Here is a 54137-nt window from a genome sequence, read left to right on the forward strand (position 1 = left end):
AACCGCCGCAGGTGGCGCGGCCGAGGCGCAGCAATTGAAGCTGATGACAGGGCCACAGGGCGGATCGTGGTATCCGCTTGGCGGCGCCATGCAGTCGATGGTGTCCGATGACGGCATCAGCATTCAGGTTCTGCCGGGCGGCGGCGTCGCCAATGTGCAGGGCGTGCAGGGCGGTCAAGCTGATCTGGGCTTTGGCAACTCGATCTCAGTGGTGGATGCGATCGAGGGGCGCGAGCCGTTCGAGGGCAAGGCGGACAATGTCTGCAACCTTGCCACGCTGTATCCGCAATATTTCCATATCGTCGCGACCGAGGCCAGCGGCATCAAGACCGCCGCCGATCTGGCCGGCAAGCGCCTTGTGACCCAGCCCGTCGGCAACACGGCCGAGCAGGTGACCCGCGCTGTTCTGGAAACCGCCGGCACCAATTATGACGCCATGCGCAGCGTTGATTATGTATCCTATTCCGACGGGGTGGCGCTGTTGCAGGACGGCAATGCCGACTATTTCACCCTGGGCACCACGGTTCCCGCATCTGCCGTGATGGACCTTGCGAACTCGACCCCGATCACGGTGGTGCCGCTGGATCAGGCGTTCATCGACCAGATGAAGGCCAATATCAATCCGGGCTATTCCAGCCTGACCATCCCTGCCGGCAGCTATCCGGGGCAGGATCAGGATGTTCTGGCGGTTGGCTATGCCACCCAGGTCATCGCCCGCTGCGATCTGGACAACGAGGTGGTCAAGACCATCCTGACCCGCATGTGGGAAAGCCGCGACGACCTGATCGCCATCAGCGCCGCGATGAACAACACCACCTTGGAAAGCATGCAGGAAGACACCGGCGTTCCGCTGCACGAAGGCGCCAAGGCCTTCTATGCCGAACAATCCGGCGGCTAAGCCATCATGTCCGGTGGCGGGGCCAGGTGACGGCCCCGCCCTCCACAGGCGCAAGACGGGGGGACGGCCATGTTTGCCAATAATATCTGGATGCGGCGGATCGTGACGCTGGTTGCCGTCACGATGAGCCTGTTTCACCTTTATATCGCATGGTTCGGACCGCCCAATGCCTTTACCCTGCGTGCCACCCATTTCGGCTTTGCGCTGGCACTGGCCTATCTGACGCTGCCGATCTCGGCCTCGCGGGCGGATAAATCGCCGGGGATCCCGGACCTGATCCTGATGGTCGCCGCACTGTCGGCTGCGGCCTATCCAGTGCTGAACCAGACATATTTCAACACCCGGATGGCCTATGTCGGGCCGGTTTCGATGATGGATCAGGTGATGGCGACAACGATGATCGTCACCGTGCTGGAGGCCACCCGCCGCGCCGTGGGTCCGATCCTGCCGGCAACGGCACTGATCTTCCTTGGCTATCAGATCTTTTTCACCGGGGCCGACATCACGCGGCTGCTGGAATATCAATACATGACCACCGATGCGCTGTTCGGCGTGCCAGCGCAGGTTTCGGCCACCTATGTGGTGCTGTTCGTGATCTTCGGCGCACTGGCCGAGCGGTTCGGGATCGGCAAGCTGTTCATGGATTTCGCGCTGGCGCTGACCGGCCACACGGCGGGCGGCCCGGCCAAGGTCGCCGTCGTCACCTCGGGGCTGTTCGGATCGGTTTCCGGGTCGGCGGTGGCCAATGTGATGACGACCGGCACCTTCACCATTCCGCTGATGAAGCGGATCGGCTATCCCGCCCATTTCGCCGGCGCGGTCGAGGCCGTGGCTTCAACCGGCGGGCAGATCATGCCGCCGATCATGGGCGCCGCGGCCTTTGTCATGGCCGAGTTCATGGGCGTGGGCTATCTGACCGTTGCCGCCTATGCGCTGCTGCCGGCCTTGCTGTATTATCTGGCCGTCTTTCTCGCGGTGCATTTCGAGGCCCGCAAGCGCGGCATGAAGGGCCTGCCCAAGGCTGATCTGCCGCGCGTGGGCAAGGTTCTGCGCGACGAAGGGCATCTGTTCCTGCCGCTGGTGATCATCATCGCCACTCTGATGTCGGGCTATTCTGCGCCCTTTTCGGCGCTGGCGGGTATCCTGTCGATCGTGCCGGTGGTGCTGCTGCGCAAGACAACGCGGAAAGAATTCAGCATTCCCAAGCTGATCGAGGCGCTGGAATCGGGTGCCATCAATTCGGTCGTCGTGGCGCTGGCCTGTGCGACGGCGGGGATCGTGATCGGGGTGATCGCGCAGACCGGTCTGGGGCTGACCTTTACCGGGCTGGTGCGCGCGGCGGCACAGGACATGCTGCTGCCGGCGCTGATCCTGACGATGATGGCGGGCATCGTGCTGGGCATGGGGATGCCGACGACGCCAGCCTATATCGTCCAGGTGGCGTTGCTGGTGCCGGCGCTGGTCAAGCTGGGTGTGCCAATCCCGGCGGCGCATATGTTCGTATTTTACTTCGCGATCCTGTCGGCCATCACGCCGCCCGTCGCCATTGCTGTCTATGCCGCCTGCGGCATCGGGCGAAGCGGTGTGGTACCGACCTCGATCACGGCGGTCAGGCTGGGGCTGACCGGCTATATCATTCCCTTCATGTTCGTCTTTGGCCCCTCGCTGCTGCTGATCGGTGAATGGCCCAAGGTGGCGCTGACGGTGGTGACGGCCTCGCTTGGGGTGACATTCCTGTCAGCGGGGCTGGCGGGCTATCTGTTCCGCCCGGCGGGGTGGCTGGTCCGGCTGTTGCTGGTTGCGGCGGCTTTCACGCTGATCAAGCCGGGACTGGTGACCGACCTGCTGGGGCTGGGGCTTGGCCTTCTGGGTGCGCTGCTGAACCGGCGCGAACCAGACCCCGACCACACGGCCGAGGCCGATCTGGCCGGCGATACCCATGTCGAGATGGCCGATCTGAAAACGGGCGAGAACTAGCGGCGGGAAACCGCCCGAATGTCGGCCGATCGCACCCCGTCAGACATGGCGCTGACCACGCTTTATTGCCAAGATCAGCGCCATGTTTGTTTGGTGACGATTATGCATAGACGAAAACAATGTCTGCGATCCGGGTGTTGCGCCGGATATTCTGGTGACGACGCGGCGCGGCAGCGGTCTGCGCAGATCCGGTCCATATTTCCCGTTCTCGCCGTTCTGCTGTTTTTCCTGCCATGCCTGACGACCGCAGCCCTGGCGCAGATCCCCGACGGAGCGGATTTCCGCATGGCCGCCAAGCGCATGGCCGCGACGCAGGATGTGGAAAGCCTGACCCTGCAATGCCCCGCCGATCTTTGGAAAACTCGTCAAAGCTGGCTGCATCTGCTGTTCGGGGATCCCGAGCATTGGGATATCACCCGCTGTCAGAATGATTTTCCGGGTTGCGTCGAACAATGTCTCGACGGCCTCAACGGCTCGGCCTGCGTCGCAACGGCCTTGATCATCGACTTTGACGGAGTGCCCGAATTCGATCTTACAAGGCGGCAGTTTCACGCATTGGGCTGCGCCTTGGGCCATCCATCGGGCTGCACCAACCGTGGTGCGACCATCCGCAATGTCGCAACCCCGATCGACCCGATTTCGGTGGGTGATCGCGAAACGGCCCTGACATGCATCAAGCGGACCTTTGCCATCGCCTGCTCGGCCGAGAACGCCTGGGGCTGTGCGATGGAGGGGCAAGCGCTGCGTTTGGGCGAGGGCGGACCCGTCGACAAGACAACCGCCCGCGACCGTCTTGACTACGCCTGCGTGCTCAGCGGTGAAACCGAAAAATCGGACTCAACTCTGGCGCCCTGCCGTTTTGCCAAACAACAGCTTGAACTGCTGAACAACAAGGAATAGCCGCGCTGGCCGCCGCCCCCGCACCCCTATACCCGACGCCGCTGGTCCGTTACCCGCTGGCGGGCCTGCACCAGATGATAGCCCATCAGCAGCGCCGCCCCGTCGCCGTCGCGGGCACGGATCGCCTCGGCGATCTGACGGTGTTCGGTAATCACGGCCTCGATGCGTTCATCCGTGCCCTGACGGGTCAGCGATTGCGCCACGTCGATCGCCGCCAGCATCGTGCTGCGCGTGGTGCCCAGCATCTGCACAAGAACCTCGTTGCCGCTGGCCTCGGCGACGGCCATGTGGAAATCCAGATCCGCCTCTCGCTGCGGCTGGCGGCGGCGCATTCCGGCCTCCAGCAGCTCCAGCGCGACCTCGATCCGGTTCAGATCGGCGGGGCTTGCACGCAGCGCGGCAAGACGGGCGGCCGCGGGTTCGATGGCCAGCCGCGCCTCCATGCAGCGCATCAGGCCGGCAACGTCATCAGCGCCTGCAAAGTCGATCAGGCCCTGCGGCGGCCGCCGGCGCACGAAACTGCCGACGCCATGCCGCGCCAGAATGATCCCATCATCACGCAGCCGCGCCAGCGCCTCGCGCACAACCGGACGCGACACGTTGAACCGCTCTCCGATCTGGTGTTCCGAGGGCAGCTTGTCACCTTCGGCCAGCTGACCCGATGCGATCAGCTCCAGCATGCGGCCATAGATCTGGTCGGCCAGCGTCTCGCGCTTGCGGATCGGTTGTGCCAGCAAAGGATCGTTCATGCTGTCTGCCGTCATCGCCATAATTTTCGCCGCAGAGGCGATCATTCACTTGTAAGCTTTATTGACAACCCTGTCCAGCTTGGGACATGACAAGGCATCCGCAGAGGAGTGCCCGATGACCGACCAAAGCCCCCTGAAACCCCGCACGGCCGGCCAGGTTCTGGTCGATCAATTGCTGATCCACGGGGCCGACCGCGCCTTTTGCGTGCCCGGCGAAAGCTATCTTGAGGTGCTGGACGCGATCCACGATGTCAGCGACCGCTTCACCCTGCATAACGCCCGGCACGAGGCCGGCGCGGCGGATATGGCCGAGGCTTATGGCAAGCTGACCGGCAAGCCCGGCATCTGCATGGTCACGCGCGGCCCCGGTGCCTGTCATGCATCCATCGGGGTGCATATCGCGCAACAGGACAGCACGCCGATGATCCTGCTGATCGGTCAGGTCGGTCGCGACATGATGGATCGCGAGGCGTTCCAGGAAGTCGATTACCGGCAGATGTTCGGCCCGCTGGCCAAATGGGCCGCCCAGATCGACTGTGCCGAGCGGGTGCCCGAATACATGGCCCGCGCGTTCCGTGTGGCCACATCGGGGCGGCCCGGCCCGGTGGTGCTGGCCCTGCCCGAGGATATGCTGACCGAAACCGTCACCGTGGCCGACGCGCAGCCCTATACCGCGACCCAGGCGCAGGCCACGCCCGCCGATTTCGACGCCATCGCCGACTTGCTGGCAGGGGCCGAACGGCCATTGGTCATGCTGGGCGGTTCGGGCTGGACGGCGCAGGCCGCGCTGGACATCCAGCGGTTCGCGGAAACCAACGGCCTGCCGGTCTGCACATCGTTCCGGCGTCAGGACGCGATCGAAAACCGCTCATCCGCCTATGTGGGCGAGTTCGGCACCGCTGTCAGTCCCACCATCGTCCGCCGCATCGCCGAGGCCGATCTGCTGCTGGTGCTTGGCGCCCGTCTGGGCGAGATGACGACGCGCGGCTATACCACGCTGACCCCGCCGCAATCGCGGCAGCGGCTGATCCATGTCCACCCCGACGCGAACGAGATCGGCCGCGTCTATGGCCCCGATCTGGGGATTGCTGCGGATATGCCCGGCATTGCGGCCGGGCTGGCCGGTCGCGATCTGGGGCGCAAGGATGTCTGGCAGGGCTGGGCGCAGGTGATGCGCGACGAATATATCGCCGATACCGAACCGCCCGGCGACAATCAGTGGCAGTTGGACATGGGCCGCGCCTTCTGCGCCATTCGCGACGAGTTGCCCGCCGATATGATCGTGACGCTGGATGCGGGCAACCATACGGGCTGGGCGCAACGCTATCTGCGCTTTGGCCGGCCGGGGCGCGAGATCGGCTCGACCTGCGGCTCGATGGGCTATGCGGTGCCGGCGGCTGTCGCGGCCGCGCTGGTTCATCCCGACCGGCTGGTTCTGGCGATGGTCGGCGATGGCGGTTTTCAGATGAGCGGGCTTGAACTGGCCATGGCCGCGCAATATGGCGCCACGCCCATCGTGCTGCTGTTCAACAACGGCATCTATGGCACGATCCGCATGCATCAGGAACGCGAGCATCCCCGCCGGGTTTCGGGCACCACGCTGGTCAATCAGGATTTCTGCCGCATGGCCGAAGGCATGGGCTGCCATGCCGAGCGCGTGACCCGGACCGACGAATTTGCCCCCGCGCTGGACCGCGCCCGCAAGTCGGGCAAGCCCGCCGTGATCGAACTGGTCACCGATCCCGAACAGATTTCCAGCCGCACCACGATCAGCAGGCTGCGTGAACAGGCGGAGAAACGGGGATGAGCGACGACCTGATCCAGACATTGCGGGCGGCTGTCGGTGATCAGCATGTCTGGACCGATGCGGACCAGATGGCCCCCTTCCTGCACGAGGATCGCGGCCGCTGGACGGGCGATGCCATCGCCGTCATCCATCCCGGCTCGACCGCCGAGGTCGCCGCCTGCGTCACCGCCTGCGCCCGATCCGGCACGCCGATCTTTCCACAGGGCGGCAATACCGGGCTGGTCGGGGGCGGTGTGCCTTCGGGCGGTGTCGTCCTCACCACGCGCCGGCTGAACCAAATCCTGAAGGTCGACCCGCTGAACGCCACGATCACCGTTCAGGCGGGTTGCACCCTTGCCGCCGTCCAGCAGGCCGCGGATCAGGCCGGGCGGCTGTTCCCGCTGTCACTTGCGTCGGAAGGCTCGTGCCAGATCGGCGGCAACCTGTCCACGAATGCGGGCGGCACCGCCGTTCTGCGCTATGGCAATACCCGCGAGCTGGCCCTGGGGCTAGAGGTGGTTCTGCCCGACGGCCGGGTGCTGAACGCGCTGTCCGCGCTGCGCAAGGACAATACCGGCTATGACCTGCGCGACCTGTTCATCGGGGCCGAGGGCACATTGGGGATCATCACCGCAGCCGTGCTGAAACTGTTTCCCAAACCCGCCACCCGCGTCACCGCCTTTGCCGCCTGCACCGGGCCGGAAGATGCGCTGGCGATCTTTGACATCCTGCGCGCGCGGGCGGGTGACGGGCTGACGGCCTTTGAATATCTGGAACGTTTCGGGGTCGAGATGGTGCTGACCCACCTGCCCGGCGCCCGCGACCCGATGGACCAGCCGCACCCCGCCTATGTGCTGATCGAGCTGACCTCGCCCGATCCTCAGGCCGATCTGGAAACCCGGATGGAAAGCGCCCTCGCCGAGGCAATCGAGGCCGGTCTGGTCATCGACGCGGTGATCGGCGCGTCCGAGGCGCAGAATGCCGCGCTGTGGTCGCTGCGTGAAAGCATGTCCGAGATGCAGAAACATTATGGCGCCTCGATCAAGCATGACGTGGCCGTGCCGGTGGCCCGCGTGGCCGAGTTCATCACCGAGGGCGTGGCGCTGTGCCTGCAATACATGCCGACCGTGCGCCCCTGCCCCTTTGGCCATTTCGGTGACGGCAATATCCATTTCAACCTGACCCGCCCCGAGGCGATGTCGGATGCCGAGTTCCTGTCGCATTACGGCGCCTTCAACCGGCTGGTGCATGACCTGGTGGCGGAAATGGGCGGCTCGATCTCGGCCGAACATGGCATCGGGCTGGCCAAGCGCGACCAGCTGCCGCGTTACAAGGACCCGGTGGCGATGGCACTGTTTCGCACCATCAAACAATCGCTGGACCCGCAGAACTTGATGAATCCCGGCAAGCTGCTTGCCCCCGAACCGAAAGAAAACCCATGATCGACCTGTATACCTGGAGCACGCCGAACGGCCGCAAGGTCTCGATCCTGCTGGAGGAGTTGGGCCTGCCCTATACCGCCCATGCCGTCGATATCGGAAAGGATGAGCAGTTCGACCCCGCCTTTCTGAAAATCTCGCCCAACAACAAGATCCCGGCGATCTTTGACCATGACAGCGGCTTCGCCGTGTTCGAATCGGGCGCCATCATGATCCATCTTGCTGAACGCGAGGGGCGGTTCCTGCCAACCGATCCCAAGGCGCGGGCGGATGTCCTGCAATGGCTGATGTGGCAGATGGGCGGCTTTGGTCCAATGCTGGGGCAGGCGCATTTCTTCATCAAGAACAACAAGGGCCTTGCCCCCGCGGCCGAGGACCGTTTCGCCAAGGAAGCGCTGCGGCTTTACGGCGTGCTTGACCGGCAGCTGGACGGGCAGGATTTCGTCGCCGGCGACTATTCCATCGCCGATATGGCGATCTTCCCCTGGGTCGCGCGGCATGACTGGCATCAGGTCGATCTGCGGCAGTTTCCCCATGTGCTGCGCTGGTATCGCGCCCTGGCGGAACGGCCGGCGGTCCAGAAAGGCTATCAGGTGCCCAAGGATGTCGGCCCGATCCCGATGCCCGAATAGGCGCGATCAGCGGCCAAGCCAGCCGTCCAGAAAGGCCGCCATGTTCAGCGCCAGGTCATCCGACAGATATCCGCCCTCTTGAATGATGGCGGTGGGCAGACCGGCATTGCGGATCATGCTTGCGGCCTGGGTAAATGCCGGGGTGGTGACAGCCAGCCCCCGCAACGGGTCGCGTTCATGCGCATCCAGGCCAAGGGACAGGACCAGCCGGTCGGGCGCGAATGCGGCAATCCGGGCCAGCCCCTGCCGGATCGCCCCCAGCCAGACCTGATCGCCCGAACCGATGGGCAAGGGCAGGTTCAGGTTGAACCCGGCCCCCGTGCCTGCGCCCGTCTCGTCCGCGTAACCCAGATAGAACGGATAGAACGCATCCGGCGCGGCATGGATGGATACGGTCAGCACATCGGCGCGATCGTAAAAGATTTCTTGCGTGCCATTGCCGTGATGAACGTCGATATCCAGTATAGCGACGCGGTCAAAATGGCCGCGCAGATGCTGGGCGGCGATGGCCGCGTTGTTCAGCAGGCAATGTCCGCCGGCCGTATCGGCATTGGCGTGGTGCCCCGGCGGCCGGCACAGCGCATAGGCCGCCCCGGCCCCTTCGGCCAGGGCCTGCGCGGCGGCAATGGCGCAATCCACCGACCGCAGTGCCGCGTGATGGCTGCCCGGCCCGATCGGACAGGCGGTGTCCGCCATATGCCATCCTGCCTGCCCCACGATCCCCGACGGATAGCGGTGCCTGTCCTTCTGCGGGTGCAGGTTGGCCACGATTTCCGGCCCGTGATCGGGGAATGCCTGCCATTCGTCCCAGACCCGAGACAGGAAATCCAGGTAACGGGCGCTGTGAACCTGCGCCATGGCGGCACGATCCGTCCTGGGCGGCTCGGCAGTGGTCAGACCGGCCTGATGCAGCGCCTGCCGCAACAGATGGGCACGCTGCGGGCGTTCCTCGTTTTGGGCGACCTGCCCGCGCTTCAGGAAAAAGCGTGGATCATGGCCGTCCGTTTCGGCCGAAAAGAAGCAAGGGAAACCCGGCTCGGTCACCGCGCCCGGCCTGCCTGCCGGCGGCTGACAGCCTTGCCTGGCGGCCCAAGGTCGCGCTGTTGCAGCCGCTGGACGACCAATCGCCGGGCTGTGCCGATATGTTCCTCAATGGCGGCGCGCGCCTGTTCAACATCACCGGCGGCGATTGCATCCAGCAATGGCCGATGGGTTTCGGCGACACGGTCGGCATCGCCATAAATGCAGCCGATCAGAACCAGCCCCATCTGCACCTCGGCCGCGATCTGGTCAAAGGCAGCCAGCAACCGCTCATTGCCGCTGGCTTCGCAGATCGCCCGGTGAAAGGCCAGATCGGCCGCTGCCACCTGCGCCTGCGGGGCGTCTTCATCGGCCGTGTCATGCAACCGCTTCAGACAGGCGCGCAGCCTGGGCATGCCGCGATCCCCCGCCTGCGATGCAAGTCGAACGATGGCCGCCGATTCGATTGCCAGCCGCAATTCATACAGATCATCCATCGCCCGCGCATTGATCTCGCGCACGAAAAAGCCGCGATTGGGAATGGCGACCAGCAGGCCGGCGCTTTCCAGCTGACGCGCCGCCTCGCGTACCGGCGCCCGCGAAATGCCCATTTCGCGCGCGATCACCGATTCAGGGATGCGCTGCCCCGGCTCGATTCGCCCCGACAATACGGCATCAGTCAATGCCGCACCGACCTGGCTGACCAGATCGCTGCGCGGCAGGGTGGAAAATTCGTGAAAAGCCTTTGTCATTCGCCACTTATACCGAAAAAATAACGATTGCAGAGCAGTTCCTTGCGCCGGCCAGCAAAATAGCTTTGAACACCCGACCGCGCGCTGCCGAAACGGCGTTTCCCATCAGCGCAGGGTCATCTGGATGGGCAGGGTAAAGGAATAGCTGGCATTCTCCAGCCCTCGGGGCGCGGCAGGGCACCGGCCGACGCGCTGCGCCGCCTGCAACACCGCCTGATCCAGTTGCGGATTGCCCGACGAGCCGGCGATGCCGACAGCCTGGATCGCACCATTCCGGCCGACACGCAGGCTGAGCGCGACCTGCCCGCCCTGCCGCAGCGACGACGGCGCACGGGCCCGCCGGCTGATGCAGGACCGGATCTGCGCGCCCCATTGCGCGGTCAGCTGCGGCGCATTGGCCGCCGCCCGCTGCTGGGCCGCTGCGGCGGTCCCGCCGCCACCGCCGCCCGATCCGCCCGACCGGGGCTGGGCGGCCTGCTGCTGCGGTTGGGGGGAGGGCTGCTGTCGCGGCGCCGCGGCGGCCTGTTGTTGGCGCGGGGCCTCGCGCTGCGGCTGGCGGGGTTTGGCCTTCGTCTCGGCGCGCGGCGCGCGGCGTTCCGGGCGGGCAGCCGGGCGGTCGGAACTGGACAACAGCAGCGCCGAAACGATCTCGGGCGGGGCGGTCGGCAGCGTCATTTGCTGGGTCATCTGCGGGCGCATCGGCGGCAGCGTCATGGCCGGCGCGACCTCGGCAGGGACCGGATCGGGCATGTCGGGCTGCGCCAATTCCGGTTCGGGGGGCTGAACCGGCTCGATCTGCGGCGGCTCGGGCAGGTTGGCGGGTTCGGGCAGCGCCTCGGGTGGCTGTTCGGGCATGGGGGCGGTCTGAGGCGGCGCCTCCCATGCGGCGACGGTCGCAGCCATCTGTGCCGAGGCCAGGGTGACCGGCATATCCTCGGCCGGCTTTTGCTGGCCGCCCTGCACAAGGCCGGGCTTCAGCAGCACGGTCAGGATCAGCAGCAGGGTCACGGACAGCAGCAGATAGGCCAGCGCGCCAAGAAAACGTGTCATGGCTGATCATCCTCGCGGGGCTGAACGACCAGCGCAACAGGTGCGGTCGTGGTCGCGGCCAGACGCGACATGATCGCGGCCAGCTGCGCGGCCGGCAGGGCCGCATCGGCACGGACCGGCAGATCCTCGGCGGTATCGCGCAGGGCCAACAGCGGCCAGACGGCCTCGCCCTCGGTTCCCGCATAGGCCAGCTGGCCATCGGCCGAGACCAGCAAGGGCGCGGTGATGGTCTCGGGGGTTTCGGCGCTGCCTTCGGGCGGGGCGACCTGCAACAGTTCCTGGGGCGCGATCGAGGCGCTGAGCAGGAAAAAGATCAGCAGCAGAAAGACCACATTGATCATCGGGATGATCGGTTCACCCCTGGCGCGACGCGGCGGCGGTGTCAGGCGAAAGCTGCTCATTCGACCAGCACCGGGCGGCCCAGGCCTTCGCGCCGGATCAGGTCGATCACGTCGACAAGGCGCTGCACATCGGCGCCGTCACGCGCCCGGATCACGACCGGGGCATCCGCATCGGGCAACAGCGGCCGCAGGGCCGGCGCCAGCCCGCTATCGGGCAACGCCACGCCGTTCAGCGCCAGCCCGTCGGGCGTCAGGTCAACCAGACGCGGCGCGCCCTGCCAGTCCGAGGCCTCGCCACTGGCGGGACCGGCGGTCACGACCGGCAGCACCGCATCCATGCCAAAGCGCGAAGCCAGCATGAAGAAGATCAGCAACAGGAACACCACGTCGATCATCGGCGTCAGCGACATCCGCCTTGGATGGCGGCGCGCGCCCAGATGAAAGCTTTGGGGTGTCATTCGGCGGCCCGCAGCTGCCGGGCCGGCGGCACCTGATTGGTCGAGATGAATATGCGGGTGGCCAGATCCTCAAGATCGGTTTGAAGCCGATCGGCAACCGATTCGAACCAGCTGAGGCCGACGCTGGCAGGGATCGCCACGGCCATACCGGCAGCGGTGGTCAGCAGCGCCTCCCAGATGCCGCCAGCCAGATCGGTCGGATCGGCGCGGCTGCCGGATTGTTGCAGCACCTGAAAGGCTGCGATCATCCCCAGAACCGTGCCCAGCAGACCCAGCAAGGGCGCGATCGTCGCGATCAGTTCCAGCGCGCGCAGGCCGGTGCGGCTGCGCGACAGGGCCATGCGGGCGACACGCAAGGTTTCCTCGCGCGCGCCTTCGTCATCGAAGCGCGGGTCCAGTTGCGTGGCCATCGCCGCATAGGTCACACGGGCGCGGATCGAGGGGCGTCCGGCGACCTCGGCCACGGCCTCGCGCGGCTGGCCGGCGCGCCACAACTCCAACGCCCGCCGGGAATGCGCGCCGCCCCAGGCCCCCATCTGCCACAGCGCCGCAACGCGCCACAGGATCACAGCCAACGTCGCCACCGCCAACAAGGCAATCAGCCACATCGTCCAGCCGCCATCACGCAAAAGCGGCGCGATCGGCAGTGAATCAAAAACCTGTGCGAGATCGGTCATTTCGGTCTCCGTCCATGGATCGGCCCGGCAGGCCCACGCCCGACACGGATTAAACAATAGCGCAAAACATTGGCAAATGCTGGCGCGACAGGGGCTGGCTAGATTTGCCGAGTTATTTTGTCAAGTAACATGCCTTTCGCCTGCCCGCCAGTTGCCGCTTGTCGGCGGTTGCGCGCGGCGGCTAGGACATTTCCACGATATCGGAACCGGGATTCGCAGATGCCTATGCCCCAGCCCGTTCGGATGGCCCGCAGATCGAGGCCCGTCCCTGCGGCGACGCCATGCAGCTGACCACCCTGCCGCCAAGCTGGCTGCTTGCCGATCTGGGGCAGCCCCGGCGGGTGCTGTCCTTTGCGCCCTACCGACCGGGCTTTGTCACCGCCAGCACGATTCTGTGGCGACAGGTGCGCGATGCAGACCTGACGCCCGATCTGAATGTCGATGACTGGCTGGCAGCCGAGATCCGGGCGATTGGGCAGCCGGATTGCGTCGCGATGCTGACCTCGCGCCAGCTTGATCGGGTGATGACGACGGCCGCCGGCCCAGTCAGCTGCGCCGCCACGGTGGGCCTTGGCAATGCCGAACGGGTCGGCGCGCGCCGCGTGCCCTCTGCCGGCAGGGCGGGCTATGGCACGATCAATATCGCGGTTCTGATCGAAAGCGGGCTGACCGACGCGGCCATGATCGAGGCCATGACCATCATCGCCCAGGCCCGCACGGCGGCAATCATCCAGGCCGGCATCCAAGTGCCGGCCGGCCCGGCCACCGGCACCGGAACGGATTGCATCGTGCTGGCCGCCGATTTGGGCGAGGCACGCTTTGCCGGGCTGCACACGCCGCTTGGCGAGCAACTGGGCCGGGCGGTGTTTCAGGCCGTGCTGGCCGGCGCGCAGGTCTGGCAGCGCGAACAGCGGGCCGGCAGCATCAGCTGACGCCGGGCTTTGGCGGCGCCTTGGGCGTAAAGCTGCCGCGGTCCGGTTTTATGTCCAGCAGCGGCGTGCCATCCAGACAGTCCAGGCCCCTGACGACGACCTGCGCGGCCTCGATCGCAACCAGCCGCACGACCGAGGTGCCAATCGGATTGGGCCGCACGGGCGAGCGCAGCGCAAAGGTCCCAAGCGTCTTGCCATCGCCGCGCGGGCTTTGCGTCACCAGATCGCGGCGGCTGCGATCCAGCCAATACAGCACCTCGATCAGGTCATAATCCTGCAAACCCTCCAGGGCCGGTTGCCAGACCGGGTCCAGCACCAGCCGGCATTCGGGGCCGTCAAGCACCCCCTGACGCGGGCACTGCGCCCGATCCTGCCAGGGCGTGCGAATCACTCCGATAAAGCGCAGCCGCGCATCATCGGCGGCAGGCATCGCCGCCGCGCGCTCATTCGCCCTGATGGTCTTGTCCTTGTCCATGCACCCCATCCGACTGCCGCCGAAACGTCGCCCGGCACAGGGTCAGTCCTGCCCGCTTTGCCCCGAAAAATCCAGCACGCAGCCTGACCCTTCATCCGATTATGCGGGCCGGCAAGTTTCGTTGACAGAATGAAAAATCCGCGATTTTCTATACTTGCCGGAAGATGCATTCCCCTGACCGGCGAAGGGCATGCCTGCGATCAGGCGCCAGATGCGGGGGAAACGCCTCGATAGACGGGCCAGACCGGCTGAATGCAAAGCCAGCCGCAGCAGCAGGGGAAGGGCGCATCCGTGAGTGAAGATCCCGCCGTCGAGGTCCGGCATGCCATCAAGCAGTTCGGTCAGGGTGACAGCGCCGTCAGGGCATTGGACGATGTGTCGGTTTCGATCCGGCGGGGCGAGTTCTTCACCCTGCTTGGCCCCTCGGGCTGTGGCAAGACCACGCTGCTGCGGCTGATCGCGGGGTTCGAGACGCCGACCTCGGGCCAGATCCTGCTGGACGGGCAGGACATCACCAACCTGCCGCCAAACAAGCGCCCGGTGAATACGGTCTTTCAAAGCTATGCCCTGTTTCCGCATCTGACCGTGGCCGAGAATATCGGCTTTGGCCTGAAGATGCTGGGCCAATCGCGAGCCGACATTGCCGCGCGCACGGCCGAGATGCTGGCTCTGGTGCAGCTAGAGGCGATGTCGACCCGCAAGACCGCGCAGCTGTCGGGCGGGCAGCAACAGCGCGTGGCGCTGGCCCGCGCATTGGCACCCAGGCCCAAGGTGCTGCTGCTGGACGAGCCGCTTTCCGCGCTGGACCTGAAGCTGCGCAAGGAAATGCAAAGCGAGCTGAAGCGATTGCAGACGGAAACCGGCATCACCTTCATCTTCGTCACCCATGACCAGGAAGAGGCGCTGACCATGTCGGACCGCATCGGCGTCATGTCGCGCGGGCAGATCAACCAGATTGGCGCACCGCGCGAAATTTATGCCCATCCGACCAACCGCTTCGTCGCGGATTTCATCGGCGAGACGAATTTCCTGATCGCCCGGATGCAAGGCGGTGTCGCCACCCTGCCAGGCGATGTGGCCCTGCCCCTGCCCGGATCGCGCGCCGATGGTCAGGTGACGCTGGCAGTGCGCCCCGAACATGTGCGCATCGTTTCCCGCGACACCGCTGGCGCCTTGCCTGCGACGGTGTCGCATTCGGTCTATTTCGGCACCGACAGCCATGTCCATCTGCGACTGGCCGACGGAACCGAGGTCGTCTCGCGCCAGCAGACCGATGCCGAGGGCGCCGCCAGCCCCGAAGCCGGCACCGGGGTTGGCGTCAGCTTTCCCGCCGGCGCCGTGCAAGTGCTGGAGGATTAGGCCATGAGCGAGGCAGAAAGCCAACGCCGCGCCGACGAGGTGCGCCGCAGCTGGCTTCTCAGCACGCCGGCGCTGATCGTGCTGTTTCTGGGCGCCATGGGCCCCTTGCTGATCATGGTCGTCTATTCCTTCCTTACCCCCGGACGATACGGCAATGTCGAATGGGTTTTCTCGCTGGATGCCTGGCGCGGCATCCTGTTCACCCGCGACATCTTTGACGACACGCTGAAACTGGCCGATGCGCATCTGACGATCTTCTGGCGTTCGCTGAAGCTGTCGCTGATGACCACGATCCTTGCTTTCGCGGTCGGTTTTCCGACGGCGTGGTTCATCGCCACCCGACCCCGGCATATGCGCGCCTTCTGGCTGTTCCTGATCACCATCCCGTTCTGGACCAACCTGCTGATCCGCACCTTCGCCATCAACCAGATCATCCGCAACGAAGGCTTTCTGAACACCGCATTGCTGAAACTGGGGGTGATTTCGGCGCCGTTGCAGCTGATCTATACCGATACCGCCGTGTTCATCGGCATGGTCTATGTCTATCTGCCGCTGATGGTGCTGCCGCTTTACGCGGCGATCGACCGTTTCGACACCCGCCTGCTGGAAGCCGGCTATGATCTTTATGCCTCGCGGCTGACGGTGCTGCGGCGGATCATCTTTCCCATCGTCAAGCCGGGCATCGTCGCCGGGTCGATCCTGGTCTTTATCCCGGCGCTTGGCGCCTATGTCACGCCGCGCGTGCTGGGCGGCGGCAAGAACATGATGATCGGCAATTTCATCGAGCTGCAATTCGGGCAGGGCCGGAACTGGCCGCTTGGTGCGGCGCTGTCGGTGGTGCTGCTGATCATCGTCGCGGCGGCGCTGCTGGTCTATGTCCGCTTTGCCAATCGGGACAGCACCCATGGCTAGAAAGACCTATTTCGACGTCACCCGCCTGCCAGGTTTTTCCACCATCGCGGTGATCGTCTTTGTCATGCTTTACGCGCCGATCCTGATGCTGGTGATCTATTCCTTCAACGCGGGCAGCTCGGTCGCGATCTGGGACGGGTTTTCCTGGCGCTGGTATGTCACCGCCTGGCAGAACGAGCAGGTGAAAGAGGTCACCTTGCGCTCGCTGATGCTGGCGGCGTCGGCGGCCACGATCTCGACCGCGCTGGCGACGATGGCGGCGCTGGCCACGACGCGCAAACGTGCCTTTCGCGGGCAGACGGCTATCTATGTGGCGATCAACCAGCCGCTGATGGTGCCCGAAATCGTGACCGCCGTGGCGCTGCTGATCCTGTTCGCGGCCGTGAAAGTCGCCACCGGCTATCAGGGAATGGGCTATCTGATCCTTGCCCATACCGCCTTTTGCATTCCCTTCGCCTATCTGCCGATCCGCGCCCGGCTGGAGGGCATGGACATGGCGCTGGAAGCCGCGGCGGCCGATCTTTACGCCTCGCCCTGGCAGGGGTTTCGCCATGTCACCCTGCCGCTGCTGATGCCGGGCATCGCGGCGGGGATGATGCTGGCCTTCGTCACCTCGCTGGATGACGTGGTCATTTCGCTTTTCGTGAAATCGGCGGGGCAGGATACGCTGCCAACCTATCTGCTTGCGCAGCTGCGCCGGCAGGTCTCGCCCGAGATCAACGCGATCTCTTCCGTCCTGCTGCTGCTGACGCTGGTTCTGCTGACGACATTTTTCCTGCTGACGCGGAAAAAGGACTGATGCCGGCCCGCCAAGACGACCAAAAACAGGGAGACTAACGAAAATGAAACACAGTTTGACCGCAATCGCCGTGCTGCTGGCCTCGACCAGTTTCGCCATGGCCGAGGGTGAATTGCAGCTGTTCAACTGGGGCGACTATACCAGCCCCGAACTGCTGAAGAAGTTCAAGGACGAGACGGGCATCACCGTGACCGTCACCGATTATGATTCAAATGATGCCTCGCTGGCCAAGATCGAGGCCGGGGGACATGGTTTTGACCTGGTGGTGCCTTCGGCCAATTATGTGCAGATCTTCGTCGAAAAGGGGCTGGTGAGCGAACTTGACCTGTCCCGGCTGCCCGATCACGGCAATATCGCGCCGGAATGGATGGACGTGCCCTATGATCCGGGCCGCAAATACTCGGTGCCCTGGCAATGGGGATCCACCGGGATCGGGGTGAATACAAAGGTCTATTCCGGCGACATCAACACCTCGGCCCTGTTCATGGATCCGCCGCCCGAGCTGGAGGGCAAGATCAACGTCACTCCGGAAATGAACGACGTGCTGTCGCTGGCGATCATGTATGAAGGCGGCGAGCCTTGCACCGAGGATACCGAGGTGCTGCGCAAGGTGCGCGATACACTGGTTGCGGCCAAGCCGAAATGGCAGTCGATGGATTACGGCATGACCGAAAAGATGTCGGCCAATGACGTATCGGCATCCGTCTATTGGAACGGCGCGATGTTCCGCGTGCGGCTGCAAAACCCGGATGTGAAATTCGGCTATCCGCAAGAGGGCTATCCCCTGTGGATGGATCAGGTGATGCTGCTGAATGACGCGCGCAATGTCGATCAGGCCTATACTTTCCTGAACTTCATCCTTCAGCCCGAGAATGCGGCGCTGATTTCGGCCTATGCGCGCTATGCGAACGGCATCGCAGGGTCCGAGGCGTTCATGCCCGAAGACATGAAGGACGCCCCCGAAATCAAGATCCCCGAGGAATACCGCGCCGCCGGCCGCTTCCTGCCCACCTGCTCGCCCAAGGCGCAGGAATATTACACCGCCATCTGGACCGAGCTTCAGAAATGATCGCAGGGGGCCGGGCATTTCGGTGCCCGGCCCATCAGTCCCGGCGCATCAGTCCTGCCCGCCATGGGTGATCCGGCCATCGCAGATGGTCAGCGCGACCTGCATGTCGGCGACAGCACCGGCAGGCGTGGTTTCCATATCGCCTGACAGCACCACCAGATCGCCGGCCAGCCCCGGTGACAGGGCGCCGGTCAGGTGCTCGCGATGTGCCGCCCATGCCCCGCCCGCCGTATAGGCGCGCAAGACCTGATCCAGCGGCAGGCGTTGATCAGCGGTGCCGGGAAAGGGCTGCCGGGTCAGCGCCGCGCCGATGCCGCGCAGGACCGATATGTCGGTAACCGGCCAGTCCGAGGCAAAGGCCACATGCGCCCCCGTTTCGGCCAGGCTGCGGCACAGATAGGCATCGCCCCAACGGCCGCGCCCGATCATGTCCATCGTCGGCTGCATCCCGAAATCCATCGCGCCGGGCACATGCGGCGGCTGGATGGACGCGGTGATGCCCAATTCCCCAAGCCGCGCGATATCGGCGCGGTCGATCAACTCGATATGTTCGATCCTGTGGCGGCTGTCGCGCCGGCCATTGGCCCGTTGCGCGGCCTGATAGCCGTCGATCGTGGTGCGCACCGCGCCGTCACCGATGGCATGAACGGCGATCTGCATGCCGCGCCGGTCGATCTCGGTCGCGATCTGGTCAAAGCGCGGGCCGGGAAACAGCGGCACCGAGCGATGCCCCGGCTGGCCCGGATAATCGTTCAGCATGAAGGCGGTGCCGGAATCTATCACCCCATCCATGAACATCTTGACAAAATTGCAGCACAGCCAGTCATCGTCGAAATCGCGGGTCATCGCCTCGGCGCGATCCAGTTCCGACAGGTCCATATGCGGCTTGAAGTGGAACGGCACCTTGACCCGCGCGGTCAGCCCGCCCTGCCGCTGCAAGCCACGCAGCAGTTCCAGCGTATAGCGGTTGCCATCCATATTCACGACCGAGGTGATGCCGTGACGCGCGCAATGGGCCAATCCGGCGGCCGCCTTGGCCCGGTCGATGGCCTGTGCTGCCTCATCAGGCCAGGGGGAAGGCTCGCCGCCGGTGGCGATGCCCAGACTGATACGGGTTTCACCGCCAAGCGCGATAACCGGGGCAAAGGCCTCGAATTCACGCAATTCGCCGGTGGCCAGCCCGTCGGGGCCGAGAACGACCTCGTGCCCGTGGGGGGTATCCATGCCGTTCAGAATGCCCGCCGCCCGCAGCGCCACCGTATTGGCCCAAACCGTGTGATGATCATGCGAGGTGACGGCGACCGGCCGGTCGGCGATGATCCGGTCAAGATCGTGCCGGGTCATCGGATGATCGAGAATGGCGTAATGCCCACCCTGCGCCATCAGCAACGGCCGGTCAGGATGGGCCGCCCCGAAATCCCGCAGCGCGCGGGTCAGCGCCGCCTCGCCCTCGACCCCGGTGATTTGCAGATGCGACAATTCAGCCCCGCCCATCACCAGATGCAGGTGGCTTTCGACAAAACCGGGCAGCACGGTCGCTGCGCCACAGTCGATCAGCCGGGTCGAGGGGCCGGCCATCGCCTCGATCTCGCGCCGCGAGCCGATGGCGGCGATGCGCCCGTCATCGGACAGGGCCACGGCTTCGGCCCGAGGGCGGTCGGGATCCATGGTCAGCACCCGGCCATTGGTCAGGATCGTCTGGATATTCATCGGCCTTCCCCCTGTCCCGGCCGGACCTGCCGCTGTGCCCCCATGCGCCCGTCCAGCGACATCAGCGGGCCATAGCGGTCAGGGCAGCGGTCGCGGAAAACACCCCAGTAACTGCGATGCTGTGCCACCTGATCCAGATCGAATTGCTGGATCAGCACGGCGCGGCTGCTGCGGTCTGCCTCGGCCAGCTTGGCCCCAAATTCGTCGGCGATGAAGGACGAACCGTAGAAGGTCATCTGCGTGCCGTTCTGCCCGGCCTCGGTTCCGATCCGGTTCGAGGCGATCAGCGGCACCAGATTTGCCCCCGCCTGCCCCTGCTGGACACGTTGCCAATGCGGCGCGCTGTCCCAAGCGGGATCGCCGATCTCGGAACCGATGGCTGTGGGAAAGAACAACAATTCCGCGCCCATCAACGCCATCGCGCGCGCGGTTTCGGGAAACCACTGGTCCCAACAGATACCCACACCGATCCGGCCCACCGCCGTATCCCAGACCCGGAAACCGGTATCGCCGGGCGAGAAATAGTATTTCTCCTGATAGCCGGCGCCGTGGGGGATATGGGTCTTGCGATAGGTGCCCAGATTGGTGCCGTCAGCATCAATGATCGCGACCGAGTTGAACCGCGCCTGCCCCGCCAGTTCATAGAAGGAAACCGGCAGCACCACCCCAAGTTGTTTTGCAAGCGCCTGAAACCGCGCGACGGTCGGATGCCTGTCGACCGGCTGCGCGCGATCAAGATGCCGGGGTAGTTCGTCCTGACAGAAATACAGCCCATCAAACAGTTCCGGCAGCAGGATGATCTGTGCCCCCTTCCCGGCGGCCTGCCGCACCAACTGCTCTGCCGCCGCCAGATTAGTCGCCATATCCTCGACGCAAGCCATCTGCGTCGCCGCCACAGTCACGTTCCGCATATCCGCCCCCTCGGACCCTATCTCTTTATAAGGGCAGGTGCCGGGTGTGTACGCAAGTTGGTTCAAACGACCCCAGGCCATCCGGCGATGGATGGCTGATGCCGGCGGCAGACAAGTGGAATAGCCGCGTCTTGATCGGGGTGCCGGGATGTTTGCGCTGACGCGGATCGTGCTTCAGGCGGATTTGCGGGACTACCGCTTTGATACCGTGCGCCTGATTCCGGGAAATGATGCATTCGGCCTGAAAATAATTCGGAAGCCCGCAGACGATCCGATGCATGACAAGATCACTGCGATTCTCGGTGCCGGCGGCAAAATGACCCAGCAGTTGCTGTCTGATCCCGAATGTATAAGCAACCTGATGGCGACCGACGATCCCAGTCTGACATTCCGTGTCATGTCACAGGCCGTTATTGCCGAGGACGGAAAATCAGAGTTGAAGGCGCATAAGGACGCGCCAGACTTCTATCGTTTTGCCAAGGCGATCGAGGCTTGCCCGCGCCCATGAGTTACCAAAGCACGATGACGTTTGCCCCCGGCGGGGCTTCTGCGGATACTCTGCCGACTGGCGAGATCGTTGCAATTCCGCCTTTGAACTTTCGATTGAAATCGGAAGATAAGGCCAAGGCGCTGGCCCATAGCTTTGGGAATTATACTGCTGAAAACAATTGCCAGAAATCTTCCCGGCCCTGAACTGGGCGGATCCGCCCGGCCCAGTTCACCCACGCGCCGAAATGAAAACCCCCGCGGCCTTGCGGCTGCGGGGGCTTTCTGAACCTTCCGGTCCGCGCGTCTTAAAGTGCGCCTTCGCGCTGTGCTTTTTTACGAGCCAGCTTGCGGGCACGACGGACGGCCTCGGCCTTTTCACGGGCTTTCTTGACCGACGGTTTCTCGAAATGCTGCCGAAGCTTCATTTCACGGAAAACACCCTCGCGCTGAAGCTTTTTCTTCAGAGCACGAAGCGCCTGTTCGACGTTGTTGTCGCGAACGTTGACCTGCATGTGGTTGTCACCACCTTCCTAGGTTAGAGTTGCAAGATTGCAGGAAGCGCCCCCATATCAGCGGGACCCCGCTTTGTCCAGCAAGTGTTGAGGATGCGATGGAACATGAACGCGAAAAGCTGCTGGATGCGGCGTTGGAACATGTGCCCTTCGACGGCATGAACGAAACCGCGCTGCTGGCCGGGGCGCGCGATCTGGGCATCTCGCCCGAGATGGTGCGGGTGCATTTCCCGCAAGGTGGCGCCAGTCTGGCGGCGGCCTATCACCGGCGGGGCGATGCGGCCTTGCGCGACTGGATGGCGGCGACGCCACCCGAAGGACGCTACAGCCAAAGGGTGGCCGGGGCGATCTGGCAGCGACTGGCGCTGGTGCAGCCGGAACTGGTGCGCGCGGGCGCGACGGTGCTGTCGCTGCCCCAGCACGCGGGTCTGGGCGCGCGGCTGGTCTGGGAAACCGCCGATGTGATCTGGGACGGGCTGGGCGACACATCGCGCGACGTGAACTGGTATACGAAGCGGGCGACGCTGTCGGCTGTCTATGGCTCGGCGGTGCTGTTCTGGCTGGGCGACGAATCAGAGGGCAAGACCGAGACACGCGCCTTCATCGACCGCCGCATCGACAACGTCATGAGCTTCGAGAAATTCAAGGCGCAGGCGCGCAAATTCCCCGGCGTGGCGGCGCTGACCGATCTGGCGACGGGCTGGATGCGCGCGCCCGGCCCCCGCGATCTTCCCGGCAAGACAAGTGAGGACAAATGATCCCCGACGACATGAACGCAATCGAAATCACCGAATTCGGCCCTGCCGATGTGTTGCAGCCCCGCCGCCGCGCGGTGCCGGTGCCCGGCAACAACCAGATTCTGATCAAGGTGGCGTGGGCCGGGGTGAACCGTCCTGACGTGGCGCAACGCGCAGGCAGTTATCGCGCGCCGCCCGGCGCATCCGATCTGCCGGGGCTGGAAGCCTCAGGCGAGGTTGTGGGACTGGGCGCCGGCGTCACCCGCTGGAAAAAGGGCGACCGGGTGACGGCGCTGCTGCCGGGCGGCGGTTACGCCGAATATGTCATCTGCAACGCCGATCATGCGCTGGCAATCCCCAAGGGCCTGACCCTGCGCGAGGCCGCCTGCCTGCCCGAGACCGCCTATACCGTCTGGTCCACCATGGTCATGCGCGGCGGGCTGAAGGCGGGCGAGCGCTTCCTGATCCATGGCGGCACCTCGGGGATCGGTGTGATGGCAATCCAGATTGCGCTGGCGATTGGCGCGCGGGTCTGGGCGACGGCTGGCAGCGCCGAAAAATGCGCCCAGATCGAAAAGCTGGGCGCCACGGCGATCAACTATCGCGATCAGGATTTCGTCGCCGTGATGGAACAGGAAGGCGGCGCCGATCTGATCATCGACATGGTCGGCGGCAGCTATATCCCGCGCAATATCAAGACGCTGGCCGATGACGGGCGGCTGGTCCAGATCGCCTTTCTGGAAGGTCCGAAGGCCGATCTGAACTTTGCCCAGATCATGATGCGGCGACTGACCGTCACGGGCGCGACCCTGCGGCCGCAATCCGATCTGGCCAAGGCGCGGATCGCCGATCAACTGCGCGCCCATGTCTGGCCGCTGGTTGAATCGGGCAAGGTCCGCGTGATGATCGACAGCGAGTTTCCCTTTGAACAGGCGGCAGAGGCGCATAAGCGCATGGAAAGCAGCCAGCATATCGGCAAGATCGTGATGCAGGTGGCGGGGGGATAACCCCGCCATCCGGCTTGCCTTTCATCCGCGCTCGGGCCAATCTGTCAGCAGCCTTTCCATGTGCGGCCAGGGTTCCATTGCGCCAAGCAAGCTGGTCCAAGCGCCGTCATGAGCCGCGTGGCAGACACCCGAGGACGAAAAGACCAGAGGGGATGGACAGGGCGTGATGAAACACGTCTGTCGCCAATATCGAGGTCTTGAATGTCCCTTTCTGCCTTTGCCCTGGTCATTGTGGCCGCCTTTTGCCACGCAACCTGGAATTTTTTCGTCAAGCGGATCAATGGCGGGCCAGAACTGATCTGGCTGTTCTCGGTCCTGTCGGTGCTGATCTATCTGCCGCTGGCGCTGTGGATCGCTATCGTCCAGCGCCCGGATTTCGGCCTGTGGCAACTTGGCTTCGTGCTGGGCAGTATTGCGTTGCATCTGGGCTATTTCACGCTGTTGCAGGCAGGCTATCGAAAAGGCGATCTGTCGCTAGTCTATCCCACGGCGCGGGCCACCGGCCCGATGCTGTCGACCCTGCTGGCGGTCCTGCTGCTGGGCGAGGCCGTCAGCCCGCAAATGGCCGTCGGCGCCGCTATCATCGTGCTGGGCGTGCTGATGCTGACCGGCGGCGTCAGGTCAGGCGCGCGGCAGGTGTCGGCCTCGCTGGCCTTTGGCCTGGGCGCAGGGATGCTGATCGGCAGCTATACCGCATGGGACGCCTATGCCGTCTCGGTGCTGCTGGTGCCACCGCTGCTGCTGGATTACGCCTCTAATCTGGGGCGGGTGGTGCTGCTTGCGCCGATTGCCTTGCGGCGGCGGCAGGCGATGCGGCTGCAATGGGCGCAACATCGCGGCGGGGTGCTGGCCATCGCGATCCTCAGCCCTCTGGCCTATATTCTGGTGCTGCATGTGCTGACCTATACGCCAGTCGCCTATGTCGCGCCGCTGCGCGAGACCAGCGTGCTGTTAAGCGTGTTGGCAGGCAGCCTTCTGCTGAGCGAGGGTCATCTGCGCCAGCGCCTTGGCTGGGCGGCGGTGATCCTGACCGGAATGGTGATCCTGATTTCGGGGTGATCCTGCTGCCCCGATACAGGCTGCCGCGAAGGTCAGAGCGAGAAACTTGCACAATGCGCAAATGCGACGGTTCAAAGGTCGCAACCCGACAAGACAGGTCCGCCGCATCGCGTTAGGGCCGGGGCATGCCGGAACGTGTTACCTCTGCCCTTGTCCAGCCGGTGCTGCACCGCGCCGCGCCCGGCTTCCGCGATTTCGCGCTGCTGGGCGGGCTGGAATCCTGTGTGCGCGGCATGCTGGTCGCGATCTGGCCGCTGGAGATGTATCACCAGCTGGGCAGCAAGGAAGCAGTCAGCTGGGCCTATTTCATGGTCGGCATCGCCTCGCTCTGTTGGGGGCTGGCGGTGCCCATACTTGGCCGGATCATGCCGCGCCGCTGGATGTATACGATGGCCGCGGGCCTGTATCTGCTGGCCATGTCCCTGGCCGTCACCGGCGGGCCATGGCTGACGCCGCTGGCGCTGTTGGCCATGGGTTTCGGCGTGGTGACGAACCAGATATGCATCAACGCCTATCTGATGGATTACATCTCGCGCGTGGATCTGGGCCGGTCCGAGACCTTGCGGCTGTTCTATTCCGCCCTGCCCTGGACCATTGGCCCGGCGGTGGCGGTGATCCTGTGGCAATATTGGCGGCCTGCGCCCTTTGTCATCGCCAGCCTTGCCACGCTGGTGATGCTGACGCAGTTCTGGCGGTTGCGCATGGGCAACGGCAAGGCCATCGCCCGCGCGCGCCGGCCTCATCCCAACCCGCTGGCCTATCTGGGCCGTTTCCTGCGCCAACCGCGACTGGTCGCGGGCTGGATGTTCGCGGTCACGCGATCCTCGGGCTGGTGGGTCTTCATCGTCTATCTGCCGATCTTCTGCGTCGAGGCCGGCTTGGGCGATCGCATCGCCGGGCTGGCATTCGCGCTGTCATCGCTGCAACTGTTCCTGGCCCCGCTGATGCTGCGCTGGCAGCGGCGGGTCAGCCTGAGGCGGGCGGTGATGATTGCCTTCGCCTCGGCCGCCATCTGCTTTGCCCTCGCATCGCTTGGGGCATGGTGGCCGCTGGCGGCGGTGGCCGGCATTCTTGCGGCATCGTTCTTTCTGGTCGGGCTGGATGCCTTTGGCTCGCTGCCCTTCCTGATCGCCGTGCGCCCCGCCGAGCGCACGGAAATGAGCGCGGTCTACGCCTCGTTCCGCGATGTGTCGGGGATCCTGACACCCGGCGTTGCCTTTATCGTGCTGACGCTGACGGATTCGATTCCGCTGGTGTTTCTGGTCACGGCCGTCGGCCTTGGCGCCATGTCGCTGCTGGCCGGGCGCCTGCATCCCAGAATTGGGGTCGCACGCGGCCCGGCGACCGCAGCGGCGAAATAGGGCCGGAAAAACCTAGTCCTGATCGGCCCAGGGACCGTGCTGGCCGGACTTTCCGTCATCCAGCCGTTCGAACCCATGGCGACCGAAATAGTCGCGCTGACCCTGCAACATATTGGCCGTGCCGCGCGCGGTGCGCATCGCGTCGAAATAGGCCAGCGCAGCGGAATGCGCCGGCACGGCGATCCCGTTCAACGCCGCCAGCGACACCACCTGCCGCAGCGCGCCCTCGGTCCGTTTCAGCCAATCGGCAAAGAAAGGCGCGGCCATCAGCCGGGCATCAGGCACAGCCCCAAGCGCCGAGGCCATGTCGTCCAGCATGGCCGAACGTATGATGCAGCCCGCCCGCCAGACCCGCGCGATGGCGGCACTGTCCAGCGACCAGCCAAATTGTCGGCTGGCGGCCGCGATCATTCCGAAGCCCTGATCATAGCACAGGATCTTGCCGCAGATCAGCGCCTGTTCCAGCACCTCGATGGCGGGGGCGCCGGTCTGGATCCGCTGCGGACCCGCGCCGAAAATTTCCTGCATCTCGGCACGTTCGTCGCGCCGCGCCGAGATATTGCGCGCCGTCACCGCCGCGTCGATGACCGGGATCGGCGCACCCAGATGCTGCGCCTCGATCGCGGTCCAGCGACCGGTGCCCTTCTGGCCCGCGGCATCGACGATCACGTCCAGCACCGGACCGGCGGTCACACCATCACGGGCGGCGGCAACCTTGGCGGTGATCTCGACCAGATAGGATTGCAGCGGGCCGTCATTCCAACGCTCGAAAATGGCGGCGACCTGATCGGCGCTCATCCCCAGCCCGTCGCGCATGATGCCATAGACCTCGGCGATCAGCTGCATGTCGGCATATTCGATGCCATTGTGAACGGTCTTGACGAAATGCCCGGCCCCCGCCTCGCCCATCCAGTCGGCGCAGGGCGTATCCTTGTAGCGGGCGGCAATCGCCGTCAGGATCGGGGCTGCGCGGTCCCAGTTCGCGCGCGGCCCACCGCCCATGATCGAGGGCCCATGCCGCGCCCCTTCTTCGCCGCCCGACACGCCGATGCCAAGAAACGGCAGCGGCAGTTCGGCCATGCGGCGGTTCGTATCGTTGAAATTCGCGTTGCCGGCGTCGATGATCAGATCATCCTTGGACAAAAGCGGCAGCAACGCCTGAATCTGCTGATCCACCGCATCGCCCGCCGGCACCATCAGCAGGATCATGCGGGGGGTCTTCAGCGCGGCAACCAGATCGGGCAGCGATTCGGTGGGCGTGATCCGGGCGGCCAGATCGCCGGCATCCGCCGCAAAGGCCTGGGTCACGGCGGTCGTCCGGTTCCAGACCGCGATGTCAAAACCCTTTTCGGCAATGTTCAGCGCAAGCGCCTGGCCCATCGTGCCAAGACCGATCAATCCGATATCGCTGTTGCCCATGTGCCGCTCTCCTATCGCACCTGTTCCATCAGGACCGCACCCTGGCTGCAATCGCGCCGCACATCCTGACCGCAATCGCGCGGTTCCAGGTCGCGGGTCAGGCAGATGCGCACCTCTTGCAGGTCCTGCCCTTTGCAGGTGACGGTTATCCCGTCGCGCGTCAAGGCCGGGTTGGCCTCGATGAATGCCTCTTCGATGACGGCGGGCGGCACGCGAACATCGCGCGGCAGGTCGTCGAACACCGCCGGCACCGGCGCCACGGCGGCCGCATCGCGGATCGCCTGATAATAGCCGCGCGCCGACAGGCCCGAACAGCGCCCGTGCTTTTGCCACTGATACCAGGCCAGCCCACCCGACCCCATGATATCGCCCATTGCCTGACTTTCCCGGCGCGAAGGGTCGCGTTCATCGGTGCCGCAATCCTGCGGCCAGCCGCGTTCATATTGCGGCCAAAGCCCGTGGACGACAAAGTCGATGCCGCGCCCCGGATCGCATTGACTGGCGTTGCGGGCGTCGCCGGTCTGGCTGCACCATGCCGGCGACCAGGACAGCGCCAGCACGTAATAGTCGAACTCGCCCGCGACGGGCTGCGCGGCGGCGGGTCCCGCCACCAAGGACAACCCCGCCAGTATCATCGCCCTGCCCGCCTGCATTCCGCCCCTGCCCGCCAGATCATTCCACCCGAACATCGCAAAGCGCGGCGGCAAAGACCAGCACCCGCTGGCCGAATTGCGCAGATTCTGCTTTTCCCCGGCGCGACGAGCGCCTATATAGGCCGACAATTCCCCCCGAAAACGTGGAATGGCACTTGCCAAAAAGCCGTTTTCCCGGCCAGTCCAGCTATGTCTCGGGGCATTGATGCAAAGGAGAACGCCATGAACAAGCCGCTGATGGCCAAGGCCACTGCCGTTTGGCTGGTCGACAACACGACGCTGACCTTCAAACAGATCGGCGATTTCTGCGGGATGCACGAGCTGGAAGTTCAGGGCATCGCCGATGGCGATGTGGCCGTTGGCGTCAAGGGCTTTGATCCGATCGCCTCGAACCAGCTGGATCCCGAGGAAATCAAGAAGGGCGAGGCAAGCCCCGCCTATCGGCTGAAGCTGAAGCATAACCCCGCCGCCGATGGCGAGGAAAAGCGCCGCGGCCCGCGTTACACGCCGCTGTCCAAGCGTCAGGACCGCCCGGCTGCGATCCTGTGGCTGGTCAAGTTCCACCCTGAACTGGCTGATGCCCAGATCGCCAAGCTGGTCGGCACCACCAAGCCGACGATCCAGGCGATCCGCGAACGGACCCATTGGAACATCGCCAATATCCAGCCCATCGACCCGGTCGCCCTGGGTCTGGCCAAGCAATCGGAACTGGATGCCGCCGTCCAGAAGGCCGCCAAGAAACGGGCCGCCGAAGGTGGCGTGATGACCGATGACGAACGCCGCAAGCTGGTGTCCACCGAAACCTCGCTGGTCATGGGCGAGGAACCGCGTCTGCCCACCGCCATCGCCGGGCTGGAAAACTTTACCCTCACCCGCGATGATGACGACAAACCCGAGCCGGCCCTGGATGCCGACAGCTTCTTCAACCTGCCCGATTCCGACGAGGATGACGACGAGGACGAAAACGACCGCCGCTAATGGAACGGCGCGACCTTCCCGAACGCCCCGACTGGCGGGCAGAGGCCGAACGGCTGGGTTTCACCTTTGCCGACATGCATGGCGCGCCCTATTGGGACGAAACCTCGGCCTATGCCTTTTCGCTGGCCGAGATCGAGGACCGGATCGAGGATCCCTCGACCGATCTGCATGCGCTGTGCCGCGAGGCGGTCGACCTGATCGTTTCCGACGAATCGCTGATGTCGCGCATGGGTATTCCGCGCGCGCATTGGGATCTGGTGGCCAACAGCTGGCGCGCGGGCGAGCCTGAACTCTATGGTCGCATGGACCTTGCCTATGATGGGGAAGGCCCGGCCGTGCTGCTGGAATACAACGCCGACACGCCGACCTCGCTGTATGAAAGCGCCTCGTTTCAGTGGCTGTGGCTGGAACAGCAGATGGCGGCGGGCGTGCTGCCACCCGATGCCGACCAGTTCAACGGCATACACGAGGCGCTGGTGGAGCGTTGGGGTCAGATCGCCGCGCCGGAAACCGACATCCATTTCGCCGCGATGAAGGACATGCCCGAGGATTACGCCACAGTCGAGGCCCTTGCCTGGTCCGCGCGCGAGGCCGGGATGGGCGCCCATTATACCGATCTGGAAAGCATCGGGCTGACCGACAAGGGCCAGTTCGCAGACAGCGAGGACCGGGTGATCGGCACGCTGTTCAAGCTGTATCCCTGGGAAGACCTGTTCCGCGACAGCTTCGCCGACCATGTCGCCAGCTCTGGCCTGCGGCTGATCGAGCCGGCCTGGAAAGCGCTGGTTTCAAACAAGGCGATTCTGCCGGTCCTGTGGCAGATCGCGCCGGGTCATCCGAACCTGCTGCCCGCGTTCTTCCTGGACGACGTGGCCGACTCGCTGGCCGGGCGCGGCCTGTCCCGTGTGCCGGGCTTCAACGCCGTCGCCGACCGTCTGGCACGCGGCCATGTGATCAAGCCGATCTTCTCGCGCGAGGGGGCATCCGTCCGCATCGTCGAAAACGGCCGCGAGACCGAAACCGCCCCCGATCACAGCTATGACGACCAGCCGATGATCGTGCAGGAATACCGGGCCCTGCCCGTCATGGGCGGTTTCCGGCCCATCATCGGCGCCTGGATCGTGGGCCAGACCTGCGTTGGCATGGGGGTTCGAGAGGATCAGGCGCGGATCACGCAGGATCTGTCGCGCTTCAAGCCGCATTTCATCAGCGGCTGAAATGACCGGCGCGGCAAGACTTCTGCTGATCCTTGCGGGCATCGCCGCACTGGCCGGTTGCCGGCCTGACGCTGCGCCAGAAGTCCGATCCCGCATCCGCAGCTTGGCGTGGTCAACCAGGACCACCCGCAATATCGTGCGGCCTATGACCTCTGCGACCAGCAGATCTATGGCCCCGGCTTCAAGATCGGCGACACGGTCTATACGACAAAACAGGACAGCTTTGCCCAGATTCGTCCGCTGCTGGGCAAGCCGAACAAAAGCCGGGACGAACTGGATACCTTGCGGCGCTGGTCGGATGACATTCAGCCCCGCTTCATCAAATGTCTGGAGGATCGGGGCTTCGTCACCGTTCTGGCCGAAAACTGACCGCAGGGGCTGCCCGCCTTCGGGCTGTCATTCGGCGCCCGCTGCCCCTATATAAAACCCGTCATCAGGAGGCCCGCCATGCGCAAACGTTCCCGCAATGTCTCGCTCGCCATACTTGGCGCCGCAGCCTTCACCCTTGCCGGCTGCAAAAGCCAGGAAACCGATGCCAGCGCCTTCCCGGACGAGGCATCCTGCGTCGCGGCCGCCGATCAGGGCAGCTTGTTCTTCACCGCCGAGGACTGCAAGACCGCCTTTGCCGAGGCGCAGCAGAACCATCTGGAAACCGCGCCACGCTATGACAGCCTGGCGGTTTGCGAGGAACAGCACGGCGTCGGCAATTGCGGCGGCGATCCGGCGGCGCAGCAATCGGGCGGCGGCATGGGGTCGGTCTTTATGCCGCTGATGATGGGCTATCTGCTGGGTTCTGCCCTGTCGGGCGGTCGCGGGGTGATGAGCCAGCCGCTGTCGCGCACCGCCAATGGCGGCTTTGCAACACCATCGGGCGATACCCGTCTGGCCACCAATAACGGCACCGGCAAGATGGCCAGCAGCGCCTTTACCAAGGCACCGACCACCATGGGCCAACCGCCGATGAGCCGCGCGCAGGTCGCGCAGCGTGGCGGCTTCGGGCAGACGGCGAGCAGCCGTTCAGGCAGTTCGCGCGTTGGGGGTTAAGGCGACAGCCGCTTGTTACGGGTAAACCTGCGTCAGCAGATCGGACCCCAGCAGCACCCCCGGCGTCACCACGGCCAGCCCGTTCCATTTGCTGATCTCTGTCCAGCATTCATCCGGCGACTGCGCATTCTGCAAAGGCAAGCTGTTACGCCCCAGATCAGCCAGCCGGATTGGCTTTCCCGGAACGACCCCACCATTCAGCGCGGCAACAAAGGGCGGTTCCGCGTTGTAATAGCCGTCATTGCCGAACATGATCCGGTCGTCATGCGGCGCATCATAGGCCACGAGCAGGCTGAAACTGGCAAGAGGCCCCATTTCCATCTGCAAACCCGGCGCGTTCGGGTCCAGTGATGCCAACCGATAGGCGGCATAATCGCTGCCGGTCAGCCCATCGACAAATTCATACAGCATCACCTCGGTCACGCCCTGTTCCTGATCGGCATGGACAACCCGAGGCCCACCGCTGGATGCCCGCAAGATACCGATCGAGGCCCATTTCCCGCCTTCGGCCTGCCGGATCAGTTCATCCAACTCGTTCAGATCGTTGCGAAAGAGCAGGTCGCCGGGATGCCAGTCCCATTCGGCCTCGGCCATCATCTGGGTCCCGCCCGGTTCCTGCGCAGACGCCAGCGACGCCCGAAGGAAAGCGACGATGATCAGCCCGGAAATCGCAACCGCCCGATGCTTTGGGCACCGCAGGGCCATCACAACCTGCCAGATAAAAGCCCGCCGCGAGCCAGTCGCGGCGGGCCAATGACCTTGGCGGCGATCCGTTCAGCCGCGACCGCGAATGGCGCGCCCGGCCCAGATCAGGATACAGGCACCGACGACCGCAACCACGATCTGCCCCAGGGCACCGCCAGCCGTGGCGTCAAACAGCAGCCGGAACAGCCAGTTACCCAGCAGCGCACCCACGATGCCCAGAATGATATTGGTCAGCAGCCCATGATCGCCGCCCATGATCTTTTCCGCGATCCAGCCGGCGATAGCGCCCAGGATGATCGACAGAATCCAGCCAAAACCTTCCATATCCGTCCTCTTGCAAGTCATCAGGGCCGCAGGACCGGCCCCTGTTCCATCAAGGGAATGCACATCGGCGGCATCGCGTTCCACCAAGGCACGAAATTTTACCCGAAGCGACGGTTGGACGCCCTAGCCGCCAAGGACGACGGCATCGGGAATTTCATAGCGCTCCTGGCCGATATTGATCACCGTCAGGTCACCACGCCGTTCGGTCGTGGTGCCCGCCTGAACAACGGGACGCCCGGCCTCATACCGGATCTCGCGGCTGCCGCCGTCCGGCCAAAGAACGGTGACGGTCGCATTGCCGCCCGGCTCGCGGGTCACGCGGAAATCGCAGTCGCGCGTCGGCATCCCCAAACGGACCGAGCAGGGCAGCTTGCCGCTGGCCTCGGTCGTGGCGGGTTTCTGCGTGGGCGCGGTCGTGGTTGTGCGCGTGGGCCGGGGCTTGGGCTTGGCGGCCGAGGATAGTCTGGCAGCCGGCGCAGCCACTGGCGCAGCCGAGGTCACCGGCGCAGCCGAGGTCGCAGCGGCGACCTGATGCGGTTGCAGATATTGCTGCGCGGCCCAACCAGTGACGCTTGCGCCCTCGATGGTCTGGACCTGGCACCAGCCCTGCCCATCGACGGTCTTGCAGCCCTGGTTACGCAGCACCGTGCCGGCCTGCACGCCCGCCAGCACCGCCGCCCCGCGCGAGCCGTCCTGACGGATGTTCAAGGGCCCGGTAATGCCGGCCACGCGCCAGAAAGGCGGATTTCCGGCAGCCGTGGTCATGGCCGCCGCGGCCGCCGTCGTCGCCGCGGCCGCCGGGCTTGCGGTAGCAGCGGTCGCGCTTGGCACCGAAGAGGTGCCGCGAACCTCGATCTGCATGGTGAAAGTGCTGGTCTCGTTGCGCCGTGCCGCGGCGCGCACCAGATACGTCTGAATCGTATAGGTGCCGCTTTCAGTCAGCGGCAGCTCGGTCTTTTCGCCCTGCGTCGCGCCAACGAACAGCGCCTGCGAATTGCCCGGCACGTCCCCCGGCGCGAAGACGTTGAAAGAGGTGCCGGCATTGTCCGACGTGATCGAGATCGCCAGCACCTGCCCGGCCGACGCCGTCACCTTGTGGAACGCGCTGTCATAGCCGTTGATCGTCCCGGCAACCGACGTGCCGGTGTGCCCCGCCGGGAACTGCACCGTGGTCGTCGTATCCGCGGCCAGTGCACTGCCCGCAGAAATTGCCAGCGCCAGGACGCCGGCCAACACCTTGCCCACCATCTTCTGCCTCATCAGTTTATCGTTCTTGGCGACAGGAATCGCCAAAAAACGCCTGCTGAGCAAGCCGCCCTTGCGCCAAATCACGCGGAATTTTGCCGACGCCCTAGATCGACAGGCAGATATATTTCATTTCCAGATAGTCCTCGATCCCGTGCCGGCTGCCCTCGCGGCCCAGGCCCGACTGTTTGACCCCGCCAAAAGGCGCCACCTCGGTCGAGATGATGCCGGTATTCACACCGACGATCCCGTATTCCAGCCCCTCTTGCACGCGGGTGATGCGGCCGATGTCGCGGGCATAGAAGTAACTGGCCAGCCCGAAGATGGTGTTGTTGGCCTTCTCGATCACCTCGTCCTCGGTCTCGAACCGGAACAGCGGCGCCAAGGGCCCAAAGGTTTCCTCGGTCGAGACCTTCATCGCATCGGTGACGCCCGTCACCACGGTCGGCTCGAAGAACAAACCTTCTTTGCGCTTGCCGCCGGTAATGACCTTGCCGCCGCCATCGACGACATCCTTGATATGTTCCTCGACCTTCTCGACGGCGTCCTCGTTGATCAAGGGGCCGGTGGTCACGCCCTCGGCCATGCCGTCACCCACGCGCAGCTTGTCGACCGCCGCTGCCAGCTTTTCGGCAAAGGCGTCATAGACACCGGCCTGCACATAGATGCGATTGGCGCAAACGCAGGTCTGGCCATTGTTGCGGAATTTCGAGGCCATCGCGCCTTCCACCGCCGCATCCAGATCGGCGTCATCGAACACGATGAAGGGCGCGTTGCCCCCCAGTTCCATGCTGCATTTCAGCACCTGATCGGCGGCCTGACGCAGCAGGATACGCCCCACTTCGGTCGACCCGGTAAAGGTCAGCTTGCGCACAAGCGGGTTCTCGCAGAACTCTTTGCCGATATCGGATGACCGGCTAGAGGTGACGACGCTGAAAATCCCCTTGGGCAGGCCCGCGCGTTCGCCCAGAACCGCCAGCGCCAGCGCCGAAAGGGGCGTTTCCGCCGCAGGCCGCGCCACGAAACCACAGCCCGCCGCCAGCGCCGGGCCGCATTTGCGGGTGATCATCGCATTGGGGAAGTTCCACGGCGTGATCGAGGTGGCCACGCCAATCGGCTGGCGGATCACCATCAGCCGCTTGTCGGGCTGATGGCCGGGAATGGTTTCGCCATAGATGCGCTTGGCCTCTTCACCGAACCATTCGATGAAACTGGCGCCATAGGCGATCTCGCCCTTGGCCTCGGCCAGCGGCTTGCCCTGTTCGGCGGTCAGGATGCGGCCCAGATCATCCTGATTTTCCATCATCAGGTCGAACCACTTGCGCATGATATTGGCGCGCTCCTTGGCGGTGCGGGCGGCCCAGTCCTTCATCGCGGCATGAGCGGCGGCAATGGCGCGGGTGACCTCGGCGCGGGACAGGTCGGCGACCTGGGCAATCACGTCGCCACGCGCAGGGTTGGTGACGGCGAATGTCTTGCCGTCCTGCGCATTGACCCATTCGCCGGCAACATAGGCGCGGGTTTCCAGCAGCGATGGATCTTTCAACTGCGTCTTAAGATCGGTGGCGTGCTTGTTCATCTGATGTCTCCCTGCCATTGGCTTGCCAGCAAAGTTGCGCTTTTGGCGGGACAAAGCAAGCGCAAGACCAGATCGCCAATCGAGACATCGTGATGGATCCAAAACGCCCTGATGCGCATTGACCTTCAACGCCAGATTATCCCTCTTGGCGCTCTCGACTGGCGGTGCGCGACATGCGCACCGCCTTTTTGTTGCTCACCGATCGGAACCCATGGTCGAACGCCTGGCCGTAACGGCCTGCCAGCACGGCTGAAGATCGCCCGGCGCGGGACGTGCCGCATGAACGCCACGCGCGATGGCGCGGGCCAGCACGCCCGCCGCTGCATGGCCAAGCAGGAACGGATCGGCGTCCGGGTCTCGCAGCGGAACCGCCCCGGACGAGGCCGCAAAAACCAGATCACCGTCAAAAGGTGTATGGCTGGGCACCAGCGCGCGGGCCATGCCATCATGGGCCGCCGTAGCCAGCCGTTGCAGCGCGGGCTTGTCCAGCGCGGCATCTGTCGCAACGATGGCAATGGTCGTCGCTTCGCCAAGACGCTTGCCCGGACGCGGCTCGTCAGTGGCGGGGAAACCCGTTGGCGGCAGGCCAAGGCCGCCAAATTCGGACCCCATCTCCCACGGGGCGGCCCAGAAATGCGGCCCCTCGCCCACATTGGCCGAACCAAGGGCATTCACCACCACCAGCGCGCCGATGGTATAGCCCGCCTCCAGCACGGCCGAGGCCGAACCCAGCCCCCCCTTCAGCCGCGCCGTCATCGCGCCCAGCCCTGCCCCGGCGCTGCCGATGGCGAAATCGGTGCCGGCGGCGCCGAATGCCTGCCGGCCAAGAGCAGGATAGGGATTGTCCTGCCAGTCCTTGTCGCCGCCGTTCAGCAGGTCAAAGACGATCGCACCCGGCACGATGGGCACCCGCACCGGGCCGATGGCAAAGCCCCGCCCCGCCGCGTGCAGCGCCGCCATCACGCCATCGCAAGCAGCCAGCCCAAAGGCGCTGCCACCCGAAAGGACCAGCGCATCCACCCCCTGAACCAGCTTGTCCGGCGCCAGCAGGTCGGTTTCGCGCGTGCCGGGCGCACCACCCATCACATGCACCGCCGCCCCAAAAGGGGCGTCCGCAGTCAGCACCGTCACGCCCGAGCGCAGCACCTGATCCTGTGCGTTGCCGACGCGAAAGCCCGCGACATCGGTGATCAGGTTGAAGGGGCCGGGCTTCATCTGCGGACCGGCTGTGCCGCCCCTTGGCGGATATGATCGCTGCGCTGAAATCTGCTCATGTCACCTCCTGTTGCGCCGCTGGCGCTGGCCTTCGCCAATATGGCGCAATGTCTCGATCAGGATCGCCGTCAGAACACCGACATTGATCAGCCCGTTCACCGCCGCAATGACCCCCAGAATGCGCCATTCCTGCGGCAGCAGCACATCGCCGAACCCCAGCGTGGTAAAGACCGTCAGGCTGAAATAGACCGATTCCTCGATGGTCGAAAACAGCCCCAGCCAGCGAAAGGCCGTGGCCCAGACCGTCACGCTGGCGGTAATGATGAAAAGCACCCAAAGGCTGGCGATGATCATCGCGACGATCAGCTTCAGATCGAAAGGTTCGCGCACCATCCATGCCTCGCGCTTGTGGAAAAAGCGCATCATCAACAGCGCCGATCCGCCGGCAATCACCGTCGTCAGCGCCAGCAGCAGCGCGCCCCATCCGATCTGTCCCAGCATCACGACCCTTTTCCCGCCAATGCTTAAGGCGTAGCCTGCCCGGCATGCGCAAATCAATCGCCCAGCCGAACCGTCGAACCGGGCACCGCACCGCCGGAAGGAACCGTTGATGAGCGATCGCCCCTCGGTTCTGTTTGTCTGTCTTGGCAATATCTGCCGCTCGCCCATGGCCGAGGGCGCCTGTCGTGCCGCCGCCAATGCCCGTGAGATTGGCGTCACGGTCGATTCGGCGGGCACCGGGTCATGGCATGCAGGCGAACCGCCCGATGGCAGGGCGGTGGCGATGGCGGCACGGAAAGGCGTCGACATCTCGGGGTTGCGCGGGCGGCAGGTTCAGGCCGCCGACTTTCACCGCTTTGATCATATCGTGGCGATGGACGCGGATAATCTGGCAAACCTGCGTCGAATGGCCCCGGCGGATGCGCGCGCGCATCTTTCGCTGATGCTGGATCACGTTCCGGGGCGGGCGGGGCAGTCGGTGGGCGATCCCTATTACGGCGGCCCCGAAGGGTTCGCGCGGGTCTGGGCCGAGGTCTGGGCCGGCGCCCAAGGGTTGCTGGATCGACTGACCCGAAAAGGCTGACCCCGCCGCAGGGCGGCAGGGTCAAGTTGGGATCAGATGCCGGCGTCGATGATGGCGCGGGCCAGAACCGGCACGGTATCGGCGTTCAGCCCGGCGATGTTCAGCCGCGAATCGCCGACCATATAGATCGCCGCGTCCGTTTTCAGCCTTGCCACCTGTTCCGGGGTTGCGCCAAGCCGCGAGAACATGCCGCGATGACCGGCGATAAAGTCGAAACGGTCGCTGCCCGACAGGTCGCGCAATTCCTGCGCCAGCTGCGCGCGCAGGCCCAGCATGGTATTGCGCACCTCTTCCAGTTCGGCGGCCCAATCGGCGCGCAGCGCATCATCGGTCAGAATGGTCGAGACGATGCGCGCGCCGTGATCGGGCGGGAACGAAAAATTCTGCCGGTTCAGGAAGGCCATCGCACCCTGCGACAGATCGCGATCTGCCGTGCCCGTGCCAAGCGCCATCAGAATGCCGGTGCGTTCGCGATAGATGCCGAAATTCTTGGAACACGAGGCGGCGATCAGCACCTCGGGCAGACGGCTGGCCAGCAGCCGTGTGGCTGCGGCATCCTGTTCCAACCCGTCGCCAAAGCCCTGATAGGCCAGGTCGATCAGCGGGATCGCGCCCGACTTTTCAAGGATCGCCGCGACCTCGGCCCATTGATCCATGGTCAGGTTGGCGCCGGTCGGATTGTGGCAGCAGCCATGCAACAGCACCAGATCGCCAGCCTTGGCCTTGGCGATGTCGGCCTTCATGCCCTCGAAATCGACGCCGCGCGTGGCATTGTCGAAATAGCGGTATTCGACAAAGGGCAGGCCGATGAACTTCATGATCGACAGGTGGTTCGGCCAGGTCGGGTCCGAGACATGGACCGTCAGCCCCGGATTGCCCATCCGCGCCAGTTCCAGCGCCTGCCGGATCGCGCCGGTGCCGCCCACGGATGCCACGCTGGCCAGCCGCTCGACCGGCAGCTCGCCCAGCACCATTTGCGCCATGGCATTGCGATAATCGGCCTCGCCCGCAAGTCCGGTATAGGCCTTTGTGACCTGCGTTTCCCAGATCCGCTGTTCCGCCGCCTTGACCGCGCGCATGACCGGGGTAACGCCTTCGGGGTTCTTGTAGACGCCCACGCCCAGGTCGATCTTGCCCTGACGGGTATCGGCCTTGAACTCTTCGATCAGCATCAGGATCTTGTCGGGGGCTTGGGGTTTCAGGTTGGACAGCATCGCCTAGGCGTCTCCGGTTGCGATTTTCAGGTCGGGGAAGCTGCCCCATTCGGTCCAGCTTCCGTCATAAAGCGAGTGGTTGCGGTGGCCGATCCGTTCCAGCGCCAGCGACAGCGTGGCGGCGGTCATGCCTGATCCGCAGGTGGTGATGGCCGGCCTGGTCAGGTCGATGCCGGCGGCGTCAAAGGCGGCGCGCAGGCCATCCACGTCCTTCATCGTGCCATCGGCATTGTAAAGCTGGCCAAAGGGCAGGTTCTTCGAGCCGGGAATATGGCCCGAGCGCAGGCCAGGGCGCGGTTCCGCCGCCTCGCCGCGAAAGCGTTCGGCCGCGCGGGCGTCGATGATTTCGTGATCGCCCAACTTGCTGGCGGCGGCCACCTGGGTCACATCGCGCACCAGCCCGGCCTGACGCTGCACCGTGATGTGGCGATCACGCATGATCGGCGGCATGTCCTCGACCGGGCGACCCTCGGCCTGCCATTTGGCGAAACCGCCATCCAGCACCGCCACATCGGTCTTGCCCATCAGCCGGAAGGTCCACCAGACCCGTGCGGCGCTGCGGATGTCGGAATTGTCATAGACCACGATCTGATGGCCGTCACCGATGCCCATCGCCCGCATGCGGCTGATGAACAGCTCCACCGGCGGGGCCATATGCGGCAGCGTGCTGCGTTTGTCGGCGATGTCGTCGACATCAAAGAACCGGGCGCCGGGGATATGCGCGGCCTGATATTCGGCCAGGGCATCGCGCCCGGTGGCGGCCATATGGCTGCTGGCGTCGATGATGCGCAGATCGGGATCGTTCAGGTGATCGGCCAGCCAGCCGGTGGAAACGAGCGTTTTCGGATCGTCCTGCATGGTCCCCCTCATATTTCGCACGAAACCGCTTTAACCGTCACGGGGTACCGCTGCAATGGCGGCTTGCGCGATCGCGCCCTTGGGCTAATCTTTCGGGATGGCGCGCAAAGGGAGGCAACATGCACCAGATCGGCATCGGCCTGGCACTGCTGATCGCAGTGCTGCACCTGTGGATCCTGGTGATGGAGATGTTTCGGTGGGAACATCCCCGCACCCGCGCCGTCTTTGGCACCACGCGCGAGATGGCGGCGCTGACCCGCGTGATGGCGGCCAATCAGGGGCTGTATAACGGCTTTCTGGCGGCGGGAATCCTGTGGGGCATCTGGCGGCCTAATAACGGGGTGGTGCTGTTCTTTCTGGCCTGCGTGGCGGCGGCCGGCATCTATGGCGCGATTTCGGTCAAGCCGCGCATCGCGCTGGTCCAGACCCTGCCGGCTGTGATCGCGATGGCGCTGATCGGACCGGGCTGATCAGCGGCGGACGAAAAAGCCGGCGGCGATTCCACGCATCAGCGCCCCCAGCTTGGCCATGCGGCGATCCTCGACCGCGATGATCCCGGCGGCCTCATACCCCAGACGGGCCAGCGCCAGCGCCGCAAATGACGGAAAGCGCCAGCCCCATCGCCGGGCCAGCAGCGCCGTGTTGCGGCCGATCTGGCGGCGACGGTCGGGCGAATGGCCACCGGTCTGGAACGTCCGCCCAAAGGCCCGCCAGACCTGCCGCTGGCCGATGGAATGGTCAAAGACATGCGCCCCGGCGATCCAGATCGACAGGCCATCGTCGGCGGCGCGCAGGGCCATCTCGGTATCGACATGATCGACCCCCAGCCCCTCGTCGAACGGGCCCAACTGGCGCAATGCGGCCATCCGCCAGATGGTCATCGAATTGATTGCCATCGTGGTGCGGCGCAGATCGTCAAACTGGCGCGGCAGATGCGTGACACGCCAACGCCCCTGCAACAGCGCCGGCCGCCCGCGCATTCCCGTGGCCCGGTCACGATAGATCGGCGCAACGGCGGCCACGTCATCCCGATCCAGCAGGGCTTGAACATCGGGATCGGCCAGCATCTCGGCCAGAACCGAGACATCGCTGTCCTGATCAACGAAAACCACCAGATCGGCCTTGTCCGCCACCTGTTCCAAAGCGCGGTTATAGGCCCCGGCCAGCCCGCCGCGATTGCCATTGGCGATGCAGATCGCGCCATCGAAACAGGGCACCGGCGCATCTGGCGTATTATCCACCAGAACCAAAGGCCCGGCTATCGGCCCAAGCTGGCGCAGCACCCCGCCCACCCCATCGGCATCCGCGCCAAAGGTGACGATAACGACCGCCGGCTTTCGAACCATGCCGCCTAGCCCTGCTTCAGCAGGCGCTGCTTCTGACGGCCCCAGTCACGCTTGGCGCTGGTTTCACGCTTGTCGGCGACCTTCTTGCCCTTGGCGACACCGATCTTCAGCTTTACCTTGCCGCGATCGTTGAAATAGATCACCAGCGGCACCAGCGTCATGCCCTCGCGCCCGATGGCCTGCCACAGCCGCGAAAGTTCGCGCTTGCTGACCAGCAGCTTGCGGCGGCGGCGCTCGTCATGGCCAAAAACCCCGGCATTGGTCAAAGCCGAGATATAGCCGTTGATCAGCCACAGCTCGCCATTTTCGACATTGGCATAGCTTTCAGCGATGTTCGTCTGCCCGGTGCGCAGGGATTTCACCTCGGACCCGGTCAGGACGATACCGACCTCAAGATCGCTTTCGATGAAATAATCGAAACGCGCCCGACGGTTCTCGGCAATCACCTTATAGTTCTTGTTTTCGGGTTCCTTGGCCATTGCGGAGAGATAGGGCCGCGCGGCGCGGCTGTAAAGATGGCGCAGTGGCAAAGCACCGGCCCCAGGGCTGTCCGGGGCCGGCGGATCATCTGTCTCAGGCCAGTTGCGCCATTGCCTGCTTATCCAGCTGGGCAATCTGCCGGGCGGCCGGGCGATCCACGCAGCGCGCAACCCAATCCTTGATCGGCGGAGTGGCTGGCAGTTGATCGCCAAACCAGGCAAACGGCCCCGCGCAAAGCAGATCGGCGGCGCTGAACCTATCGCCCAGCAGATAGGGTTGCTGGCGCAGCACCTCGTCCAGCCGCTGAATCGCGGTGTCATAATCGCGCAGGCTGGCCCAGATGGCCGGATGATCGACCTGCGCCCATGACAGGATCGCCACCGGCTCGAATACGCCCTGATACCAGGTCAGCCAGGACAGATAACGCCCGCGCTGCGGATCGCCCACGCCGCGCCCCAGAGGGCTGTTGAAACGATCCGTCAGATACAGAACGATCGCGCCGCGTTCACGCACGAAATCCTCGCCATCCGTCAGATAGGGCACCTTCTTTTCAGGATGGGGATTGGCCGCATCGGGACCGCCCGAGCCATCCTGCCGGGGGATGGTCACCTGAACCACCCGCACCTGATCGGCAACGCCCATCTCTTCTATCAACTGATAGACGCTGGTCGAGCGGCTGTCCGGTGAATGGTAAAAGGTCAGCATGGCTTGTCTCCTTCTTGGTTGATGGCCAAGGTCTAGCGCGACGCTGCTGACAAAAGGTGACAGGATGGCCCGAACCGATCGGCTGATGCGACTGATGAACAGCCTGCGTCGGCTGCCCGCCCCGGTGACGGCCGCGCGGCTGGCACAGGAAACCGGCGTCTCACCCCGGCAACTGTATCGCGACATCGCCACCCTGCGCGCAGGCGGGGCGCTGATCGACGGCGAGGCAGGCCTGGGCTATTCCCTGACCGAGGATCCCGCCCTGCCGCCGCAAAGCTTCAGCCAGCTGGAAATCGAGGCGCTGCATCTGGCCGTTCAGGCCCTGGGCCGGATCGGGGATGACGAGTTGACCGATGCCGGCAAGGCGGCACTGGCCCGCATCATCGCGACCCTGCCCGAGCGCCAGTCACGCCAGGCCCTGCATGCGATCATGCACAGCTTTTCCACGCAGCCCGACCGCGACCCGCCCCGGATCGACCTGCCCTTGCTGCGCGAGGCCTGCTGGAACGAACAGGCAATCGAGATCGACTATACCGATCTTCACGGCGCGGCGACGCGGCGGGTGATCTGGCCACTGGGCCTGTCCTATTCCGAGCGCACCCTGATGCTGCTGGCGCATTGCCGGCTGCGAATGGATCACCGGATTTTTCACATCAACCGCATCGACGCGATGCGCCTGACCGGCGACAGCTTCCGCCCGCACAGGGTGGCACTGGTCAGGGATTACATGCGCACCCGCAGATCGCACAGAACCGCGCCCGCCCCTGACGACGTCACGCAGCCACAGGGCTAAAGATCGCCGTCGCCGTTTCGCAGCGATAGCGCGCGACCACCCCCGCAGCATTCGCCGCCAGATCGGTCACGGCATCCAGAATCGCATCCACCTCGGCCTCGGGCGCGGCCCAGCACAGGTTCAGCCGCACGAAGCCGGGCTTTTCGATCTCGTCCCCGCGCAGGATCGCGGCGCGCAGCCGAGCCGACTCGTCCGGCCCGATGCCCAGCAAGCGGTGAACATAGGGGCCGGCGCAGGCACAACCGCCCCGCGCCTGCACACCGTAAAGGTCCGACAGTATCCGCGTGGCCAATTGCTGATGAATGAACCCGCCCCGCCCGTCACCGACGCGAAAGGCCAGGATCGGCAGATGCGGCGCATCGGGATTGCCCAGCAGATGCAGCCCGTCCACGCCGCGCAACCGCTGCGCCTTGGCCAGCCAGCGCACATGCCGCGCATCAATCGCCGACTGCCCGATGGCATCCTTCAACGCGAAAACCAGCGCCGCCCGAATATCACCCACAACGTTCGGAGTCCCCGATTCCTCGCGCGCCTCGATCGACAGGGCATAATCATGACCCGCATCATTCACAAAGCGCACCGTCCCGCCGCCCGGCAGGGTCGGCCGCCCCGCCACCACCGCATCACGCCGCAGCACCATCACGCCCGAGGCCCCCGGCCCGCCAATGAACTTATGCGGAGAGGTCACGACCGCATCCATCCCCAGCCCCATATCAATGGGCAAATAAGGCGCGCCCCCGGCATAGTCCCAGATGACCTTCGCCCCCGCATCCTTCATCACCCGCGTCACCGCCGCCACATCGGTCAGCGTCCCGGTCACGTTCGAGGCCGCCGAAAACGCCCCCACAACCGGCCCCCGCGCATCTGCCAGGGCCGCCCGCAGCGCCACCAGATCCGGCCCGCCCGTCGCAGCCTCGGCAATCTCGACCACCCGCGCCCCGCTTTCCCGCCAGGGCAGGATGTTCGAATGATGCTCGTAAGGCCCGATCAGCACCGTCGCCCCCGGCCCGACGCCAAGCAGATGCACCAGCCTGTTGATCCCCGCCGTCGCACCCGAGCCAGTAAAAACCACCGCATGATCTGCCCCGCCGCCCAGGCAACGCAGAATCTCGGCTCGCGCCCCACGCCGCAGCCGGGTCATCACCCCGCCGCAATGGCTGGCCTCGGTATGGCTGTTGGCATACCAGGGCAGCACCTCCTCCATCACGAAAGCCTCGACCTGCCGCAGCGCCCGCCCCGAGGCGACATAATCGGCATAGATCATCCGCCGCGCCCCGAACGGCCCCTCGATCACCGCATCGCGCCCGATCACGCCCTCATGCAGCGCCTCGATGCCACCCAGACCCGCGCGAAACCGCTGAAAGAAATCCATCCGACCCTCCGTCATTTCGCCGATAATGACCCGGTGAACAGCAAGATTTGATTTCTTCTTCACTCAAATATCCATATCCTACCGATCAAATGAGCGATGAACCCACCATTCTCGACGAAATCGACCACAAGATCCTTGCCGCATTGCAGCAGGATGCCAGCCTGTCGCAACGCGCGCTGGCCGACCGCATCGGGCTGTCGCAAAACGCCTGCTGGCGGCGCCTGCAACGGCTGACCGAGACCGGCATCCTGCAAGGCAGCCGCGCCGCCATCGACGCCGCCCGCATCGGGCTGCAACTGACCGTATTCGTGATGATCCGCACCCGCCATCACGACGACGCCTGGTCACGCAAATTCCGCGCCCGCGTCGAATCCATCCCCGAAATCACCGAGTTCCACCGCATCGGCGGCGAATGGGACTATATGGCCAAGCTGGTGACGGTCTCGATGGCCGGCTATGACCGCTGCTACAAGGCGCTGATCGCCGATATGGACCTTGAGCGGGTAACCGGCGTTTTCTCGATGGAAACCATATTCGAGGGCCGCCCTCTACGAATCCCGCGTTGATTTTCACGAAATGTTCCGCATATTCCTTCTATGCGCGCCGATCAGATCCTGCATCCCACGCCGCAGGGCCTCTATTGCCCGCCCGGCGATTTTCACATCGACCCCACGCGCCCCGTCGCCCGCGCGCTGATCACCCATGGCCATGCCGATCATGCCCGCGCCGGTCATGGCTCGGTTCTGGCAACGCAGCAGACGCTGGACATCATGGCGATCCGCTATGGCGAGGATTTCGCCGGGCAGGTGCAACCCGCCGATGGCCCGATCCGCATCGGTGACGTGACCGTCAGCTTCCACCCGGCGGGTCATATCCTCGGCTCGGCCCAGATTGCGGTCACCCCGGATCACGGCCCGAAAATCGTCGTCTCGGGCGATTACAGCCGCACCCCCAGCCCGACCTGCGCCCCGTTCGAGCCCGTCCCCTGCGATGTTTTCGTGACCGAGGCGACCTTTGGCCTGCCAGTCTTCAAACACCCCGACCCGGCGGTGGAAATGGCTCGCCTGCTGGCCAGCATGACCGAATTTCCTGAACGCCCGCATCTGATCGGCGCCTATTCCCTCGGCAAGGCGCAGCGGGTGATCGCGCTGGCCCGCGCCGCAGGGATCGACGCGCCCATCGCCATCCACGGCGCCATGCAGCGGCTTTGTGATTACCATATCGAACAAGGCATCGACCTTGGCCCGCTGATCCCCGCCACCGCCGATCAGGTGCCTGCGCAACTGGTCATCGCCCCGCAATCGGCCTTTTCGACCGCATGGGTCCAGCGTTTCCGCGACCCGGTGATCGGCTTCGCCTCGGGCTGGATGGCGGTGCGTGCCCGCGCGCGCCAGAACGGCGTCGAATTGCCGCTGGTCATCAGCGATCATGTCGACTGGCCGCAGGTCACGCAGACCATCCGCGACCTCTTCCCCGCTGAAGTCTGGATCACCCACGGCACCGAGGACGGGTTGTTGCGCTGGTGCGAGTTGAACGGCTTTCCCGCCCGCCCCCTGCGGCTGGTCGGCTACGAGGACGAGCCGGAATGAAGCCCTTCGCCACTTTGCTGGAACGTCTGGCCTTCACCCCCGCCCGCAATGCCAAACTGCGGCTATTGCGGCATTACCTCGATTCCACCCCCGATCCTGATCGCGGCTATGCGCTGGCCGCCCTGACCGGCGATCTGAAGCTGCGTTCGGTCACGCCCAGCCTCTTGCGCGGGCTGGTGGCCGAGCGTGTGGACGCGCAGCTTTTCACGCTCAGCTATGATTTCGTCGGCGATCTGGCCGAAACCATCGCCCTGATCTGGGACAGCGAGGCGGACGAGGATATCCCCCTGCACCAAGCCGTCGATCTGCTGCAATCCACCGGCAAATCCGGCCTGCCCGCCGCCATTACCGCGCTGCTGGACCGGCTTGGCGCCTCGCAGCGGCTGGCCTTTCTGAAACTCGCCACCGGCAATATGCGCGTGGGCCTGTCCGCCCGCATGGCGCGGATGGCGCTGGCGGATATGGGCGGCCCGCCGGTCGCCGAGATCGAGGAAATCTGGCACGGCCTCACCCCGCCCTATCAGCCACTTTTCGACTGGATCGCGGGCGGCGCGCGACCTGAAAACGCCGCGAAGGCGCCTTTCCGCCCGGTCATGCTGTCCACGCCCACAGATCTGGACCAGCTTCGCGCGCTGGACCCGACCGAGCATATCGCCGAATGGAAATGGGACGGCATCCGCGTTCTGGCGATCAATGATGGCGGCATCCGCCGGCTCTATTCCCGCACCGGAGAGGATATTTCCACCGCCTTCCCCGACCTGATCGAGGCGTTGAATTTCGACGGCACTGTTGACGGCGAACTGCTGGTGCGGCGCGGCGCCGAAATCGCCAGCTTCAACGATTTGCAGCAACGCCTGAACCGCAAGACCGTCAGCCGCGCAATGCTGGCCAGCCATCCGGCAGGGCTGCGCGTCTATGACCTGATGATCTGGCAGGGCCGTGACCTGCGCGATCTGCCCCTGTCCGCGCGCCGCGCGCTGCTGGACGCCGCCGATTTCGGCAGCGACCGCATCGACGCCTCGCCGGTTCTGGACTTCACCACATGGGACGATCTGGCCGCCCTGCGCGCCAGCCCGCCCAACCCGGTGATCGAGGGCGTGATGATCAAGCGCCGCGACAGCGCCTATGTCGCCGGTCGCCCGCGCGGGCCGTGGTTCAAGTGGAAGCGTGATCCGATGGTGGTGGATGCGGTGCTGCTTTATGCCCAACGCGGCCATGGCAAACGCTCGGGCTTTTACAGCGATTTCACCTTTGGCCTGTGGGATGGCGCCGATCTGGTGACCGTCGGCAAAGCCTATTTCGGCTTTACTGATGAGGAATTGCGCCAGCTTGACCGTTTTGTGCGCCAGAACACCACAGACCGCTTTGGCCCGGTCCGCGCGGTGAAGCCCGAACTGGTGCTCGAGGTCGCATTCGAGGGCCTCAACGCCTCATCCCGCCACAAATCCGGCGTAGCCATGCGCTTTCCGCGCATCAGCCGCATCCGTTGGGACAAACCCGCAGCCGAGGCCGACCGGCTGGAGACGTTGAAAGCCATGATCGGATGAGCCTGCCGCCCGAATTTCAGGGCTGGTTCACCCGTCAGGGCTGGCAGCCGCATCCGCATCAGATCGCGCTGCTGGCGGCGCAGGGCGATACGCTGCTGATCGCCCCAACCGGGGGCGGCAAGACGCTGGCGGGTTTCCTGCCCTCTTTGGTCGATCTGGCGCGGGGCGGGCATAAGGGGATGCACACGCTTTACGTCTCGCCCCTAAAGGCGCTGACGGCGGATATCGCGCGCAATCTGGCGCGGCCCGTCGCCGATCTGGGGCTGAGCCTGCGCATCGAGGATCGCACCGGCGACACGCGGCAGGCGCAACGCGCCCGGCAGCGCGTTGATCCGCCCGATATCCTGCTGACCACGCCCGAAAGCCTGGCCCTGCTGCTGTCTTACCCCGAGGCGCCCGCGATCTTTGGCGGGCTCAAGCGGGTCGTGCTGGATGAATTGCATGCGCTGGCTGAATCGAAGCGCGGGGATCAGTTGATGCTGGGGCTGGCGCGGCTGCGCAGCCTTGCGCCTGACCTGACCGTCACCGGCCTTTCGGCCACAGTCGAGGACCCGGCCCGGCTGGCCGATTTCATGGGCGGCGCGCAGGTGCTGCTGGCCGATCCCGGCCCCGATCCCGATATCGCCATGCTGCCCACCGCCCACCCGGCGCCCTGGGCCGGGGGCGGCGGCCATTATGCCATCCCCGAGGTGCTGACCCAGATTCGCGCCGCCACCACGACGATCATCTTCATAAACACCCGCGCGCAGGCGGAACTGTTCTTTCAGGCGCTTTGGGCCGCGAATGACGAGAACCTGCCGATCGGGTTGCATCACGGCAGCCTTGCCCGCGAGGCCCGACAGCGGGTCGAGGCGGCGATGGCGGCGGGCGCGCTGCGTGCCGTTGTGGCGACCGGCAGCCTTGATCTGGGCATTGACTGGGGCGCTGTCGACCTGGTCATTCAGGTCGGCGCGCCGAAGAACGTCAAGCGACTGGTGCAGCGGATCGGGCGGGCGAACCACCGCTATAACGCGCCAAGCGTCGCGCGGATCGTGCCCGCCAACCGCTTTGAGGTGATCGAATGCGTCGCCGCGTTGCAGGCCGTGCGCGAACGCGATCTGGATGGCGATCCGCGCGGCCCCGGCCCCCTTGACGTGCTGTGCCAGCATATCCTGCTGACCGCCTGCGCCGGGCGTTTCGATGCCGATGCGCTGTTTGCCGAGGTGCGCCGCGCCGGTCCCTATCGCGGCCTCACGCGGACCGATTTCAACGCCTGTCTGGATTTCGCGGCGACCGGGGGCTATGCGCTGCGCGCCTATGACCGCTGGCAGCGGCTGGTCTTGCGGGACGGGCTGTGGGGGCTGCGCGACCCGCGCGCCGTGCGCGACCTGCGGATGAATATCGGCACCATCGTCGAGGCCGAGATGCTGAAGGTCCGCTTTCGCGGTCGCGGCGGCGCCCCCTTGGGCGAGGTCGAAGAGGCATTCGCCGCCAGCCTGGAACCCGGCGACACCTTCCTGATCGGCGGCCAGACCGTGCGATACGAGGGGCTGCGCGACATGGTGGTCGAGGTGACAAGGCAACCCACCCGCAAGCCCAAGATCGCGGTGTTTTCGGGGATGAAGCTGGCGACATCCACCCAGCTTTCCCATCGCGTTCAGGCGCTGATCGGCGATCCCACGCATCACGCCGCCCTGCCGGCTGACACCCGCGACTGGCTGGCACTGCAAGATCAGGTCAGCGCCCTGCCCCGCCCCGGCGTGTTGCAAAGCGAAAGCTTTCGCCATGACGGCATGTGGCATTTCGCGCTGTATGGCTTTGCGGGGCGGAACGCCTTGCAGACGCTTGGCCTGCTGATGACCCGGATGATGGAGGCGGCGGGGCTTGGCCCTCTGGGCTTTCTTTCCACCGATTACGCGCTGCTGATCTGGTCGCTGGACCCGGTGACGGACCCCGCGCCGCTGCTGGATCGCGAGGGGCTGCGCGCGGGCCTCGGCGATTGGCTGGGCAATAATGCGGTGATGAAGCGCACCTTCCGCAATGTCGCCACCATCGCCGGGCTGATCCAGCGCAACCTGCCCGGCCAGCGAAAATCCGGCAGGCAGGCCACCTTTTCCAGCGATATCCTGTACGACACCTTGCGCAAATACGACCCCGGCCACCTGCTGTTGCGCATCACCGCCGACGAGGCCCGGCGCGGCCTTGTGGATTTCGACCGGATCGAGGACATGCTGGACCGCCTGACCCGTCACGACCACCGCATGCTGGATCGCGTTTCCCCCCTTGCCGCGCCCCTGCTGCTGGAGGTCGGGCGCGTGCCCATCGCCGGACAGGGGCGCGAAAGGCTGGCCGAGGCCGAGGCGGCGGCGCTGATGGCCGAAGCGGGATTGGAGATATGAGCGGATACAGCTTCACCTTTGCCGGGCAACGGCTGGTCGCGCGGCCCTCGGGCGCGCTGTGGTGGTCCGATCGGCGCTGGCTGGTCGTGGCAGACCTGCATTTGGGCAAATCCGAGCGCATGGCCCGGCGCGGCGGGGCGCTGTTGCCGCCCTATGAGGTCGCGGCGACTCTGGACCGGCTGGAGGCCGAGATTGCGGCAACCGACCCCGCGACCGTGATCAGTCTGGGCGACGGGTTCGATGATGACGCGGCGGGGCGGGCGCTGGCGGATGAGGTCTGCGCGCGGATGCACCGGCTGGCCCGCGGGCGCGATTGGGTCTGGATCACCGGCAATCACGATCCGGGGCAGGTCTGCGCGCGGATGCCGGGGCGAACGCGGGCGGAATTTCCGGGCATTCCGGCGCTGCGACACGAGGCGGGCGAAGGGGCCGATATTTCGGGCCATTTCCACCCCTGCATTCGACTGGCCGGGCAGCGCAGGCGCTGTTTCCTGATCGGGCGCGATCACCTGATCCTGCCCGCGTTTGGCGCGTATACCGGCGGTTTGCTGGCCGATGATCCGGCGCTGGCCGCGCTGGTGCCGCAGGGGCTGGCGGTGGCCTGTGGCGCGCGCGCCTTGCCTGTGCCGCTGCGTCAGCCTCGCCGCGCATGAAAAAGGCCGGCACACCCTGCGGTGGCCGGCCCCGTAATGAATGATCCCGCGATCAGAAGCTGAAATTCACGCCCAGCTTAAGATGGTGATGCTCGGGCGTGGCTTCGGTCATGTAACCGCCGGCATCGGTCAGCGTGGTCTTGCCAAAGCCGCGGAATTCCCATTCCCCAAAGACCGACATCCGGTCCGAAACCTTGCGCTCGGCGCCCAGGCCCAGGATCCAGGCATTGTCCTTATAGGTGCCCTCATAGACCATGCCGGCACCATTGACGGCATAGTCGAATTCGCCACGGCCATAACCGGCAATCCCGTAGAACAGCGTATTCCCGGCCGAGTTCAGCACGCCGGTTTTCACACGCAACGCAATGAAGTTGTCCATCTCGGTCGAGGCGGTCACACCGGCGTTGTCCAGCGAGGCATCGGCACCGCCGGTCTCGTAGGAAAGTTCCGGCCCGATCACGATCTGGCGGCCGGCCATGGTGGTTTGCCAGCGATAGCCCAGATGCAGGCCATAGGTCACGCCCTTGATGTCGACCGAGCCGGGCGAGGCAATGATGCTGTCGCTCGGGTCACTGATCCCGAGGACGTCATCAGCGCCAAAGGCATAGCCCAATCCCAGACCGGCATAAGCGCCGCCCCAAGGGGTTGCAGTCTGCACCTCTGGGGCAACGATCGGTGCGGGTTCGACCGGGGCAACATAGCCACCGGCAAAAGCAGCGGGTGCCAGCAAGGCGGTGGCGGCGGTCAGACCAGCGGCGCGCAGCGTGAACATGATACTTGCTCCTTCAAATGGGCATTTGCGCAAGATTAAGGTACGGCAGGTCCACCGCGCAATCGTCGGGCCAGGAAAAACCGGGAAAAGCGCCGTTTTTGCCGCAGGAACGCGGCAAAAACGACACAACAAAAACGTTCAGGACAACCCTTAGATGTCCAGGTTTTCCACGCTCAACGCATTCTGCTGAATGAACTCGCGCCGCGGCTCGACCACGTCGCCCATCAACTTGGTGAACAGGTCCTCGGCCTCGGCCACATCCTCGATTCGGACCTGCAACATCGTGCGGGCATCGGGGTCCAGCGTGGTTTCCCACAGCTGGCTCGGGTTCATCTCACCCAGCCCCTTGTATCGTTGCAACGACAGGCCCTTTTCACCTTCCAGGAAGATCGCCTGCAACAGTCCCAACGGCCCGTGGATCGGCACGTCGCGATCCTTGCGCACCAGATGCGCGGTCTGGCCATAAACATCCTGCAGGGACCTGGTCATCTCGCCCAGGCGACGGCTTTCACCACTGCGCAGCATCGGACCGTCAAGGGAACGGTTTTCCTCGACCCCACGCAGCATCCGCGACAGGCGGATGCCACCGTCCTGCGTTGGCCGCCCGGACCAGCCCCGTTCATATTCAGCGCCGATCATGTCCAGCCGCGCGGCGACAGCGGTTGCCACAGCTTGCGCATCGGCGTCGATACGCCCTGGCACCAGCGCGCCGGCAATCGCCGCCTGTTCCGTGATATGGGGCGGGTAATGGGTGGGATAGGCGCGCAGGATACGCCGCGCCATCCGCGCCTCTTCCACCACACGGGTCAGATCGTTGCCGGTGATCTGCTGGCCATCAGCCAGGCGCAGACTGGCGCCTTCGACCCCCTGCTCAATCAGGTAATCTTCCAGCGCGGCCTCGTTCTTCAGATAGACCTCGGACCGGCCCCGCCCAACCTTATAAAGCGGCGGCTGCGCGATATAGAGATGCCCGGCCTCGATCAGTTCGGGCATCTGCCGGAAGAAGAACGTCAGCAGCAGGGTGCGGATATGCGCGCCGTCGACGTCGGCATCGGTCATGATGACGATCTTGTGATAGCGCAGCTTCGACAGGTTGAACTCGTCCCGCCCGATGCCGGTCCCAAGCGCGGTGATCAGCGTGCCGATCTGTTCGCTGCCCAGCATGCGGTCAAAGCGCGCGCGTTCGACGTTCAGGATCTTGCCGCGCAGGGGCAGAACCGCCTGATTCTTGCGGCTACGGCCCTGCTTGGCCGAACCACCGGCCGAGTCACCCTCGACGATGAACAGTTCCGACAGCGCCGGGTCTTTTTCCTGACAATCGGCCAGCTTGCCGGGCAGGCTGGCCACGTCCATCGCGGTCTTGCGGCGGGTCAGCTCGCGCGCCTTGCGCGCGGCTTCGCGGGCCAGCGCGGCCTCGACAATCTTGCCAATGATCTGGCGCGCCTCGGCGGGATTTTCCTCGAACCACTCGGTCAGCTTCTCGCCCACCAGGTTTTCGACCGCCGGCCGCACCTCGGACGAGACCAGCTTGTCCTTGGTCTGGCTGGAGAATTTCGGATCGGGCACCTTGACCGACAGCACACAGGTCAGCCCTTCGCGGGCGTCGTCGCCGGTGAAGTCAATCTTCTCGCGCTTCGCAATGCCACTGTCCTGCGCGTATTTGGTGATCACGCGGGTCAGCGCGCCACGGAAGCCCGCCAGATGGGTGCCGCCGTCGCGCTGCGGGATGTTGTTGGTAAAGGGCAGCACGGTTTCGTGGTAACTGTCATTCCACCACATCGCCACTTCGACGCCGATGCCGTTCCGCTCGCCGGTTATGAAGATCGGCTCCGGCATGACCGAAGTTTTCGAGCGGTCGAGATAGCGCACGAATTCACGCACCCCGCCTTCATAGAACAGTTCGACATGCAGCGGCTCTGCCGGGCGGTCATCTTCCAGGATGATCTTCACGCCGCTGTTCAGGAAGGCCAGTTCGCGCAGCCGGTTTTCCAGCGTCTTGAAGACATAATCCAGATTGCTGAACGTGCCGTTCGGATCGGTCTGCCGGTTCGAGGCGAGGAAACGCACCTCGGTCCCGCTTTCGCCCGGCGCATCGCCCACGACGCGCAGATGTTCAGCCGTTTCGCCCTTTTCAAAGCGAGCGACGTATTCCTTGTTGTTGCGCCAGATGCGCAGTTCCAGCCAGTCCGACAGCGCGTTCACAACCGAGACGCCAACGCCATGCAGACCGCCTGACACCTTATAGCTGTTCTGGTCGAACTTCCCGCCGGCATGCAGCTGGGTCATGATCACCTCGGCCGCGGAAACGCCCTCGGTCGGGTGCATGTCGACCGGAATACCCCGGCCATTGTCGCGCACGGAAACGCTGTTATCGGCGTGGATCTTGACCTTGACGAAATCGGCATGACCGGCAAGCGCCTCGTCAATGCCGTTATCGACGACCTCGTAGACCATGTGATGCAGACCCGAGCCGTCATCCGTATCGCCGATATACATTCCAGGCCGCTTGCGCACGGCCTCTAGCCCCTTGAGAACCTTGATGGAATCGGCGCCGTATTCGGCGGGCTTCTGGGCGGATTCTGTCATGCCTGCGATATTCCTGTTTTTCTGCGGTTGATATAGTCATTCGCCACGGGAAAGTCACGGGAAAGACACAGGATTTCATGGTATTTGGTGGCCATGACGCGAACTCTTGCGCAGATTGCGCCAATGGCGCGACAGTGGTGCAGATTGACGATCAAAAGGGGGGTGCGATGCGCTGGTTACGGATGCTGTCGACAGTGGTTCTGGTCATCGGGCTGGTATGGATTGCGGGTCGCCTGATCTTTCCCGTCCCCTCGACCGAGGGGCGCCCGGTCGAGGCCGCCATGCCCTTCGACCCGACCACCACGCTTGGCCCGCAGGCAGAACAGGCGCTGTCGGCCCATGCCGGCCAAAGTGGCGTGATCCCGCTGCC

Annotated in this window: 58 protein-coding genes (2 of these 58 running past the window's edge); 30 read left to right on the plus strand and 28 right to left on the minus strand. The window is 64.8% G+C overall.

The window, feature by feature from the left end; all coding sequences use genetic code 11:
• Together FNJ84_RS14215 and FNJ84_RS14220 are read left to right on the plus strand one after the other, a co-directional pair.
• A protein-coding gene (locus FNJ84_RS14215) for a TAXI family TRAP transporter solute-binding subunit (protein WP_143793863.1) crosses the window boundary here: on the plus strand, nt 1-898 show its 3' portion. Its footprint begins 38 nt before the window's first position; only the last 898 of its 936 coding nucleotides appear in the window; its start codon lies off the left edge, out of view; it ends in the stop codon at nt 896-898.
• 69 nt (nt 899-967) lie between these two features.
• The gene (locus FNJ84_RS14220) at nt 968-2875 is read left to right on the plus strand and encodes a TRAP transporter permease (protein WP_143793864.1); all 1908 of its coding nucleotides are present in this window, start codon (nt 968-970) and stop codon (nt 2873-2875) included.
• Nucleotides 2876-2914: 39 nt separating this feature from the next.
• On the opposite strand, the gene FNJ84_RS14225 is transcribed toward FNJ84_RS14220, so the two are convergent.
• Nucleotides 2915-3427, minus strand: coding sequence for a hypothetical protein (locus FNJ84_RS14225; RefSeq protein WP_185968538.1), 513 nt, complete (start codon nt 3425-3427; stop codon nt 2915-2917).
• Nucleotides 3428-3442: 15 nt separating this feature from the next.
• Between FNJ84_RS14225 and FNJ84_RS14230 the strand changes: the two genes are divergently transcribed.
• Entirely contained in the window at nt 3443-3775 is a 333-nt protein-coding gene (locus tag FNJ84_RS14230) for a hypothetical protein (RefSeq protein WP_185968539.1), read from the plus strand.
• A 26-nt stretch (nt 3776-3801) separates the two neighbouring features.
• On the opposite strand, the gene FNJ84_RS14235 is transcribed toward FNJ84_RS14230, so the two are convergent.
• Nucleotides 3802-4524, minus strand: coding sequence for a FadR/GntR family transcriptional regulator (locus FNJ84_RS14235; protein ID WP_143793867.1), 723 nt, complete (start codon nt 4522-4524; stop codon nt 3802-3804).
• A 115-nt stretch (nt 4525-4639) separates the two neighbouring features.
• Here FNJ84_RS14235 and FNJ84_RS14240 point away from each other — a divergent pair, with 115 nt between their 5' ends.
• The 3 genes from FNJ84_RS14240 to FNJ84_RS14250 are packed head-to-tail and all read left to right on the plus strand — an operon-like array spanning nt 4640 to nt 8381.
• Nucleotides 4640-6331, plus strand: a complete 1692-nt coding sequence (locus FNJ84_RS14240) for a thiamine pyrophosphate-binding protein (protein ID WP_143793868.1) — start codon at nt 4640-4642, stop codon at nt 6329-6331.
• Nucleotides 6328-7752 carry an FAD-binding oxidoreductase gene (locus tag FNJ84_RS14245; RefSeq protein ID WP_143793869.1) on the plus strand — a complete coding sequence of 475 codons (1425 nt, stop codon included), beginning with the start codon at nt 6328-6330 and terminating at the stop codon, nt 7750-7752. The genes FNJ84_RS14240 and FNJ84_RS14245 overlap by 4 nt, the downstream gene beginning before the upstream one ends.
• Complete coding sequence (locus FNJ84_RS14250) at nt 7749-8381, plus strand: glutathione S-transferase family protein (protein WP_143793870.1); 633 nt, start codon at nt 7749-7751, stop codon at nt 8379-8381. The genes FNJ84_RS14245 and FNJ84_RS14250 overlap by 4 nt, the downstream gene beginning before the upstream one ends.
• 6 nt (nt 8382-8387) lie before the next feature.
• Here FNJ84_RS14250 and FNJ84_RS14255 read toward each other — a convergent pair whose 3' ends face one another.
• From FNJ84_RS14255 to FNJ84_RS14280, 6 genes are all read right to left on the minus strand, one after another.
• A complete protein-coding gene (locus tag FNJ84_RS14255) occupies nt 8388-9425 on the minus strand; it encodes a histone deacetylase family protein (protein WP_143793871.1) in 1038 nt (345 codons plus the stop codon).
• Nucleotides 9422-10153, minus strand: coding sequence for a GntR family transcriptional regulator (locus FNJ84_RS14260; RefSeq protein ID WP_143793872.1), 732 nt, complete (start codon nt 10151-10153; stop codon nt 9422-9424). The genes FNJ84_RS14255 and FNJ84_RS14260 overlap by 4 nt, the downstream gene beginning before the upstream one ends.
• A gap of 105 nt (nt 10154-10258) precedes the next feature.
• Entirely contained in the window at nt 10259-11203 is a 945-nt protein-coding gene (locus FNJ84_RS14265) for a TonB family protein (protein WP_143793873.1), read from the minus strand.
• On the minus strand, nt 11200-11604 hold the full coding sequence (locus FNJ84_RS14270; protein WP_143793874.1) for a biopolymer transporter ExbD: 405 nt from the start codon (nt 11602-11604) through the stop codon (nt 11200-11202). Before FNJ84_RS14270 ends, FNJ84_RS14265 begins: the two co-directional genes overlap by 4 nt.
• Complete coding sequence (locus FNJ84_RS14275) at nt 11601-12002, minus strand: biopolymer transporter ExbD (RefSeq protein ID WP_143793875.1); 402 nt, start codon at nt 12000-12002, stop codon at nt 11601-11603. The genes FNJ84_RS14270 and FNJ84_RS14275 overlap by 4 nt, the downstream gene beginning before the upstream one ends.
• Complete coding sequence (locus FNJ84_RS14280; protein ID WP_143793876.1) at nt 11999-12679, minus strand: MotA/TolQ/ExbB proton channel family protein; 681 nt, start codon at nt 12677-12679, stop codon at nt 11999-12001. The genes FNJ84_RS14275 and FNJ84_RS14280 overlap by 4 nt, the downstream gene beginning before the upstream one ends.
• 281 nt (nt 12680-12960) lie before the next feature.
• On the opposite strand from FNJ84_RS14280, the gene FNJ84_RS14285 reads away from it, so the two are divergent.
• Nucleotides 12961-13611, plus strand: coding sequence for an adenosylcobinamide amidohydrolase (locus tag FNJ84_RS14285; RefSeq protein ID WP_143793877.1), 651 nt, complete (start codon nt 12961-12963; stop codon nt 13609-13611).
• Here the strand turns inward: FNJ84_RS14285 and tsaA are convergent.
• Nucleotides 13604-14086: a tRNA (N6-threonylcarbamoyladenosine(37)-N6)-methyltransferase TrmO gene (gene tsaA, locus FNJ84_RS14290; protein ID WP_143793878.1), complete on the minus strand. Its 483-nt coding sequence runs from the start codon at nt 14084-14086 to the stop codon at nt 13604-13606. The genes FNJ84_RS14285 and tsaA overlap by 8 nt on opposite strands.
• Before the next feature lie 291 nt (nt 14087-14377).
• Between tsaA and FNJ84_RS14295 the strand changes: the two genes are divergently transcribed.
• Genes FNJ84_RS14295 through FNJ84_RS14310 form a run of 4 tightly spaced genes read left to right on the plus strand, consistent with a single transcriptional unit; the run spans nt 14378 to nt 18225 of the window.
• On the plus strand, nt 14378-15445 hold the full coding sequence (locus tag FNJ84_RS14295) for an ABC transporter ATP-binding protein (protein ID WP_143793879.1): 1068 nt from the start codon (nt 14378-14380) through the stop codon (nt 15443-15445).
• 3 nt (nt 15446-15448) lie between these two features.
• A complete protein-coding gene (locus tag FNJ84_RS14300; RefSeq protein ID WP_143793880.1) occupies nt 15449-16357 on the plus strand; it encodes an ABC transporter permease in 909 nt (302 codons plus the stop codon).
• On the plus strand, nt 16350-17156 hold the full coding sequence (locus FNJ84_RS14305) for an ABC transporter permease (protein ID WP_143793881.1): 807 nt from the start codon (nt 16350-16352) through the stop codon (nt 17154-17156). Before FNJ84_RS14300 ends, FNJ84_RS14305 begins: the two co-directional genes overlap by 8 nt.
• 43 nt (nt 17157-17199) lie before the next feature.
• The gene (locus FNJ84_RS14310; RefSeq protein WP_143793882.1) at nt 17200-18225 is read left to right on the plus strand and encodes an extracellular solute-binding protein; all 1026 of its coding nucleotides are present in this window, start codon (nt 17200-17202) and stop codon (nt 18223-18225) included.
• Nucleotides 18226-18273: 48 nt separating this feature from the next.
• On the opposite strand, the gene FNJ84_RS14315 is transcribed toward FNJ84_RS14310, so the two are convergent.
• Nucleotides 18274-19935, minus strand: coding sequence for an amidohydrolase (locus tag FNJ84_RS14315; protein ID WP_143793883.1), 1662 nt, complete (start codon nt 19933-19935; stop codon nt 18274-18276).
• Entirely contained in the window at nt 19932-20846 is a 915-nt protein-coding gene (gene aguB / locus FNJ84_RS14320) for an N-carbamoylputrescine amidase (RefSeq protein ID WP_143793884.1), read from the minus strand. Before aguB ends, FNJ84_RS14315 begins: the two co-directional genes overlap by 4 nt.
• Before the next feature lie 148 nt (nt 20847-20994).
• On the opposite strand from aguB, the gene FNJ84_RS14325 reads away from it, so the two are divergent.
• Both FNJ84_RS14325 and FNJ84_RS14330 read left to right on the plus strand, forming a co-directional pair.
• Nucleotides 20995-21354 carry a hypothetical protein gene (locus FNJ84_RS14325; protein ID WP_143793885.1) on the plus strand — a complete coding sequence of 120 codons (360 nt, stop codon included), beginning with the start codon at nt 20995-20997 and terminating at the stop codon, nt 21352-21354.
• Nucleotides 21351-21539: a hypothetical protein gene (locus tag FNJ84_RS14330; protein ID WP_143793886.1), complete on the plus strand. Its 189-nt coding sequence runs from the start codon at nt 21351-21353 to the stop codon at nt 21537-21539. Before FNJ84_RS14325 ends, FNJ84_RS14330 begins: the two co-directional genes overlap by 4 nt.
• Nucleotides 21540-21640: 101 nt before the next feature.
• Here the strand turns inward: FNJ84_RS14330 and rpsU are convergent, their stop codons facing one another.
• The gene (rpsU, locus tag FNJ84_RS14335; RefSeq protein WP_022705914.1) at nt 21641-21847 is read right to left on the minus strand and encodes a 30S ribosomal protein S21; all 207 of its coding nucleotides are present in this window, start codon (nt 21845-21847) and stop codon (nt 21641-21643) included.
• A 98-nt stretch (nt 21848-21945) separates the two neighbouring features.
• On the opposite strand from rpsU, the gene FNJ84_RS14340 reads away from it, so the two are divergent.
• The 4 genes from FNJ84_RS14340 to FNJ84_RS14355 all read left to right on the plus strand — a co-directional run bounded on the left by FNJ84_RS14340 (nt 21946) and on the right by FNJ84_RS14355 (nt 26011).
• Entirely contained in the window at nt 21946-22605 is a 660-nt protein-coding gene (locus FNJ84_RS14340; protein WP_143793887.1) for a COQ9 family protein, read from the plus strand.
• A gap of 11 nt (nt 22606-22616) precedes the next feature.
• Nucleotides 22617-23591, plus strand: a complete 975-nt coding sequence (locus tag FNJ84_RS14345) for an NAD(P)H-quinone oxidoreductase (protein ID WP_370454602.1) — start codon at nt 22617-22619, stop codon at nt 23589-23591.
• Between the two features lie 201 nt (nt 23592-23792).
• Nucleotides 23793-24650 carry a DMT family transporter gene (locus FNJ84_RS14350; RefSeq protein ID WP_143793889.1) on the plus strand — a complete coding sequence of 286 codons (858 nt, stop codon included), beginning with the start codon at nt 23793-23795 and terminating at the stop codon, nt 24648-24650.
• A 125-nt stretch (nt 24651-24775) separates the two neighbouring features.
• Nucleotides 24776-26011 (plus strand): MFS transporter, encoded by a 1236-nt coding sequence (locus tag FNJ84_RS14355; RefSeq protein ID WP_143793890.1) that lies wholly within the window; start codon nt 24776-24778, stop codon nt 26009-26011.
• A gap of 12 nt (nt 26012-26023) precedes the next feature.
• Here FNJ84_RS14355 and gndA read toward each other — a convergent pair whose 3' ends face one another.
• A complete protein-coding gene (gndA, locus tag FNJ84_RS14360) occupies nt 26024-27430 on the minus strand; it encodes an NADP-dependent phosphogluconate dehydrogenase (protein WP_143793891.1) in 1407 nt (468 codons plus the stop codon).
• An 11-nt stretch (nt 27431-27441) separates the two neighbouring features.
• On the minus strand, nt 27442-28119 hold the full coding sequence (locus tag FNJ84_RS14365) for a ribonuclease T2 (RefSeq protein WP_363323854.1): 678 nt from the start codon (nt 28117-28119) through the stop codon (nt 27442-27444).
• A gap of 186 nt (nt 28120-28305) precedes the next feature.
• Here FNJ84_RS14365 and FNJ84_RS14370 point away from each other — a divergent pair, with 186 nt between their 5' ends.
• The 4 genes from FNJ84_RS14370 to FNJ84_RS14385 all read left to right on the plus strand — a co-directional run bounded on the left by FNJ84_RS14370 (nt 28306) and on the right by FNJ84_RS14385 (nt 31322).
• Complete coding sequence (locus tag FNJ84_RS14370) at nt 28306-29061, plus strand: DUF1013 domain-containing protein (RefSeq protein WP_143793892.1); 756 nt, start codon at nt 28306-28308, stop codon at nt 29059-29061.
• Complete coding sequence (locus FNJ84_RS14375) at nt 29061-30278, plus strand: glutathionylspermidine synthase family protein (protein ID WP_143793893.1); 1218 nt, start codon at nt 29061-29063, stop codon at nt 30276-30278. The genes FNJ84_RS14370 and FNJ84_RS14375 overlap by 1 nt, the downstream gene beginning before the upstream one ends.
• Nucleotides 30279-30386: 108 nt before the next feature.
• Nucleotides 30387-30647, plus strand: coding sequence for a hypothetical protein (locus tag FNJ84_RS14380; RefSeq protein WP_143793894.1), 261 nt, complete (start codon nt 30387-30389; stop codon nt 30645-30647).
• A 78-nt stretch (nt 30648-30725) separates the two neighbouring features.
• Nucleotides 30726-31322: a DUF1190 domain-containing protein gene (locus tag FNJ84_RS14385; RefSeq protein WP_143793895.1), complete on the plus strand. Its 597-nt coding sequence runs from the start codon at nt 30726-30728 to the stop codon at nt 31320-31322.
• A gap of 15 nt (nt 31323-31337) precedes the next feature.
• Here the strand turns inward: FNJ84_RS14385 and FNJ84_RS14390 are convergent, their stop codons facing one another.
• From FNJ84_RS14390 to FNJ84_RS14415, 6 genes are all read right to left on the minus strand, one after another.
• Nucleotides 31338-32027: a peptidoglycan peptidase gene (locus tag FNJ84_RS14390; RefSeq protein ID WP_143793896.1), complete on the minus strand. Its 690-nt coding sequence runs from the start codon at nt 32025-32027 to the stop codon at nt 31338-31340.
• 69 nt (nt 32028-32096) lie between these two features.
• Complete coding sequence (locus FNJ84_RS14395) at nt 32097-32351, minus strand: GlsB/YeaQ/YmgE family stress response membrane protein (protein WP_143793897.1); 255 nt, start codon at nt 32349-32351, stop codon at nt 32097-32099.
• A gap of 123 nt (nt 32352-32474) precedes the next feature.
• Complete coding sequence (locus FNJ84_RS14400) at nt 32475-33611, minus strand: hypothetical protein (protein WP_143793898.1); 1137 nt, start codon at nt 33609-33611, stop codon at nt 32475-32477.
• Between the two features lie 91 nt (nt 33612-33702).
• Nucleotides 33703-35175, minus strand: a complete 1473-nt coding sequence (locus tag FNJ84_RS14405; protein WP_143793899.1) for an NAD-dependent succinate-semialdehyde dehydrogenase — start codon at nt 35173-35175, stop codon at nt 33703-33705.
• Between the two features lie 195 nt (nt 35176-35370).
• Entirely contained in the window at nt 35371-36390 is a 1020-nt protein-coding gene (locus FNJ84_RS14410; protein WP_143793900.1) for a P1 family peptidase, read from the minus strand.
• 60 nt (nt 36391-36450) lie between these two features.
• Nucleotides 36451-36891 (minus strand): ion channel, encoded by a 441-nt coding sequence (locus FNJ84_RS14415; RefSeq protein ID WP_255471217.1) that lies wholly within the window; start codon nt 36889-36891, stop codon nt 36451-36453.
• 109 nt (nt 36892-37000) lie between these two features.
• Between FNJ84_RS14415 and FNJ84_RS14420 the strand changes: the two genes are divergently transcribed.
• Complete coding sequence (locus tag FNJ84_RS14420) at nt 37001-37474, plus strand: low molecular weight protein-tyrosine-phosphatase (protein WP_143793901.1); 474 nt, start codon at nt 37001-37003, stop codon at nt 37472-37474.
• 32 nt (nt 37475-37506) lie between these two features.
• Here FNJ84_RS14420 and FNJ84_RS14425 read toward each other — a convergent pair whose 3' ends face one another.
• Both FNJ84_RS14425 and sseA read right to left on the minus strand, forming a co-directional pair.
• Nucleotides 37507-38688, minus strand: a complete 1182-nt coding sequence (locus FNJ84_RS14425; RefSeq protein ID WP_143793902.1) for an amino acid aminotransferase — start codon at nt 38686-38688, stop codon at nt 37507-37509.
• A gap of 3 nt (nt 38689-38691) precedes the next feature.
• Nucleotides 38692-39546: a 3-mercaptopyruvate sulfurtransferase gene (gene sseA / locus FNJ84_RS14430; RefSeq protein WP_143793944.1), complete on the minus strand. Its 855-nt coding sequence runs from the start codon at nt 39544-39546 to the stop codon at nt 38692-38694.
• 119 nt (nt 39547-39665) lie between these two features.
• Between sseA and FNJ84_RS14435 the strand changes: the two genes are divergently transcribed.
• Nucleotides 39666-40016 carry a DUF1304 domain-containing protein gene (locus FNJ84_RS14435; RefSeq protein WP_143793903.1) on the plus strand — a complete coding sequence of 117 codons (351 nt, stop codon included), beginning with the start codon at nt 39666-39668 and terminating at the stop codon, nt 40014-40016.
• Here the strand turns inward: FNJ84_RS14435 and FNJ84_RS14440 are convergent, their stop codons facing one another.
• The 3 genes from FNJ84_RS14440 to FNJ84_RS14450 all read right to left on the minus strand — a co-directional run bounded on the left by FNJ84_RS14440 (nt 40017) and on the right by FNJ84_RS14450 (nt 42077).
• Nucleotides 40017-40892, minus strand: coding sequence for a glycosyltransferase (locus FNJ84_RS14440; protein ID WP_143793904.1), 876 nt, complete (start codon nt 40890-40892; stop codon nt 40017-40019).
• Nucleotides 40893-40897: 5 nt separating this feature from the next.
• Nucleotides 40898-41371, minus strand: coding sequence for an SsrA-binding protein SmpB (gene smpB / locus FNJ84_RS14445; RefSeq protein ID WP_143793905.1), 474 nt, complete (start codon nt 41369-41371; stop codon nt 40898-40900).
• Nucleotides 41372-41465: 94 nt separating this feature from the next.
• A complete protein-coding gene (locus tag FNJ84_RS14450; protein ID WP_143793906.1) occupies nt 41466-42077 on the minus strand; it encodes a glutathione S-transferase family protein in 612 nt (203 codons plus the stop codon).
• Between the two features lie 64 nt (nt 42078-42141).
• Between FNJ84_RS14450 and FNJ84_RS14455 the strand changes: the two genes are divergently transcribed.
• Nucleotides 42142-42870 (plus strand): YafY family protein, encoded by a 729-nt coding sequence (locus FNJ84_RS14455; RefSeq protein WP_143793907.1) that lies wholly within the window; start codon nt 42142-42144, stop codon nt 42868-42870.
• Here FNJ84_RS14455 and FNJ84_RS14460 read toward each other — a convergent pair.
• Nucleotides 42851-44242 (minus strand): aminotransferase class V-fold PLP-dependent enzyme, encoded by a 1392-nt coding sequence (locus FNJ84_RS14460; protein WP_221931983.1) that lies wholly within the window; start codon nt 44240-44242, stop codon nt 42851-42853. The two genes, FNJ84_RS14455 and FNJ84_RS14460, sit on opposite strands and share 20 nt — an antisense overlap.
• A gap of 89 nt (nt 44243-44331) precedes the next feature.
• Between FNJ84_RS14460 and FNJ84_RS14465 the strand changes: the two genes are divergently transcribed.
• Genes FNJ84_RS14465 through pdeM form a run of 5 tightly spaced genes read left to right on the plus strand, consistent with a single transcriptional unit; the run spans nt 44332 to nt 50409 of the window.
• Nucleotides 44332-44808, plus strand: a complete 477-nt coding sequence (locus FNJ84_RS14465) for an Lrp/AsnC family transcriptional regulator (RefSeq protein WP_143793909.1) — start codon at nt 44332-44334, stop codon at nt 44806-44808.
• A gap of 30 nt (nt 44809-44838) precedes the next feature.
• Nucleotides 44839-45831, plus strand: a complete 993-nt coding sequence (locus FNJ84_RS14470) for a ligase-associated DNA damage response exonuclease (RefSeq protein ID WP_143793910.1) — start codon at nt 44839-44841, stop codon at nt 45829-45831.
• A complete protein-coding gene (locus FNJ84_RS14475; RefSeq protein ID WP_143793911.1) occupies nt 45828-47378 on the plus strand; it encodes a cisplatin damage response ATP-dependent DNA ligase in 1551 nt (516 codons plus the stop codon). Before FNJ84_RS14470 ends, FNJ84_RS14475 begins: the two co-directional genes overlap by 4 nt.
• Nucleotides 47375-49756 (plus strand): ligase-associated DNA damage response DEXH box helicase, encoded by a 2382-nt coding sequence (locus FNJ84_RS14480; RefSeq protein WP_143793912.1) that lies wholly within the window; start codon nt 47375-47377, stop codon nt 49754-49756. Before FNJ84_RS14475 ends, FNJ84_RS14480 begins: the two co-directional genes overlap by 4 nt.
• Nucleotides 49753-50409 (plus strand): ligase-associated DNA damage response endonuclease PdeM, encoded by a 657-nt coding sequence (gene pdeM / locus FNJ84_RS14485; protein ID WP_143793913.1) that lies wholly within the window; start codon nt 49753-49755, stop codon nt 50407-50409. The genes FNJ84_RS14480 and pdeM overlap by 4 nt, the downstream gene beginning before the upstream one ends.
• A gap of 52 nt (nt 50410-50461) precedes the next feature.
• On the opposite strand, the gene FNJ84_RS14490 is transcribed toward pdeM, so the two are convergent.
• Both FNJ84_RS14490 and gyrB read right to left on the minus strand, forming a co-directional pair.
• Complete coding sequence (locus FNJ84_RS14490) at nt 50462-51181, minus strand: outer membrane protein (protein WP_143793914.1); 720 nt, start codon at nt 51179-51181, stop codon at nt 50462-50464.
• A 150-nt stretch (nt 51182-51331) separates the two neighbouring features.
• The gene (gene gyrB, locus FNJ84_RS14495) at nt 51332-53767 is read right to left on the minus strand and encodes a DNA topoisomerase (ATP-hydrolyzing) subunit B (protein ID WP_143793915.1); all 2436 of its coding nucleotides are present in this window, start codon (nt 53765-53767) and stop codon (nt 51332-51334) included.
• Nucleotides 53768-53934: 167 nt separating this feature from the next.
• Here gyrB and FNJ84_RS14500 point away from each other — a divergent pair, with 167 nt between their 5' ends.
• On the plus strand, nt 53935-54137 hold the beginning of the coding sequence (locus FNJ84_RS14500) for a phospholipase D family protein (protein WP_143793945.1). 1342 nt of this gene lie beyond the right edge of the window; only the first 203 of its 1545 coding nucleotides appear in the window; its start codon is at nt 53935-53937; the stop codon falls past the right edge of the window.

It is taken from the genome of Paracoccus sp. M683, assembly GCF_007096355.1.
GTDB lineage: Bacteria > Pseudomonadota > Alphaproteobacteria > Rhodobacterales > Rhodobacteraceae > Paracoccus.

Excerpts from the sequence above, each read along its gene's own strand:
- FNJ84_RS14330 (WP_143793886.1), top strand. The coding sequence starts at position 21,351 with ATGAGTTACCAAAGCACGATGACGTTTGCCCCCGGCGGGGCTTCTGCG.
- FNJ84_RS14265 (WP_143793873.1), bottom strand. The coding sequence starts at position 11,203 with ATGACACGTTTTCTTGGCGCGCTGGCCTATCTGCTGCTGTCCGTGACC.
- FNJ84_RS14400 (WP_143793898.1), bottom strand. The coding sequence starts at position 33,611 with ATGAGGCAGAAGATGGTGGGCAAGGTGTTGGCCGGCGTCCTGGCGCTG.
- FNJ84_RS14415 (WP_255471217.1), bottom strand. The coding sequence starts at position 36,891 with ATGCTGGGACAGATCGGATGGGGCGCGCTGCTGCTGGCGCTGACGACG.
- FNJ84_RS14450 (WP_143793906.1), bottom strand. The coding sequence starts at position 42,077 with ATGCTGACCTTTTACCATTCACCGGACAGCCGCTCGACCAGCGTCTAT.
- FNJ84_RS14410 (WP_143793900.1), bottom strand. The coding sequence starts at position 36,390 with ATGAAGCCCGGCCCCTTCAACCTGATCACCGATGTCGCGGGCTTTCGC.
- FNJ84_RS14240 (WP_143793868.1), top strand. The coding sequence starts at position 4,640 with ATGACCGACCAAAGCCCCCTGAAACCCCGCACGGCCGGCCAGGTTCTG.
- rpsU (WP_022705914.1), bottom strand. The coding sequence starts at position 21,847 with ATGCAGGTCAACGTTCGCGACAACAACGTCGAACAGGCGCTTCGTGCT.
- tsaA (WP_143793878.1), bottom strand. The coding sequence starts at position 14,086 with ATGGACAAGGACAAGACCATCAGGGCGAATGAGCGCGCGGCGGCGATG.
- FNJ84_RS14235 (WP_143793867.1), bottom strand. The coding sequence starts at position 4,524 with ATGAACGATCCTTTGCTGGCACAACCGATCCGCAAGCGCGAGACGCTG.
- FNJ84_RS14355 (WP_143793890.1), top strand. The coding sequence starts at position 24,776 with ATGCCGGAACGTGTTACCTCTGCCCTTGTCCAGCCGGTGCTGCACCGC.
- FNJ84_RS14365 (WP_363323854.1), bottom strand. The coding sequence starts at position 28,119 with ATGTTCGGGTGGAATGATCTGGCGGGCAGGGGCGGAATGCAGGCGGGC.
- FNJ84_RS14425 (WP_143793902.1), bottom strand. The coding sequence starts at position 38,688 with ATGCTGTCCAACCTGAAACCCCAAGCCCCCGACAAGATCCTGATGCTG.
- FNJ84_RS14370 (WP_143793892.1), top strand. The coding sequence starts at position 28,306 with ATGAACAAGCCGCTGATGGCCAAGGCCACTGCCGTTTGGCTGGTCGAC.
- aguB (WP_143793884.1), bottom strand. The coding sequence starts at position 20,846 with ATGCGGAACGTGACTGTGGCGGCGACGCAGATGGCTTGCGTCGAGGAT.
- FNJ84_RS14420 (WP_143793901.1), top strand. The coding sequence starts at position 37,001 with ATGAGCGATCGCCCCTCGGTTCTGTTTGTCTGTCTTGGCAATATCTGC.
- FNJ84_RS14280 (WP_143793876.1), bottom strand. The coding sequence starts at position 12,679 with ATGACCGATCTCGCACAGGTTTTTGATTCACTGCCGATCGCGCCGCTT.
- sseA (WP_143793944.1), bottom strand. The coding sequence starts at position 39,546 with ATGCAGGACGATCCGAAAACGCTCGTTTCCACCGGCTGGCTGGCCGAT.
- FNJ84_RS14465 (WP_143793909.1), top strand. The coding sequence starts at position 44,332 with ATGAGCGATGAACCCACCATTCTCGACGAAATCGACCACAAGATCCTT.
- FNJ84_RS14385 (WP_143793895.1), top strand. The coding sequence starts at position 30,726 with ATGCGCAAACGTTCCCGCAATGTCTCGCTCGCCATACTTGGCGCCGCA.
- FNJ84_RS14325 (WP_143793885.1), top strand. The coding sequence starts at position 20,995 with ATGTTTGCGCTGACGCGGATCGTGCTTCAGGCGGATTTGCGGGACTAC.
- FNJ84_RS14270 (WP_143793874.1), bottom strand. The coding sequence starts at position 11,604 with ATGAGCAGCTTTCGCCTGACACCGCCGCCGCGTCGCGCCAGGGGTGAA.
- FNJ84_RS14340 (WP_143793887.1), top strand. The coding sequence starts at position 21,946 with ATGGAACATGAACGCGAAAAGCTGCTGGATGCGGCGTTGGAACATGTG.
- FNJ84_RS14300 (WP_143793880.1), top strand. The coding sequence starts at position 15,449 with ATGAGCGAGGCAGAAAGCCAACGCCGCGCCGACGAGGTGCGCCGCAGC.
- FNJ84_RS14455 (WP_143793907.1), top strand. The coding sequence starts at position 42,142 with ATGGCCCGAACCGATCGGCTGATGCGACTGATGAACAGCCTGCGTCGG.
- gndA (WP_143793891.1), bottom strand. The coding sequence starts at position 27,430 with ATGGGCAACAGCGATATCGGATTGATCGGTCTTGGCACGATGGGCCAG.
- pdeM (WP_143793913.1), top strand. The coding sequence starts at position 49,753 with ATGAGCGGATACAGCTTCACCTTTGCCGGGCAACGGCTGGTCGCGCGG.
- FNJ84_RS14345 (WP_370454602.1), top strand. The coding sequence starts at position 22,617 with ATGAACGCAATCGAAATCACCGAATTCGGCCCTGCCGATGTGTTGCAG.
- FNJ84_RS14350 (WP_143793889.1), top strand. The coding sequence starts at position 23,793 with ATGTCCCTTTCTGCCTTTGCCCTGGTCATTGTGGCCGCCTTTTGCCAC.
- smpB (WP_143793905.1), bottom strand. The coding sequence starts at position 41,371 with ATGGCCAAGGAACCCGAAAACAAGAACTATAAGGTGATTGCCGAGAAC.
- FNJ84_RS14470 (WP_143793910.1), top strand. The coding sequence starts at position 44,839 with ATGCGCGCCGATCAGATCCTGCATCCCACGCCGCAGGGCCTCTATTGC.
- gyrB (WP_143793915.1), bottom strand. The coding sequence starts at position 53,767 with ATGACAGAATCCGCCCAGAAGCCCGCCGAATACGGCGCCGATTCCATC.
- FNJ84_RS14310 (WP_143793882.1), top strand. The coding sequence starts at position 17,200 with ATGAAACACAGTTTGACCGCAATCGCCGTGCTGCTGGCCTCGACCAGT.
- FNJ84_RS14475 (WP_143793911.1), top strand. The coding sequence starts at position 45,828 with ATGAAGCCCTTCGCCACTTTGCTGGAACGTCTGGCCTTCACCCCCGCC.
- FNJ84_RS14490 (WP_143793914.1), bottom strand. The coding sequence starts at position 51,181 with ATGTTCACGCTGCGCGCCGCTGGTCTGACCGCCGCCACCGCCTTGCTG.
- FNJ84_RS14245 (WP_143793869.1), top strand. The coding sequence starts at position 6,328 with ATGAGCGACGACCTGATCCAGACATTGCGGGCGGCTGTCGGTGATCAG.
- FNJ84_RS14480 (WP_143793912.1), top strand. The coding sequence starts at position 47,375 with ATGAGCCTGCCGCCCGAATTTCAGGGCTGGTTCACCCGTCAGGGCTGG.
- FNJ84_RS14250 (WP_143793870.1), top strand. The coding sequence starts at position 7,749 with ATGATCGACCTGTATACCTGGAGCACGCCGAACGGCCGCAAGGTCTCG.
- FNJ84_RS14390 (WP_143793896.1), bottom strand. The coding sequence starts at position 32,027 with ATGGCCCTGCGGTGCCCAAAGCATCGGGCGGTTGCGATTTCCGGGCTG.
- FNJ84_RS14315 (WP_143793883.1), bottom strand. The coding sequence starts at position 19,935 with ATGAATATCCAGACGATCCTGACCAATGGCCGGGTGCTGACCATGGAT.
- FNJ84_RS14275 (WP_143793875.1), bottom strand. The coding sequence starts at position 12,002 with ATGACACCCCAAAGCTTTCATCTGGGCGCGCGCCGCCATCCAAGGCGG.
- FNJ84_RS14220 (WP_143793864.1), top strand. The coding sequence starts at position 968 with ATGTTTGCCAATAATATCTGGATGCGGCGGATCGTGACGCTGGTTGCC.
- FNJ84_RS14405 (WP_143793899.1), bottom strand. The coding sequence starts at position 35,175 with ATGAACAAGCACGCCACCGATCTTAAGACGCAGTTGAAAGATCCATCG.
- FNJ84_RS14460 (WP_221931983.1), bottom strand. The coding sequence starts at position 44,242 with ATGGATTTCTTTCAGCGGTTTCGCGCGGGTCTGGGTGGCATCGAGGCG.
- FNJ84_RS14435 (WP_143793903.1), top strand. The coding sequence starts at position 39,666 with ATGCACCAGATCGGCATCGGCCTGGCACTGCTGATCGCAGTGCTGCAC.
- FNJ84_RS14375 (WP_143793893.1), top strand. The coding sequence starts at position 29,061 with ATGGAACGGCGCGACCTTCCCGAACGCCCCGACTGGCGGGCAGAGGCC.
- FNJ84_RS14260 (WP_143793872.1), bottom strand. The coding sequence starts at position 10,153 with ATGACAAAGGCTTTTCACGAATTTTCCACCCTGCCGCGCAGCGATCTG.
- FNJ84_RS14305 (WP_143793881.1), top strand. The coding sequence starts at position 16,350 with ATGGCTAGAAAGACCTATTTCGACGTCACCCGCCTGCCAGGTTTTTCC.
- FNJ84_RS14395 (WP_143793897.1), bottom strand. The coding sequence starts at position 32,351 with ATGGAAGGTTTTGGCTGGATTCTGTCGATCATCCTGGGCGCTATCGCC.
- FNJ84_RS14440 (WP_143793904.1), bottom strand. The coding sequence starts at position 40,892 with ATGGTTCGAAAGCCGGCGGTCGTTATCGTCACCTTTGGCGCGGATGCC.
- FNJ84_RS14285 (WP_143793877.1), top strand. The coding sequence starts at position 12,961 with ATGCAGCTGACCACCCTGCCGCCAAGCTGGCTGCTTGCCGATCTGGGG.